Here is a 52,882-nt window from a genome sequence, read left to right on the forward strand (position 1 = left end):
TGATATTCTCTATTATAACGTTGAGCTTCTTGACATGATAGGTGAACTATTGAGCTCCCCAGAGGAGCTAAGAGAGGATTATGCGGTTAATCTCATACTTGAAGCCTTGTCTTGGATGGGGTTTATACTTCCTGCGGTGGAGGAATCCTGTCCCATATTTCTACATGGTTTATTGGAAGTAGACCCCATACAAAAGTTAAGTTCGATACTTAGCTCTCTGGAGGAAGCTCAGAGAAAGAGCGATTACTATATACTGCTAAGCACTGCAGAAGAGGTCCATAGGCTTTCAAGTCTTCTGAAGTATCAAATAGCCCTTGCCCGCAGGGCTTATATGAACTTAGCTTGAACTCTTTACAGCTTTTATAAAAACGAGCACCTTTGCCACAGCCCTATAGAGCTCTGGAGGTATCTCTTCGTATATTTCCACCTTCATTAATGCGGATATTAGAGCTTTGTCCTCAAGAACTGGAACGCCGTGTTTTTTTGCAGTTTCTATTATCTTCTCCGCAAGCTCGCCAGCGCCCTTTGCTACAACTACTGGAGCTTTGTCCCTTCCTTGGTCATACCTAAGAGCTATCGCCTTTTTCTTTTCCATGGCTACACCAACAAGAGAAAACCCTCTCCGTAGTTTGACCTTATGGTCTCTGCTACACTTTCTTTCGTTGATACGCTTACAGAAAAGCTCCTGAGCTTTATTTTCTCTTCTAAAAGCATTCTTTGAAGTAGCTCCTTCCCAGACCTGATCTTTTCTGCTATGCTTTCTGTATCCGTAAACAGTAAAACATCCAAAAGCTCCTTAGACTTGGGCATCTTCAAAAGACCAGCAACGAAACCTTCTGTATAATCTAGTTTAAACAGCACAGAATATTCCTTCCCGCTTTTAAACATAAGCCCACCCTTGCCACCTTGGTAGTATATGGGTATGTAATAGGCATCTCCCTGTTTAGCTAAAAGCCACTGCAGATGCTCTATAAACTCCAGCCTGCTTAGCAGATTCTGCACGTGCTCACCTTTGCTGTTGTAGAACTCCAAAAGACTACTACCCTTCTCCATATACTCTTGAAAACTTCTGTAGACACTTCTTACATCCTTTTCTGAGGCTTCTAACACCAGCTTAAAGAAATCTCTTACCATAGGCTCCTTGGAGTCTTTTAGCCTTTCAAAGACCCCTCTGTATTCCACAAGGACTCCTCTTTCTGTTAGATTCCAGAGAGCCTTAAGCAAAGTAGGGATATCCTTTTTTTCCATAGCCTTAAGTAGATTTTCCTCTCCAACAGACTCAAAGAATCTCACCAACTTCATGTATTCCTCATGGTCAAGGTTTTCAAAGAGCAAGGTCTTGAAGGAAGATGAGACCATATTAAACTCTTCAGTCTTTAATCTTAAAACCTCAAGAAGTTTCCTTATTCCTTCAATATTCCTTTCATACCCCATGCCAAGTAAAGATGAAAGCTCCTCCGCATACACGAGCAAAGACTGGATAAGCTGTGCTTTCTTATCTTTAATGACCTCATCTGGCTTTAGCTTTCCGAGAATTAATTCAACCAACTTTCTTTCATAAAAGATTCCAGAATTATCCAAATCTTCTATGAACTTCTCTGGATTGATGGGCACATAAAACTTTTCTCCTCCTTCAAGCAGGAGGTTTAAAATGTTCCCGTCATAGCCTTTTCTATATAGGCCCATTATCTTAAAGGTGAGAGGTAATCCTTCTTCAATCTTAAACTCAAGAATATCGCCAGGGAAAAACCTAATAGAAGACCTGTTTTCAGCCTTTAGTTCAAAGCCATCTCTGAGAAGTAGAGTTAAAAGATTGCCCTTAGAAGAAGAAACTTCTGCCCTTATAGTGCTACCACCTCCAGAGGAAAGCTCAAGAAAAACATCTGGAACACTTGACAGGACTTTTATTCTGAACTCTTCTCCAGTCTTCTGTGCTTGAGAAGGTTTTGACTGCTCAATAGCCTGCTGCAGAAAAATGCCTTCTATTCTTCTAATCTCCATAAGATTAAATATCGTCCACAAGTGCAAGAGCTAAAGCTCCGCGTGCCATACAATACTCCGCACAGGAAGAAAAATGGAGACTGAAACACTTGGCAGGTAGGCTTTCACAGAGGTCTTTTAGGTCTGTCTCAAGGTTGCCAAGTAGGTCCTTCATGGCATCAATGAGACCACCACCAAGCACCACCCTATCTGGGTTTAGTATGTGAACTGCGTTCATAAGACCCACAAGAAGAAACCTCCTGAAACTTGCCACCGCCTCCAAAGCATAGGTCTCTCTCTCCTTTGCCCTCTGAATTATCTGGTAGTCCTTGAGATCCTCTCCTGCGAGGTTTCTATATAGCCTCTCAAGACCATAAGAGGAGCAGTAAGCCTCCCAGCACCCTAACCTTCCACAACTACACCTTTCTCCTCCAAGAAGTATAGTATGATGCCCCAGCTCAAGAGCACTTCCGCACGCTCCCAGAAAAGGCTTTCCATTAACCACAAGCCCAGCACCAAGCCCAGTGCCTACCGCAACAAATAGCAAAACCCTGCTTTCCCTATGGTCATAAAACCACTCTCCAAAAGCCCCCGCAGAAACATCGTTAACCACCTTCACATTAATTCCTTCAAGAACCTCCTTAAGGTTTACCCCGTCAAGGGCTGGTATGTTAGGAGATTTATAAACCACGCCCTCTAAAGAAGTAAAGCCTGCAACCGCAACTCCCACAGAGGAAGGATATCCCTCAAAGACTATCTCCCTTATCCTTTGTAAAAAAAGTTTCCCATCTTTGGATATGTCCCTTATGTAATGCTTTTCCCTTCTACCATCCTCCCAGTAAACCTTTATAAAGCTACCCCCTATGTCAACTCCCTTTCTCATATTCAAGCCTTTTTATCTTTATGCTCTCATCTCCCTTTTCATAATAGACCCTTACAGAAACCAGTCTTTGGGTCATTCCCTTTTCTTTCCTTATTAAGGACACAAGGAGCTCACCCTCTTTGATAACCTTCTCTTCAGCCCTTGCACCCTGATATGCCCTTCTGTAGGATTCACAGGTCCTAAGGAGTCCATCCACACCTCCCATATCCTTTAAAAGGTTTTCTGAAACAAGTTCTGTAAGCTCTTCCGCTCGTTCCCTTTTGCATTCCTCAAGCCCAAGCACAAAGCTATAAAAAGCCCTAAGTTCCTCCGTTTCGTGCTTTTTGTCTTTTACATCTTCCAAGAAAATAAGGAGTGCGGTAATGAAAGGGTAAGATATGGAAAATATAACGAAAAAGCCTAGGATAATATCCTCTCTCTTATAGCTCAGCTTCATAGCCAACCCTTCCTTTTTACCCAGTATATAAGTGATAGAGTTATACCAACCATAAGGAGTAAAGAGTAAGGGTAGCCATATTTCCAATGTAGCTCTGGCATATGTTCAAAGTTCATACCAAAAATACTTGCAATGAGCGTTGCAGGCAGGAATATGGTCGCAAGCACTGTAAAGATCTTCACACCTTCGCTTTGCTTTATGGATATAAGTCCCAAGAGAGAGCTTTGTATACTATCCAGCTTATCCATATAAAAGCTCGTGTAGTCAAGGAGCGTATGCAGGTCATCAAGGGCTATCTTTATCTCCCTCTTTGTTTGGGCATTTATCTTTGGACTTTTCACAAAATGGCTCAAAATTCTAAGTTTTTCGTTTATGGTCTCCCTTATGGTGATGTTAAGCTCATCATAGTAAGATATCTCTCTTATTACTTCTTCCGATTGTTCCACAAAGACCTCCTTTCTTAGGTTTCTTATGCGTCTTCCCAATATCTCAAGCCTATCACCAAGCCTATCTACTTCAATATTTACTATCTGTGAGAATATGGCTTCTGGAAATTGAAAGTTTATGGGATTCTGTTCCATTCTTTTTATAAAAATTAACATGCTTGGTATGTCCCTGTATCTTATACTTACCATATATCTTCCCTTTATGAAAAAAAGCACAGGCTCAACGCTTATATCTTCCTTTTGTTGTATTACAAAGGATAGGTTCATGTATATAGCTTCTCCCTCTTCCTTGTATTTACTGCTTATTTCAATATCTCCAAAGACCTCTCTGGGAGGCATATGAAAACCTACCGCACTTCTTAGCCAGTCAATCTCTGCGTCGCTTGGCTTTTCCACATCAAGCCAAACTACAGACTCTTTTCTTATCTCTCCAAACTGGTCAATTCCAAACTTTTTGAAAACGCCTCCGTAGTTGGCATAAACATGTATCATCAAATATATATTTTACTCAGAAATAAGGTCCTTTATTAGCTCTTGCTTTACCTCTTCTGGCATAGGGGTCAAAGCTCTATAATTGGGATGGTTTATCTCAACCCTTACAGGTTCTTTTTTGAAATCCTCTATCTGCTCTTGTGTAAACCTAACCTTTAGAAAATGCACCACTGCAGCTTTGCCGTATTCGTAGTCTTCTTTGCTCCTTTCGTCCGCAATAGCTCTTATTGTATGTTTATTGCCTATGTGAAAATATAGATGGTCATGTATGCCTACAAGCTGTGGAAGAAGTCTTTTCCTTTCACTGGCTTCAGGTATTTCTATAAACATGGTAACGGACAATTCATTTTTATCAGGTATTAACTCGTTGTATACATCTATTTCCTGCTGTATCTCTTCCTCTCTTACCATCCTCTCCGCTCTTATCATTTCTTGAATTTGAAACCAGACCGTTTCCCTGTTTTCAAAAACAAGATGCACCCATGGTTCTATAAAAAGCCTTCTGTTTTTCTTTAGTTGGATAATTTCTTGAACCTTCTGTGGACGAACCTTTTCATACTCGTAGATGTTGAGGATTTCATCTCTGGTAATCTTTCTCATAGCATGCCTCCTTTGCTTGTTTTCTTTTATTATATGCAAATAGTTATCATTTGTCAATAGGTAGTAAGAACCTCATGCAAGGCTTGTAGAAAGGCATCGTTTTCCTCTCTTTCTCCTATACTTACCCTAAGACAGTTTGCCACCATATAAGAAAAGTTCCTAACGAGCACTCCCTTCTGCAAAAGCCTCCTATAAAGCTCATCTCCAGAAAAATAAAGACTTTTAAAAAAGATAAAGTTTGCCTCTGAGGGATAGACCCTTATACCTTCCAGCTTAAGCATCTCTTCGTAGACCCTTTGTCTTTCTGAGAGCATTCTCTGAATGGCTTCTTCTATGATATGATAGAAGTCTCTCAGCATTAAAACCGCTATAACTTGAGAGGGATAGGTTATATTGAAAGGAAGTCTTATCTTGTTTATTTCTCTTACAACTTCCTCTTTGCCTATCAAAATACCTACTCTAAGACCCGCCATGCCTATCTTCGAAAGAGTCCTAAGCACTACCGTATCCTCTCTCTCAAGCGCCTCTTTGAGAAAGGTTTTCCCAGAGTAGTGATAATATGCTTCATCAACTACGGTAAAAACTCCTTCGTCCCTTATAGTCCTCATCTTGTCTTCATTAAAGCAGTTGCCAGTGGGGTTGTTAGGATAGGCAAAGTAGGCAAGGACTGGTTTTTTATCTCTTATTAGCTCAAGGCTTTTCTGCAAGTCTATGTCAAACTCATCATTTAGGCTAACTTCTATTTTCTCTCTACCCAGAACCTGTGCAGATATGCCATACATGGAAAAGGTAGGCACAGGATAAAAAACACCCTTTTCATACTCTCCAACCGCTATAGAAAGGTAGTATATAAGCTCGTCTGAGCCATTGCCCAAGACTATATTCTCCGGGTTTACTCCAAAGCGATAGGCTATAGCCTCCTTTAGCTCTCTTGCTTCTGGGTCTGGATATCTATTAAAGGGTATTTTGGAAGCCGCCTCTCCTATAAGCCTTTTTACTTCTTCTGGGAGTTTGAGGGACAGCTCGTTGGAGGAGAGCCTAACCCTCGCCCCCGTGGTTTCCGTCTTATAGGGGGCAAGGGTCCTTATTCTTTTACTTATCATTGTTGTTCTTGAGCTTGCTCTTCCTCCTCTTCTTCCTCAGACCTTCCAAGGTATAGTTCAAGCTCCGCAACCGTTGATTCCATTAGCTTGTCCTCAAGGATACCTTTGATAAGCCTGTTTAATCTCCTCTCGTCTCCCATGGCTATTCCATTGAGGACATAGTAGAGCCTCTTGGGAAGAGAAAGCACTACCCTTTTATACCTCGCACCGCCTTTTTTTCTGGGTTTTCTTGCCATGTTACTCCTCCTTTTTGAAGTTTTCATGTTTTAGAATTATAGCATGAAGATTCTATTTTTGTTCTTTGTATTGTTTATATCAATCACGAAAGCACAAGAGAATTTAGAAAACCTCCTCAACAACCACCAAGTTATATTCCTACCAGAGGAGCACACAAGCAGGGAAGACCATCAGTTTCAGCTTAGGATTTTAAGACTTTTGAATTCAAAAAATCACAAGTTTATAATAGCCATGGAGATGTTTCAACAACCCTTTCAGGACGCTCTTGACTTGTATGTATCTTGTCAAATAAGTGAAGAGGAAATGCTTAGAAGAACCGATTATAGAAGAAGATGGGGCTTTGACCCAAGCCTGTATAGGGACATATGGAGCTTTGCTAAGGAAAAGGGTATAAGAATAGTGGCTATAAACATCTCCTCAGAGCTTTTGCAAAAAGTGAGAGAGGAAGGGCTTGAAAGGGTAAGGAATGAGAGCTTGCCTTATCCTGTAATACCTCAAACAGAGAAGGAAATGAGAGATCTGAGAGAGGTTTTAAAAAACCATCCAAGAGTGGACGAAAAGAGGTTCTTTGAAGTGCAAAACGCATGGGATAACGGTATGGCACTGGCTATAGCAAGGCTTTTGGATAAGTATCCTGACCACAAGATATTGGTGCTCGTGGGTAGAGGACACGCTAAAGATTATGAGAGCGGGATTCCAAGGAGGCTTGGCATACTTAAACCAGAAGTGTCTATGACCATACTAAGAAGAGAAGAGTTTCAAAGCACTTTTCTATTTTCTATGGATTTTTCCAAAGATAGTTCATCCGCAAGTTCTATGAGAGAGCCAAATTGTAGACCGTGAGATATACGAGTTATCTTGGTGGTGGGAAACTGCTTTTTTATGAGTTTTGCAAGATAGTTAGCGGTTGCTTCACCTTCTAAGTTTGGGTTCGTGGCAATTATCACCTCCTTTGGTCTATACCTTTCTATCCTTTCCATGAGGCTGTCTATGTTGAGGTCTTTTGGTGATATACCTTCAAGGGGTGCTATTCTACCACCCAAAACATGGTAAACTCCAGAGTATCTTTCTAATTTCTCAATGGCAAAGGCATCCTGAGACTCTTCCACCACGCATATAAACTTTTTACTCCTCTTTGGGTCTGAACATATTTTGCATATCTCTTGGTCCGTATAAAGACCACACTCTTTGCAGGGTCTTATCCTTTCTACCACAGACTGTAGAGCTTGGACTATCTCAAGGCGTTTTTCCATGGGGAGTTTAAGGAGGTTATAAAGAAGTCTGCTTGCGGACCTCTCTCCGTAGGTGGGTATGTGTATGAGCTTTTCAAGGGCGAGTTTGATTGGTTCTGGTAGACTTTCTTCGTAAGGCATTGGAAAATTATAGCGGTTTTATAATAAAAGTATGCACGAGCTTATTATCTTAGGTGGTGGTCCTGCGGGCATATCCGCCAGCATATACGCACAAAGGAAGAAAATGGATTTCTTGCTTATAACCAAGGATGTGGGTGGGCAGGTAATAAAGGCGGGCGAGATAGAAAATTACTTGGGATATGCTATGGTGGATGGGGTGATGCTTGTGCAGAAGATGATGGAGCAAATGGATAGGCTTGGGATTGAACCAGTGCTGGACCAAGTAATAGAAATAAAAAGACTGCAGGAGGGCTTTCTCCTTAAAACCCTCTCTGGAAAAGAGTATGCATCAAAAAGACTTCTTTTTTGCACTGGTGCGGAACACAGAAGGTTAGAAGTGCCGGGGGAAAGGGAATACACAGGGAGAGGGGTCTCTTACTGTTATACCTGTGATGCACCTTTCTTTAAGGATGTGGATGTGCTTGTGGTAGGTGGTGGAAACTCGGGCTTTGAGGCGGTAGACCAGCTTACAAACTACGCAAGAAAGATATACCTTGCGGAGCTTGGAGACCACTTTAGGGCGGATGAGGTCCTTAAAGAGAAGGTGCTTTCAGACCCAAAGGTTGTCCCTCTTCTTAGACATAGAGTTTTGGAAATAAAAGGCGATGGGAAGAATGTGAGAAGTGTGCTTTTAGAAGATTTGCAAAAGGGAAGGGTGTATGAGGTTGAAGTTGAAGGCGTTTTTGTAGAGGTGGGTCTAAAGCCTAATTCTGAGCTGGCAAAGTCCTTGGGAGTTTTTACCACACAGAGGGGAGAGATAATAATAGATTGCAACAACAGAACCTCGGAGCATGGCATATACGCTGCGGGAGACTGCACTAACATCTTTGCAAAGCAGATAATAACCGCAGCAGGAGAAGGTGCAAAAGCCCTACTTTCTGTATACCATGACCTCACCTACGGTGTCCATTCATGGATATAGCCAAGTTTATAGACCACTCTATACTCAAACCTAACCATACCCTTAAGGACCTTGAGGTTGAGATAAACAAGTGTGTGGAGCTTGGTGTCTACGGCGTCTGTGTAAATCCCTTTTCGGTAAGAAAGGCGGTGGAATTTTCAGAAAACAGGCTGGTGGTTTGCTGTGTGGTTTCTTTCCCTTTTGGTTTGGATACAAAGGAACAAAAAATCCTGCAAGCCCTTAGAGCTCTTGAAGATGGAGCAAGGGAGTTGGACATAGTCATAAATATCTCTGCATTAAAAAGCGGTATGCACAAATATGTGGAAGAGGAGCTAAAGGCTATAGCCAGAAATACAGAAGGTGTGATAAGGAAGGTCATAATTGAGACCGCCTACCTTAACCAAGAGGAGAAAAGGTTTATAGTTGAACTCATAGCAGATACAGGTATGGAGTTTGTGAAAACTTCCACGGGATATGCACCCACTGGAGCGGTAGAAGAGGACATAAGGCTAATAAGGGATTGGGTAAGGGGTAGATTAAGGGTTAAGGCTTCTGGTGGGATAAGGACAAGGGAGCAGGTTTTGAGGTTTTTGGAGCTTGGCGTGGAGAGGATAGGAACCAGTAGCACCTTTGAAATTCTTAAGGAGGAGAGAGATGATTGAAAGGTATACCAGAAGAGAAATGGGTCAAATATGGTCTGACCTCAACAAGTTTAGGCTTTGGCTCAAGGTGGAGCTTGCGGTATGCAGGGCATGGCACAAACTTGGAAAAATTCCAGATGAGGCTCTAAAAGAAATAGAAAAGAGAACCTTTGTGGACGAAAAGGTAGTGGAGAAGATATACCAGTATGAAAGGGTTTACAAACACGATGTGCTCGCCTTTGTTTCTGCCATAAACGAGCAGATTCAAGAGTATTCTCATTACTTTCATATGGGTCTTACCTCCTCTGATGTGGTGGATACTGCCCTTGCCTTGCAGATTAGAGAAGCCCTTAGTCTGATACTTGAAGGTTTAGAGAAGGTGATACAAAGGCTCAGGTCTCTTGCCATAGAGCATAAGAATACTCTAATGATGGGAAGGACGCATGGAGTCCACGCAGAGCCTATGACCCTTGGTCTTAAGTTCCTTAGCTGGTATGAGGAGATGAAAAGGAACAAAAAAAGGCTTCTGCAAGCCCTTGAGGACATATCCTATGGCAAGCTCTCTGGTGCGGTGGGAACTTATTCTAACCTTGACCCAAGGGTGGAGGAGCTCGCCCTTGAGGAGCTGGGACTTAAGGTAGAGCCTGTTTCCACTCAAGTAGTGCCAAGAGATAGGCATGCACAGGTTATGTATGCCCTTGCCTCTACCGCCTGTGCCCTTGAGAGGTTTGCAACAGAGATAAGGCATCTCCAGAGAACCGAACTGCTTGAGGTTTTAGAGCCCTTTGGAAAGGGTCAAAGAGGCTCATCCGCCATGCCTCACAAGAAAAACCCCATACACGCAGAAAGGTTGTGTGGTCTTGCACGCATAATAAGAGCAAACCTTCTGGTAGCTCTTGAGAATATTCCACTCTGGCACGAAAGGGACATATCTCACTCCTCCGCAGAACGTGTAATCCTACCAGACTCCACTATAGCCCTTGACTATATGCTAAACCTCTTTCTTGAAATCCTTGAAGGTCTTGTGGTAAACCCAGAGAGAATGTTAGGAAACATGGAGCTTTCTCATGGTCTTTTTGCCTCTTCAAAGGTGCTTGTTAAACTCATGGAAAAGGGAGTCCATAGAGATAAGGCTTACGATATGGTTCAAAGGTGTGCCATGAGAAGCTGGGAAGAGGGTATAGCCTTTGAAAAAAGCCTTATGGAAGACCAAGAGGTCAATGCCTTCCTTAGTCAAGAAGAGATAAGGCAAGCCTTAGACCCTTGGTCTTTCTTAAAACACATAGACCAAATCTACGAAAGGAGCTTAGATTAAAAAGAAAGGAGGAAAGCTTATGACAAAGCAAGAAGTATACACCCTTCCAGATGAGAAGGGATACTTTGAAGAGTTCGGTGGAAGGTTCGTGCCAGAGACCCTCATGTATGCCCTCGAGGAGCTAACTGATGCCTACCTTAAACTCAAAGAAGACCCATCCTTTTGGGAAGAGTTAAACCACTACCTTAAAGACTTTGCAGGAAGACCCACACCCCTCTATTTTGCCAAGAGGCTAACCGACTATGTGGGTGGTGCAAAGATATACATAAAGCGGGAGGACCTTCTCCATACTGGTGCTCATAAGATAAACAACACACTCGGACAGGCTCTGCTTGCCAAGAGAATGGGAAAGAGGAGGATAATCGCAGAAACGGGTGCAGGACAGCACGGTGTGGCTACTGCAACCGCCTGTGCCTTACTTGGTCTTGAGTGTGTGGTCTATATGGGAGAGGAGGACGCAGAGCGTCAAAAACTCAATGTTTTTAGGATGAGACTGCTGGGTGCGGAAGTGCGCATCGTAAAGAGCGGTTCAAAAACCCTAAAGGATGCCATAAACGAAGCCCTAAGGGACTGGGTTACCAACGTGGAAACCACACACTACATTATAGGCTCTGTGGTGGGTCCTCATCCCTTTCCCATGATGGTGAGGGACTTTCAGAAAATAATAGGCGAGGAGGCAAAGGCACAGATACTGGAGCTTGAAGGCAGGCTTCCAGATGCGGTGGTTGCCTGCGTGGGAGGCGGTTCAAACGCCATGGGTATATTCTATCCCTTTATAGAGCATGAGGAGGTAAGACTAATAGGCGTAGAAGCTGGAGGTCTTGGACTGCATACAGGCAAGCACGCAAGCTCTATAAACGGTGGCTCTGTGGGAGTTTTGCACGGCATGAAGTCCTACTTTTTGCAGGACGAAGAGGGACAAATCCAGCCCACCCACTCCATCTCCGCAGGTCTTGACTACCCGGGAGTTGGACCAGAGCATGCATACCTTTTCAAAAGTTGTAGAGCCAAGTATGTCTATACCACCGATGAGGAAGCTCTTGAAGGCTTTAAGATACTCTCAAGGCTTGAAGGCATAATACCAGCCCTTGAGCCAGCCCACGCAGTTCCAAGGGTCATGGAAATAGCCAAAGAGCTTGGAAAAGACCACATAGTGCTTTTTAACCTTTCAGGAAGAGGCGATAAGGATATGCTTCATGTGATGGAGCACATAAAAGATATGCTATAATATCCACATGCCAAAACTTTCACCCAGAGACATAAGGAGGAAGATACAGGGTATAAAGAATACCCGAAGGATAACCAACGCTATGAAAGTGGTCTCCGCTGCAAAGCTCCGCAAAGCTCAAGAGCTCATATACGCTTCAAGACCCTACTCAGAAAGGCTTTACGAGGTTCTCAGAAATCTCTCAACGCATACAAATCTACAGTCAAGCCCCCTCTTCCAAGTGAGAGAAGAAAGAGCCTGCGACCTCGTTCTAATCACCGCGGATAGGGGTCTGGCTGGAACCTTTAATATAAGTCTCATAAAAAAAGCTGAAGACTTCATAGCGGAGAAACAAAGGCAAGGTGTTAAGGTAAACATGATCATCATCGGCAGGAAGGGAGCCCAATATTTTGGAAGGAGGAACTACAACATACTGAAGGTTTATGAGGATGTATTCAGAAAAGAAATAAACTTCAACGTGGTAAAGGAAGTAGGTGAGTTATTGAGAGACAGATACTCAAGAGAAGAATCCGACTGCACTGTTCTAATGCACAATGAGATGGTTACGAGGGCAAGCTACAAGCCCCTTATGAGGGTCTTCTTACCACCTAAGCTTACCTGTGAGGAATATGAGAGCACAAGCACGCCAGAAACTTATGGTGTGTATGAGTTTGAAGTAAGTATAGAAATCCTTGTAAATAAGCTCCTTGACCTTTATCTCAACTATCAGATATACAGGGCAATGCTTGAGTCTAACGCAGCGGAGCACTTTGCTCGTATGGTCGCTATGGATAATGCCACAAGAAATGCGGACGAGCTTGTAAAAACATGGACGCTTATATTTAATAAGGCAAGGCAGGAATCCATTACCTCAGAGCTAATAGATATAGTAAATGCAGTAGAAGCTATGAAATAAAGGAGGAAAACATGAAGGGAAGAATAGTTCAGGTTATAGGTGCGGTCATTGACGTAGAGTTTGGAGACAAGAACCTCCCACCTGTCAGGCACGGTCTCAAGACAAAAAGAAAATTCATAGACGACAGAGGCAATTGGGCGGAAGAGGAGCTCTTTCTTGAAGTAGCCCAGCACATAGGAGAAAGCAGAGTCAGGTGCGTGGCAATGGGTGCCACCGATGGTCTTGTGAGAGGTCAAGAAGTAGAATACCTCGGAGGTCCCATAAAAGTGCCAGTGGGTAGGGCGACCCTTGGTAGGATATTCAACGTGGTGGGTCAACCCATAGACGAGGCGGGACCCGTAAACGCAGAAGAATTCTGGCCCATGTTTAGAGAACCACCATCCCTTGAGGAGCAATCCACAAAAGTAGAAATACTTGAAACGGGTATAAAGGTTATAGACCTTCTTGAGCCCTATGTGAAGGGTGGAAAGGTAGGACTCTTTGGTGGTGCGGGAGTTGGCAAGACGGTTCTCATGCAGGAGCTCATCCATAACATAGCCAAGTTCCACAAAGGCTTTTCCGTGGTCATAGGCGTTGGAGAAAGGACAAGGGAAGGAAACGACCTTTGGAACGAGATGAAAGAGTCTGGCGTTCTACCCTACACGGTCATGGTTTACGGACAGATGAACGAGCCACCGGGCGTGCGTTTCAGGGTCGCACAAACAGGTATAACCATGGCGGAATACTTTAGGGACGTAGAAGGTCAAGACGTCCTCGTTTTCATAGACAACATCTTTAGGTTCGTCCAAGCGGGTTCTGAGGTTTCTACGCTTCTTGGAAGGCTACCTTCTGCGGTTGGATACCAGCCCACACTAAACACGGACGTGGGTGAAGTCCAAGAGAGGATAACCTCCACCAAGAAGGGTTCTCTTACCTCCATACAAGCTGTCTATGTGCCTGCGGACGACATAACAGACCCAGCACCCTATTCGGTCTTTGCCCACCTTGATGCTACTACAGTGCTTGCCAGAAGACTTGCTGAGCTTGGTATATACCCGGCGGTTGACCCACTTGAATCCACTTCCAAGTATCTGGCTCCTGAGTTCGTAGGAGAGGAGCATTATCAAGTAGCTTCCGAAGTCAAAAGGATACTCCAAAGATACAAGGAGCTTCAGGAGATAATAGCCATACTGGGTATGGAAGAGCTCTCTGAAGAGGACAAGGCTATAGTCAACAGGGCAAGAAGAATTCAAAGGTTCTTGGCACAACCCTTCCACGTGGCGGAGCAGTTCACGGGTATGCATGGTAAATATGTAAAGCTTGAGGACAACATTAGGAGCTTTAAGGAGATACTCACTGGCAACTACGACCACCTTCCTGAAATGGCATTCTATATGGTGGGAACCATAGAGGAGGTGGTGGAGAAAGCCAAGGCTCTGGGAGCTAAGGTTTGAGGTCTGATGGAAGAAAGGCAGGAGAGCTCAGACCCGTAAGAATAATTAGGGACTACCTTAGGCATCCTGAGGGTTCTGTCCTTGTGGAGTTTGGAAATACCAAGGTTATATGCACTGTCTCCATTCAGGACAGTGTCCCTCCCTTTCTAAAGGGCAAAGGGCAGGGTTGGATAACCGCAGAGTACTCCATGCTTCCAAGAGCTACCCAAACCAGAAACATAAGGGAATCCGTTCAAGGTAGAATAGGTGGCAGAACTCACGAAATACAGAGGATGATAGGGCGGGCTATGAGAACCGCCCTTGACCTTACCAAGGTAGGTGAGAGGACCTTTTGGATAGACTGTGATGTAATACAGGCGGATGGTGGAACGAGGACTGCTTCCATAACTGGAGCTTTTGTAGCACTCGTGGATGCAGTTATAAAGCTATACAACGACGGAGTTTTAACCTCCACACCCATAAAGGATTTCGTAGCGGCGGTGAGCGTTGGAATAGTAAACAACCAGATACTTCTTGACCTTAACTTTGAAGAGGACTCCTCTGCGGAAGTGGACATGAACGTGGTAGCAACAGGCTCAGGCAGGATATCGGAGATACAAGCCTTGGGCGAGGAGCATTCCTTTACAAAAGAAGACTTTGACAAGATGCTGTCTCTTGGGCTTGAGGGTATAAAACAGCTTATAGAGCTCCAAAAAGCCTTTTTTGAAGTGCAGGGAGGGATATTTAGGAAAAAAGGTGTAAGGGAAGCCCGTCTTTGAATACATATTAACAGGCATGTAACTTTCATAACATTTTGTCATCTTAAATTGTAAGGTTTATTACAAAAAACTGACAGAAAGCATTCAAATATCTTGGCATGCACCTTGCATAAGAAATATACAGAACCAAACTAAGGAGGTAAAACATGTGCATGGTGCGATTGGAACTTAACAATACCTGCATAGGTGCTTGTAAAGAGGAAGGTGTGGACATTGAAACCCAGAGGGAAAAATGCCATTCAGAAGAGGAGATTTATAGAAACATGAGCCTTGAAGAGTTGAAAGAGGAGGTGAAAAGACTGAGGATGGCAGCGGTGAACACTGCTACAAAACTTCATGACCTTGCGGAGGAGGGTCTTCCTAACAGATGGCAGGAGATCCCCACTGTAGCTCAGGAAGCCTACGAAGTTCACAAAACATACTTTAAAGCCAAAAGGATACTCGAAGAGAGGTCAAAAGCCACAAGCAAATAAAAAAAGGAGGTGATAGATATGAAGCTTGTGAGAGCCTTTATAAGACCAGAGAAGGAACAAGAGGTGGTGTTTGCCCTTGAAGGCATGGGGTTTCCAGCCTTGACAAAGATGTCCGCCATGGGAAGAGGTAAACAAAAGGGTTTGAAGATAGGAGATGTAGTTTATGAAGAGCTTCCAAAAACACTGCTACTCATAGCGGTTGAAGACAAGGATGTGGATAAGGTAATAAGCACAATAACAAAACATGCAAGGACGGGGAATATAGGAGATGGCAAGATATTTGTAAGTCCTATTGAGAAGGCTATAACCATAAGAACTGGGGAGGTGGAACTATGAAGGAGGTATGGGCAATAATACGAAGGGAAAAGTTTGCAGAAACAAAAAGGTCCCTTGATGCGGTTGGATGTGGTGCTATGAGTGTGCATTCTGTGTGGGGTAGAGGTAAACAGGGAGGGCTTATTATGTCAGAAGTTGAAAGTGAAATGTTGGCCTACGCTACAAGTGCACCCAAGCTGGTTCCAACCCCCTCATATCTCGTCACAGAGGGTGCTACCCTTACAAAGCCTGTGCTCTATGTTCCAAAGAGGCTCTTAGTTATGGTTGTGCCAGATGATAAGGTAGACTTGGTTGTAGAAACCATTATTAAGGTAAACAAGACGGGAAACCATGGAGATGGAAAGATATTCATAATGCCTGTAGAGAACGCAGTTACCGTCAGAACCGGTGAAAGTGGAGAAAAAGCCTTATAGGAGGTTGATAACATGAAGGCTACCTTTAGAAAAAACTTAATTAATGGTGCTCTTGAGGTATACATACCCAAGAAGGACTTAGAGGCTGTGGTCGTAAATATACAAAAGGAGGGTGTGTGGGGTGGCATCTTTGAACTTTCAAACGGGTGGGTTCTGAAGGTGCCAGCCCTCGAAACGGAGCCCAAGTTTCCAATAACCTTAGAGGTAAAAAAAATCAATGAGTAAGGAGGTGTGTCATGGGTTGTTCTTCTAAAGGCTGTGGAACAAGCATAGATGGACTTTCTTATCTGCCAGAGAATATAAGGGAGAAGGTGGAAAACCACCCCTGCTATTCTCAAGAAGCACACCACTTTTATGCGAGGATGCACGTTGCGGTTGCTCCAGCCTGCAATATACAGTGCAATTACTGCAACAGAAAATACGACTGTGCCAACGAATCAAGACCGGGTGTGGTGAGCGAGCTGCTAACACCGGAGGAGGCAGTCAAGAAGGTGCTCGCAGTTGCCATGGAAATACCCCAGATGACAGTGGTGGGTATTGCAGGACCAGGAGACCCTTTGGCAAATCCAGACAGGACATTTAGAACCTTTGAGCTCATCAAGGAAAAGGCTCCTGACATAAAACTGTGTCTTTCCACCAACGGGCTTAGGCTCACAGATTTTGTAGATAGGATTAAGGATTTAGGCATAGACCACGTAACAATAACCATAAACGCAGTGACACCTGAAACCGCATCCAAGATTTACTCTTGGATCTTTTATAACCACAAAAGGTATAAAGGCATAGAAGCCGCGAGAATAATCCTTGAGAAGCAGTATGAAGGACTTCAGGCTTGTGTAGAAAGGGGTATTTTAGTAAAGGTAAACACAGTCTTTGCACCAGAGATAAACGGAGAAGAGCTGGAAGAGTTGTCCAAAAAAGTCAGAAGAATGGGAGCCTTCCTACACAATATAATGCCTTACGTAGAAGGCGAGGGCACAGTATATCAAAAGCTCGGCGTAAGACCACCCACACCCCAAGAGCTCAAAGAAGTTCAAGAAAAGTGTGAACCGCACATGTCTTTGATGAGACACTGCAGGCAGTGCAGGGCAGATGCGGTAGGTCTTCTTGGAGAGGACAGAGGACAGGAGTTCACCAAGGACAAGATAATACACCTTCAGGTCAACTACAGTGCGGAATACAGAAAGAGCATCCACGAAGAGATAGAAAAGGAAAGGGCTAAACTTAAAAAGGCAAGGGAGCTTATGGCTTTACCCTTAGAAGAGGAAGGTAAAAAGGTTCTTGTGGCGGTGGCAAGTAAGGGAAACATGTTGGTAAACGAACATTTCGGCACAGCCCACGAGTTTCTCATATACGAGGTTTCTTCCCAAGGCATCAAGTTTATACACCACAGGAAAGTAACACCCTACTGTCACGGTTCTATAGCCTGTCTTGAAGGGGGAGATATCCTCGAAGATACCATATCAAAGCTATCAGACTGTGAGGCTATCATAGCTGCAAAGATAGGCTTTGAGCCCAGAGACCTTCTTGAACAAAAGGGTATAAAATGTGTTGAAGAGTTCGCTTACCTCCCAATACCAGAGGCACTTACCAAGTATTACGAAAAGTATGTGTTGGAGAAAGTAAAGACGGAGGGTTGATCATGGCTATGTATATAAGGCAGGAGAATTGCATATCTTGTTATGCCTGTGAGCAGGAGTGTCCCACGGGTGCCATAAGCCACGATGAAGAAGGCATATTTACTATAGACCCATATGTATGCGTTGAGTGTAATGGTTTTTACGAAGAAGCCCAATGTCTTGCCATATGTCCAATAGAGGGATGTATAGTAAAGTTGGAGGTGGCTACATATGGATGTGCTTAAGGACCTCCAGAACCTCAAAGATGCGGAAGACTTTTTTCACTACTTTGGTGTGGAATATGACGAAAACATTCTCAAACCCTACAGATTGCATATACTGAAAAAGTTCAATCTTTACATGCAGGAGGTTCTTAACAAGGGGACGGAGACAGACCTTTTTCCACTATTAAAGGAGTGCTTAATAAGGGCATATCAGGACTTTCTCCATTCTACACCTATCCAAGAGCGTCTGTTCAAAGTTCACAAAGATGCACTAAGCTCAAGGCTTGTGAATCTGGAAGTAAAGGGGAAAAATTATGGAAAGCAAGTTTAATGTGGGAGATACGGTCAGGACACGCAAGAAAATAAAGAACGATGGCACTTTTCCAGGTCTGCCCTGGGATGCCCATCTGGTAGACATAGGAGAGATAGGTGTTGTGCTGGATACTGGAACCTTTCTGCTAACAAAGACGGTGTATACCGTCTATTTTCCAAGGCTGGATATATTTGTGGGATGTCTTGAGCATGAACTGGAGGCGGTAGATGAAGAGGCAAGCCCTATTCAGAGGAATAGTAACGGAGCTTGACAAAGGAGAGTTCTTTTCAGATGTGGCTGTAAAGTTTAAAAACATAGAAGTTAGGATGGTAGTGCCAAGAAGCACTATAGATGAGTATGGTATAAAGGTAGGCGATAAGGTATACGTTATGATAGAAAACCAGAATGTATTCCTTTTCAAGAGATAATTTTCCTTTTAGCTCTTCTTTGAATACTTTCCAAAGGCAAAGCTCATTTTTCTTCCAATAATCTCTGGATTGAAGGGTAGATAAGTCCTATTGGATTTTAAAAGTCCATCTATGTGAATGCTTGATTTGTTTACGAAGGCATTTCTTCCTACTATAGGCTTGTTGGGATGCACCCTTAGACCCTTATTTTCTATAAGATACTCTATGGCTTGGTATATCTTCTTTAGGTCAACTCCCGTCTCAATCCCCTGTATGATATCAAGGTAAAAAACAACCTCCTCTGTTGGCGTTATCCCGCATCTCTCCCCAAGTCCGAGAAGTGAGGTGTTTATGAACCTTGCACCACTTAAGGATGCTACCACTGCGTTTGCAGTTGCCATGCCAAAGTCGTTGTGAAGATGAACCTCTACGTCAATCATGGAGGATATATTTTTCACAAGCCTCTGGGTTTGTATTGGGTTTAAAACTCCCACCGTATCCGAAAGCCTTACTCTGTCCGCCCCTAAGCTTTTTACATGCAGAACAAAGTCATATAAAAAAATCTCCTCAGCCCTTGACGCATCTTCAAGCCCAACTGAAGTATAAAGCCCAATAGACTTGCAGTAAGGAATAAGGTCCTTTGCAAGCTCAAGAATGTAATGTCTATCCTTTTTCAGTTTCTCCCTTAACATAATGTCTGAAATTGGAAAAGCTATTTCCACCCTTTTTACACCACACTGGATAGATAGCTCCAAGTCCTTAGGGTTTGCTCTGTTCCAAACTATAACCCTATCACCGAACCTCCCTTTAACCAATTCTTTTATGAATGCCCTCTCTTCCTCGCTGTGAGCTGGAACACCCACCTCTATCTCTTCCACACCCGCAGAGGCTATAAGGTAGAAAAGGCACCTTTTTTCTTCATAGGAAAGCTCCAGCTCCTTTGACTGGACACCTTCTCGCAGGGTCGTATCTGTAATAAAAACCCTCATGTTAAGGCTCCTATACTGTGGAGTGTGTTTCTTAATGTATACAAAAACCTCTCTAATTCATCAATGGGGACTAAAGGTGGTAGCCTAAAGCTAAGAAGGTGGTCAAAACCACACCTTCTTCTGTTTGCCATACATGGAGTGGAAGTATTTAGATAGAAACCCCCTCTTTCTAAGAGAGATATGACCATCTCCAGTTCTACACCTTGTAAGCCAAAAGAAAAGAGGGCTGGAGCCTTACAGCCCTCCTTGAAAGCTGGTGGCAGAGGCAGGTTTTCCAAGACAAGCCCATCATACATTTCAAAGCTCTTTTTTATTTCATCTCTTTTTTCCATTAAAAACCTCACAGATTGGGACAAAAGGTATATACCAAATAGATTTTCCTCACCTGCCCTTACCCCCCTTTCCTGAATACCCCCTTCAATAAGAGGCTTTAGTCTAATGCCCTTTTTAACATATAGAAAACCCACCCCTTGAGGAGCCATCAAAGAAGGTCCATCAAAACTCGCCATATTCAGCTCCTCCATGCTTATGCTGGGATAGTAAAGACCCCACATATCAAAGTGACATACCACATTGGGATTGACCTCCTTGACCGCAGAGACTATACCCTTAATATCCCTAAGGGTGGAAGTTTCTCTGCAGACAGCACCCATTGTAACCATTAGAGTATCTTCTCTAACCTGCTCTGCAACAGCCTGAGGGTCTACCCATCCCTTTTCGTCAGTTTGTATGTATACCACCTCAAAGCCCTGCCTTTCAAGCCCTTTTAGAGGATGGGTGATAGATATATGTTCAAAGTTTGTGGTGAGTATACTGCCCTTTTTACCGTATACATAGCCTTTGATGGCTAAATTGTTGCTCTCTGTAGAGCTTGAGGTGTATATAACCTCAAGGTTAGAGCATCCCAAAAAGCTCGCCAAAACACCCCTTGACCTTACCAGCATCTCCTTTGACCTTGTTGACAAGCTGTTTATACCAGTTGGATTTATGAAAAAAATGGATAAAAGTTCTTGCCTAAAGGCTCCATCAAGGGGTTGAGAAGAGGTAGGGTCAAGAAGTAGCATGCGTAAACTCCTCCATAGAAAGCCTTATCAAGGTTTCCTTCTTTGGTATACCCAATTCATCCCATCCAAAAGCCTGATAAAATTCCTTTATCATCGCATTAAGCTCCTGCAGGCTTGTTCTATAGCCCTTTTCCGATGGCTCCTCTAAAATCCTGCGTGGTAGAGTATCATCCTTTCTGGAAAAGCCTTCCCTTACATTAAAGAGCCTTTCAAGGGTGTAAACCCTCTCTCCAACTGCGTATAGCTCCTCCATAGACATGTCCCAGTCCATTAGGGCGTTTACCATGTCAAGTATCTTCTCATTAAGGGTTAAGCCCACAACCCTCTCCGCACTTAGACAGTAAATAATACTGTTTACTATACTGGTCCATACCGCAAGGTCTTTCCCCACCTTGCCCTTTCCCTCCCATTTTCCCAGAGGCGTTATGTTGTTCTCCTCAAGACCAGGTCTTATATCACAGTGAACAGGACCTCTGTTGGCTACCGCATAACCAAGGGCTTGAGTTTTTACAGCTCTTGGAGAATGCCCCGCTGTTTCCATACCCTTTACCGTCATCACAAACTCGCCCCCTACCCCTAACCTTCGAGATGCCTTCTCAGAGCCTTCAGCAAGAAGGTCTCCTATACCCTCTCTAAAGGCAATTTTCCTTAAAAGCTCCCTAACAGCCTCTGTGTTGCCAAAGTAAAGCTCAAGCCCATCCAAGTCTTCTCTTTTTAAGAGCCCTTTCTCATAGCACTCCATCACCCAAGCTACCACACCACCGGTTTGTATCTGACCAAGCCCAAGCTCGTCAGTAAGCCTATCAAGCTCTATAAGATGGTCCAAGTTTCCATTTCCTATGATAGTTCCCATGGCGTATATGCCCTCATACTCGGGTCCTACCGTAAAGGTATTTTGAGCCACGGAATACTTTCCGCAGGGAACTATGCATCCGGGACAGGATACATCCTTTATTACCCTCTCTCTTAATCTTTCACCGCTGACCTCTTCTGCATAGGGGAAAACCTCCTTCTGCCAGTTGTAAGAGGGTAAAATTCCAAGGTGTTGAAGGTGCATTACTCCTGCGGAGGTTCCATACTTTATGAGATTTTTAACGCCCGGATGGCTGTATACAGCCTTCTCAAATTCTTTTACGAAGTCTATAAGCCTTTTAGGGTTTTTGGGTTCTATTAGCTTAGTTCCTCTTACGGTTATTGCCTTTATTCTTTTTGACCCCATCACTGCACCCATACCCCCTGTGCCTACAGCCCTCAGGTCTGAGATAATACAGGCATATTTAACAAGATTCTCCCCTGCAGGCCCAATTACCAGAGCCTTTATGTCCTCTCCATATCTTCTTTTTAGTTCTTGCTGAGCTTGACTGGTGTGGAAGCCTCTCAGATATTCAGCATCAAAAAAGTAAACTCTTTGGTTTTCTATGTGTATGTGTGTCCATTGGTCACAAGAGCCAGTTATTATAATGCCATCCCAACCTGCAAACTTACATTCATGACCAAACTCCCCTCCACAGAAACCCTTGGTAAATCCCATGGTTTGAGGTGACTTGGAATATACACCAAACTTTGAGGACATAGGCACAAGTGTACCGTTGGCAGGACCAGTATTTACAATAAGTATGTTTTCCTCAGAGAGCGGGTCTATACCCTTTTTCATAAGGGTGTATAGAAGATAAGCACCTATGCCGTTACCCCCTATGTACCTTTCCACAACCCGCTCAGGCACCTCGTAAACATCCACCCTTTTGTGCGTAAGGTCTATAAACAGATATCTGCCAAACCAACTCATGAGTATACCTCCAATGCCCTAAGGGTGCAAAACTCAACGCAGTAGTGTTCCTTACAATCTGTGCATGCATCGAGGCTAAAGGCCACAGGTCTGTGCCCTAAGTCTGTGTATATCTTTATGGAGGAGAACCTCGTGTTAAAGCCCCCTGTTCTGTAAAAGGAGCAGGCAAGCATACACCTCTTACATCCAGAGCAGGCGTCCAAATTGACCTTTACCATATCATCCTCCTGCGGTTGGGAGCGTTATTACCAGCTCGTCATCCTCTTTTACAGGAGCATTAAGCTCTGATATGAGCTCGCCATTCAGTATAAGCACCACACCCTCCCAAAGGCCTTTTTCATGGAAGATCAGCTCCTCTATCTCTGCTAAGTTGGACAGCCTTCTTATAACTTCTTCTACGCTTTTAACTTCCCTTAACTCAAAGCTGTCTTTTCCAGCAACATAACTTAGATAGCCCAAAAGCTTTACACGCATCTCACATAGATATATGCAATAAATATACCAAGACTTTTCCCTTCTTTTTGTATTATTTATTACATAAGGTTGTAAGCTACCTTACATAATAGTGTTGGAAACATTACACAAAGGAGGTCTTTCGCTTGGCATCAATGTTGCATATATTTAAATTGATGATGGATGAGAAGTTTACAAGCCTTGAAGTTAATCTGCTTTATAACCTCTCAAAAGAGCTAACCAGTATGAACCAGGACCCGGAGAGGATTATAAGGTGGGTGGTGCGTATGATTGGCGAAATACCAGGCATCAGAAGGGTTGTGTTTTACATAGCGGATAGTGAAACCTCCAAAGCATCTCTTATTGCCAGCGTTGGCGTGGACGAGGGTAGCATAACCCTCAGTAAAAAGGAGGGGGTGCTGGGCTTCGTGCTAAGGGAGGGCTATCCTGTGGTTATAAAGAACCTCTCAGAAGAGCCCATCTTTTTAAACAAAATAAGGAGGCAAAGTCTGACAGACGTAATATTTATTGCGGTGCCCGTAAAGCATAGCAATAGGGTTGTGGGAATAATAACGGTTGATGTGAGTAAAGAGTTTGGCAAGACAGCTCATCTCATGGAGCTACTGGTTATGATATCAAACCTCATAGGTAATTACATATACACTTATATGAAGCTAAAGGAAAAGGAAGAAGCCTATAAGGAAGAGATAGCTATACTAAAGAAGGAGGTGTTGAAAAAGTTCAAGGTTGAGGGTTTTGTGGGTGGGAGTAAGGCTTATCAAGATATTGTAAAACAGGTGATAAAGCTGGCAAACCTTGACACCATAGTGATGATACGCGGAGAGTCTGGAACGGGTAAGACTACAGTGGCAAGAGCCATACATTACCTTTCTCCCAGAAAGAACCGCTCCTTTGTTGAGATAAACTGTTCCACCATACCTGCGGAGCTCTTTGAGGCTGAGCTCTTTGGATACGAAAAGGGAGCTTTTACGGGTGCCTACGCCAGCAAGCCAGGTAAGGTGGAAATAGCCAACGGCGGAACTCTCTTCTTTGACGAGGTGGGTGACCTAAGCCCTGCGGTGCAGGCAAAACTACTCAGGTTCATACAGACAAAGGAGTTTGAGAGGTTAGGAAGTAATAAAACCCTTAAGTCGGACGCCAGAATAATAGTCGCCACCAACAAGAACCTTGAAGAAATGGTGGCAAAGGGTGAGTTTAGGGAAGACCTCTATTACAGAATATCAGTATACCCTCTCTATATTCCACCCCTCAGGGAAAGAAAGGAAGACATCCCCGTTTTGGTTGAGCACTTTCTTAAACGGATGAGTAGCACTATGGGTAAGAACATAGGAATAGAAGACGAAGCCCTCAGAGTTTTAGCGTCCTGTGACTTTCCTGGAAATGTAAGAGAGCTTATAAACTGTCTTACGAGGGCTGTTATAAACTCCAACGGAAAGGTTATAAAAGCACAGGATATCTCTTGTATAGGCTCTAGGGTATGTTTTTCTCACATGATAAAAAGTTATGCTAAACCAAAAAGCGAGGAGAAACAAGAACAGATAAACACACCCCCTGTAAAAAGTGAAGAGAAGCCCTCAAAGGATGAAAGAACTCTCATAATAGAAACTCTGGAAAAGGTTGGATATGTGCAAGCAAAAGCTGCAAGACTACTTGGAATGACCGTAAGACAGCTCAACTACAGAATAAAGAAGTATGGAATACCAATAAAGAAAATTTAAATATAATCTGTATCCCCAGTCCTGTCTTTGGTAAGGGCTTTTCTTAGCCATGGAGGTGGGTTTTCTCTCAAGGTTTTTAAAAGTTGGTCTAATATATCCTTTATGGGTGTAGGCTCGTTAACCTTGACGGGATGGATCTTTGCCTTAACTACCCTTGCGGCCGCCGTGGCCCCTATGGCTATAACATAGACTATAGCACAATCCTTTATGGCTTCAACTTTTGAATTTATCTTGTCATACTCCTCGTCTGGCACGTCTTCAAAGTTTCTATACTCCAAAAATTCGTAGCCCTTCTCATCTATCTCGTAAACAGCCATGGTTCTTGCGTGACCAAAATGGTCATCCACCTTATCAAGACTTTTGGTTGCAAAGGCTACCCTCATGGCTCACCTCCTTTTTATGTGCTCAGGAATATGATAAGATGCTTCTTCATCCCTTTCCATGAGTAGATTAGCAAGTTCAAAGACAAGGTTTGCAGTGCCTTCATAGCCTATATAGCCCTTTAAAAAGTGTCCAAGTCTATCAAAAATAGGAATTCCAACCCTGTAATGTGGAGCTTTTATCTCCTTGGCAATATGCCTTAGGTTTGTATTTCCTATAAGTAAGTCTATATCCGAGCCATCTATATGTAAGAGTATATCTTCAAGGTCTCCAATGATAACCTTACCTACTGGCAGATTCTCCAAACCATCAGCGTATGTGGGGCTTACAATTAGGGGAACCTCCGCGCCCATCTCTTTAGTGAGGAAGTTAGCCATACCCCAGAGAAAATCAGGCTCACCAGCCACCACTACCTTTTTACCAGTTAGATAAAAGTGGCTGTCCACCATGGCATCTAAAAGCCTATCTCTCCATCTTTTAACCGACTCTGGTGGCTCCTTCCCGCTGAGGTTTATAAGCAGGCTTATGAGACTGTCAAAGTTTTCCAGACCTATAAGGCTATCGTAATAAAACATGGGTATCATAAACTTCTTTTCCAAATACTCCCCTGCTTCCCTTACGCTCTCACCTATGGCTATGGTTATAGTAGAGGCTGGCATCATTTCTATGTCTCTTATATCAGTTCCATATTTTGTTATGCTGGAAAATGCTTTAGCCTGCCCGTCCAAACTGCGCATATCTGGGAATATAACCGGCTTGAAACCAAAGCTCTTTATAAGCTCTTCTATAGCGTCTATATCCTTTGCGGTCATGGAATAACTGATTAGAAGGTTTATTTGATTTGGGCTTTTCTTCATTGGAGCTCGTAGGAGGCTTCTTAGGATAGAGCTAACCGCCTTTGAATAGCCCTCGTGGAAGGAGCCCACGTAGTCGGGTGTGGAAACAAAGACTATCTTTGTATGAGAATACTCATCGTAGAGTTCTCTAAACATCTTTATAGAACCCTCAGTGTCATCTCCTCTCGTTTCGCTTACACCGGTGGAAACAACGCCAACAAACTCTGGTTTATTCTTTTCTATGACATTTTTGAGGGCTGTATGCAGGTTTTCGTCGCCACCCATAATGGTGACTATCTCTGAAAGTGCAGTGGTTTGCATGGGTATGTTCTCCCAAAAGTGCCTTGTTAGAAAGGTCTTGGCAAAGGCTGCACATCCTTGAGAGCCGTGCATTATGGGCATGGAATTTTTAACACCCAGAATCGCATACACAGCACCAAGTGGTTGGCTCATTTTTAGAGGATAGACAGAACAAGCCTTCGAAGACCTTATAAGCTCTGCCATGGTGCCTTCCTCCTGTAAAGTTTGAACACGGGGCTGTAAAGGGTTCTTACAAGCTCCTGTGCAAGGATGAGCATACCATCATAGCCTGCATAGGGCTTTATCCTCTCTTGGTTTGTATCCAGGAAGGGGATACCTTCTTTGAGTGCTACAAACTTACTCCGACCCCCCGCCATTAGGAGGTCTACATCATACTCCTTAAACATACGAACCAGCTCTTTTGGATTAGGGTCATCCACTATTTTGCCTTCATCTCCAAGTAGCTCTATCATCCTTTCCTTGTCCCCTGAGGTGCTTTTTTTGCCACTGGTTCCTACTACCACCATACCAAGCTCCTGAACCTGAGAAACCATTGACCAACTCTTTACCCCACCAGTGTTTATAAGAACCCTTTTCCCTCTCAACTTTTCTATGTAGGGCTGTAGCTTTTCTTTTATCCTCTTTTCCTCTCTTTCTATTAACCTCTCAGTTCTCTCTATGAGTTCCTCACTACCAAGCAATCTTGCAAAGTTTCTAAGGGCATCGCTGGTGTCCTTTATACCATAAAAGGAGCCTTCAAAGTAGGGTATTCCATACTTTTCCTCCATCTTTCTTGCGAGGTTCAGCATGGTTTTTGAACACACAACCATGTTAACCCTTGCCCTGTGAGCACAGGCAACCTGCCTGTAGGTAACATCCCCGCTTATACAGGCAAGTATCCTTATACCAAGCTCTTTAAACAGAGGTTTTACCTGCCAAAGCTCCCCCGCTATGTTGTATTCACCCAGTAGGTTCACATCATAGTCTGTGGTGTATTCTGGCTCTTGAGTTCCTATTACATATCTAAAAAGGGCATCACCCGCAAGTTTATTGCCGAGGTTCTTACTACCCACAAACCCGGGAGATTCCACTGGTATAATAGGCACACCCAAATCCTCAGAAGCCTTCTTACATACGCTCACAACATCATCGCCTATCATAGCAGGCACGCAGGTCTGATATACAAAAACCGCAGAAGGTTTATACCTTTCTACCACCTCTTTTATAGCTCTGTATAGTTTCTTTTCACCCCCATGCACCACATCCATCTCGCTCATATCCGTAGTAAGCCCAATTCTGTAGTTGGTAGAAAAGGAGGAACGCGTCCCTCTGTTGTCCCAGCTGTTTCCTGCACAAGGAATAGGTCCATGAACGAGGTGCAGGGCATCCGAAATGGGAACTAACGCTATCTGTGCACCATCAAAGGCACATCCGCCAGATGCACCGCCTGGCTTTGGTTTTGAACAGCCCTGTTTCTTTTCCTTCTCGCTCTTTAGCTTATTATGTCCACAATTAGGTTCAAAGAAGAATTCTTCAAGCCTTTTCATGGCACACCTCCTTTAATGGTCCACACTGCCTGCACCTATTTGGACTGCGTGTTCCTTCAATCTTTCACACACAAAATACACATCATCCTCTTCCATATCCTGATGTAAAGGTAAAAGGAGGGCTCTTGTGCTCACCTCGTGGGCTATATGGAGATGCTCGAGCGGTTTGCCTTCCAGCATGTCCTGAGATATGGGATACTCCAAGACCTCTATTCCATCGTCATACATAAGGTTCTTAATGAGCCCTCTCGCATCCTTTGAGTATCTCTTACCAAAATGCACAGAAAAGTAAGACCAGCACATCTTTGTTACATACTTGGGAGGATATTGAGCCTTTATCCCTTCTATGGCAAGCAGATAGCGAGAATATAGATTGGCTAAATCTCCTCTAATCGCAATAGTATCGTCAAGTTGTTTGACCTGAGAGAATATTACGGAGGACATAATATCATCCAGTGGGGGTGAATCCTCCTTTAGTCTTTCATAAATAAGTCTATCGTCGGTCAAAACTATGCCACCGTATCCCATCAACACGGAGCTCTCTGAAAACTCAAGGAAAGAAACATGCCCAAAAGAGCCTGCTGGTTTTCCCTTATACTCGCTGAATAGTGTCTCTCTTGAATCCTCTATCAATAGGATACCTTTGCCGTTGACCAACTCCCTGAGAGCGTCCCAGTCCATGGGGTTTCCCAAGGAATTACTGCCTATGATAACTTTTATGTCCTCAGACATAACATTAGAAAGCCTTTTTGTGTCAATGTTTAAAAACCACCTTTCAGCGTCAGGATAAAGGGGGCAAGCACCTATGAGCCTTAGGTAAGGGGAAAAATGTTTGTGAAAGGATAGGGGAGAGATTAACACCTTTGAGCCATTACTTACACCTGCATACTTTAAAAGGGTTAGAAGTGGCAGTATCAGGTCTCTAACTGCAAGCGCGTATCTTCTTTTCGTATATTCACAGAAGAAGTCTTCCAGCTCTCGCCTTTTTAGTCCTGAAAAGGCATAAGGGTAGCTCATGGCTTCAACTGCGGAAAACATGTTCTCTTTTGAAAAGCTACGAGGCTTAAAGGTTATCATCTTCCCTTACCTCTATAAGTCCTAACATTGTGGAAATACCAAACTCGCCCTTCTCATCTATCTCCTTAAGGAGGCTTAGTATCTCTGTAGCCTTTTCTAAGGAACCAAGCCTCATAAGCATAAAGGCGTATGCGGAGTAAGCATTTATGAAAAGCCTTATATCGTAATCCTCAAGGTTAGACCTTAGGTAGGCTAACATTTCCCTTTTTTCCTCGGGTATGTTCCTCTTTGAACGAAGCATATCCATAATTTTTAGAGCTACCTGAATAGCCATAGAGTAGTTTTGTCTATAAAAGAAAAACCTATATGCAGAAACAAGCACATTCAGGTTGTCCCTGTCTTCCTCAAGGGCTTTTAACACATACTGGCTTGACTTTTCTGTGTCCTCCCAGCTCTCTACAGCCCTTTGTAAGTTCGCCTTTACATGTTCTGGAGCTTCAAACCAGGAAAAGGAAGTCATATGTTTGCCACCTCGATGTATTTTTCAACAAGCTCTAAAGCCTTATCTATAAACTTTTGTGCCTGCAAAGCCATTTCATCAAGGGATTTAAAGCGAAACTTGTTGGCATCCCTTATGCTTTTGTTGACAAGGATAAGGCGTCCCGAGTATATAAGCACAATGCCGTTACCTTCCTCATCAAGGTTTATGACCACAGAGGTTAAAAGACCAGAAGACTTTTCTATGAGAGCACCTATAGCTTTGAAGTAGGCATGTAGTTTAAGCAGAGCCTTTGGGTCCACCTCGCAGTGTCCCATAAGAGAAAGAGAAGCTTGTTTCTCAGACTTTGTTAGGAAAAGATGGTTCAGGATGTCATGGTCGCTCTTTTTTTCCCATGTTCCGTAGGTGTCGTAGGCTCTTATCTGATTTACTATCTCTTTAAGGATCTCTTCTCCCCTTTCCGCTACCATATCCTTAACCTCCTACTTTCCAAAGTTTTTAAACCGCTCATACACCTTACCGTATGCTCATAACTGAGCCCAGCCATGCTGGATATCTGAAATTTGTTTACGGTGAGTTTTATGTTTCTTTCTTCTAAGTTTTTATCCAACAACTGCAGAAGGTTTCTTATTCTATCCGTTGCCCTTGTGGCAGAAAGAAGGGTAAAAACTCTGTATAGGTAAGCCTGCCTGTCAAGAAGGGAGGAGAAGAGCTCAAGGATAAGCCCTGGCTCAGTCTCTCCCAGTTTTTTAAGCCCGTCCATGCTTGTGTGGAGCACCTTTGACGCTGTTATAGCCCTAGCTCCGTAACTTGTTTTATAGGTGCTATTAGAGATAACACCAAACACATCGCCCGGTAGCAGAAGGTCCAACACGTTCCTTTTGGATTTTACAAAGGTGTATAGCTCAACCGCACCATCTTCGAGCACATATATACCCTCTTCACTTGAGCCTTCCGAGATTATACTTTCTCTCCTTTTATAACTTAGCTCCCTTATAAGTCCGCAACGTGTGTATTTTTTCAGCTCCTCAACCATGGCTCTACCTTATAAGGTCAAAGCTGTAGTCGGTTTTGGCTATTTCTATGGTGTTTCTGTCTGTCTCGTCAAGTATGGTGTTTACTATCCAAGTAAGCAGGTTTATAGCACCCTTGTAAAAGAGTATCCCGTATCTATGTAGATGGTGTCTGTCAAAGATGGGATACCCTATCCTTATGAGTGGTGTTTTTGTGTCTCTCCATAGGAATTTTCCATAGGAAGTTCCTATCATGTAATCCACGGGTTCTGTAAACAGAAGGCTTCTCATATGCCAAAGGTCTTTGCCAGGAAAGACTTGTGCATATTTACCATTGTCATATTTTGCACATAGCTCTTTTATCTCGTTTGCCCATTCCTCTCCAGCGTTAGTGCATAATATGTGCACTGGCTCCGCACCAAGCTCTAACAGAAAGGAGGTGATGCCATAGACGAAGTCTGGGTCACCCCAGAGGGCAAACCTCTTGCCGTGTATCCAATAATAGGAGTCCGCCATGGCGTCAAGGAGTTTCTGCCTTTCTACGGAGAGGCTTTCTGGCACTGGTTTGCCAGTTAGCTTGGAGATGAGCTGTAAAAATTCATCCGTCCCCTGCACGCCGTAGGGTCTTACTATATAGGCGGGTTGTTTCCATGCGTTTTCTATGTATTCCCTCGTCTTCTGAGTAGAGTATTTCTGAAAACTTATGGTAGCAAGGGAAAACTTAGCCCTGTATATGTCCTTTATGGGAGTTCCACCGTAGTAGAGTTTATACTCTCCTGTAAGCCCAGAGTCTAAGTTGTCCGAAGGGTCGGAGAGTATTATGCATTCTTCACCAAACTCTTTTATTATCCTTTTGGTTTCCCTAAAATCTTCCAAGTAAGTATGAAATCCAAGTATAAGGTTTAAAGTGCTCATGGCTGTGCCTCCTTTTTCTCTTCAAGCCAAGCGAGCAGTCCACCATTCTGGTAGAACTCTCCGCTCTCTGAGTCATACTTGTCTATGTTGTCCACGCCGTATTTATCAAAGTAGTTTGTCATATACTCTAGGATGCCCTTTAGCTGATTATCGTATCCTGTGATATGAGAACCAACAAAGGATGGTGTATGGGCAAAGGGTACTGGAAAGTCTTCTGGTATAAGCCCCTTTTCCTTTGTAACCCTTATAAAGCCGTTGAGGTCATCTCCTATAACTTCCGCCATGCATGTGGTGCTTACCGCTATCATCTTAGGTCTGTATAGTGCTATGGCGTTCTGCAAACCCTCGTTCATATTGCTTAAACCTCCAAAGACCGCCGCATCTTCTGTCATGGAAGTGGATACCATAGGCACTGGTTCCTTAAAGTGCCTTGCCATATGTGTTCTGAAGTAAGCCACACAACCCTGAGAACCATGAGAAAAGGGCAGGGTCTTTTCAAAACCAAGGGCGCAGAAGAGCGCCCCAAGAGGCTGGCAGGCTTTGGCGGGATTTATTGAAATCGCTTCCCTTTTAAAGTTGAGCTCTCTGTATTCCCAGCTCTTAGTCCACTCCGCAACCTCTTTTACCTTATCCTCTCCTACCCAGTTCTCAAAGTTTTCCCTTTTGTTCTTTATCATCTGGGCAAACTCATCGTTCCTAAAACACTCAAGATGGTCTTTTATGTTTAGTTCATGATGTATACCCATAGCTATTACCTCCTTACTGCTCCCAAGGAGCCTTTATAAGTTTCCATACACCGCCGTTTACAGCCATATCCATATCCCTCGCAAATATCTCAAAGCCCTCTATGCCGTGATAGGGTCCGCTGTAATCCCAGCTGTGCATCTGTCTGAAGGGCACTCCCATCTTCTGGGACTGATACTTTTCCTTTATGCCAGAGGCTACAAGGTCTGGCTTGAGCTTTCTCGTGAGCTCTTCTATCTCATAGGCTGTGGCATCGTCAACCACTATGGTTGCGTTTTTGTCTATGTAGTGGAGGGTTCTATCGTAGTCATCCTGGTGAGCAAATTCGTATCCTGTGGCTACCACGTTCATCCCCAGGTCCTCAAAGGCTGTTATGATATGCCTTGGTCTTAGTCCGCCCACATAGAGGATAACCGTTTTGCCCTCCAACCTTGGTCTGTATTTCTCTATTACCCTGTCAAGCCTTGGCTTATATTCCTTCTCTATAAGCTCCTCCGTTCTTTCTTTTATCTTGTCATCAAATAGGCTTGCTATCTTTCTCATAGATTCAAAGATCTGGGTTGGTCCAAAGAAGTTGTACTCTACCCAAGGTATTCCAAACTTCTCCTCAAAATACCTCGCAAGATAGTTGGATGATCTATAGCAGTGCACCAAGAGATATTTGACCTTTACAGCGTTTGCCACCTCGCTTAATGTTCCGTCGCCTGACCATTGGGTAACCACCCTTAACCCCATGGCTTCGAGTATTTTTCTAGAAGCCCAAGCATCACCACCTATGTTGTAGTCACCCCATATAGCCACATCATAGGGAGATGGTTCTATCTTCTGTCCCTCAACCTTTTTCTCGTAAATCCAGTCTCTCATGGAGTCGTTGGCTATATGGTGTCCTAAGGACTGAGAAACGCCTCTAAAACCTTCACATCTTACTGGGACAACTAATTTACCGATTTCCTTTGCGGTCTGTCTTGCTACAGCCTCTATATCGTCCCCTATGAGACCTATTGGACATTCAGATTGTATTGTAATTCCCTTTACAAGAGGAAACAACTCATTTAGTTCCTGTATGGCTTTCGTGAGCTTTTTATCGCCGCCGAAGACTATATCCCTTTCTTGAAAGTCCGTAGTAAAGTGTGGTGTCACAAAGGTATCAACACCCGTTGTTCCTATGTAGTAGTTTCTGCGACCAGCCCTTGAGTAGTATCCACAGCCCACGGGCCCGTGGGATATATGTATCATATCCTTGATAGGACCCCACACCACGCCCTTTGAACCAGCATAGGCACAGCCTCTAACGGTCATAACGCCGGGTCTGGTTTTGATGTTGGATTTGGGAGCACACTTGGCGTCCCCCGGCTCAGTTACAACTACATGCTTTTGCCTATCCTTTTTAGCCTTTGAGGGATAGGCACTCAACACCTCTTCTATAAACTTTAGTGCGGTTTCCTTATCTACGATTATACCCATGATAAAACCTCCTTATGGAGCTACTTCTTCTGGTTTCATGATGCCATAGTCAACCAGCAACTGTTCAAGCTCGTCCATATTTAAGGGAGTTGGAATGCTAAGTTTTCTGTTTTCCTCTATCTTTTTGGCAAGGGTTCTATATTCATCCGCCATTGGATGGTCTGGTGCATACTCTATAACCGTCTGCCTTCTCAACTCAGCCTCTTGGACGATATTGTTTCTTGGTAGGAAGTGCATCATCTGTGTGCCAAGCTTCTCCGCAAGAGCCTCTATGAGTTCCCTCTCGTTATCAACCTTTCTGCTGTTGCATATAAGACCACCAAGTCTAACACCACCGCTATGAGCGTATTTTAGAATGCCCTTTGAGATGTTGTTAGCAGCATACATAGCCATCATCTCTCCAGAAGTGACTATGTATATCTCCTGAGCCTTACCCTCTCTTATGGGCATGGCGAAGCCACCACATACCACGTCACCAAGAACATCGTAGAAGACATAATCCAAATCATCATCAAAGGCTCCGTTCTCTTCAAGAAAGTTGATGGCTGTTATAACACCCCTACCTGCACATCCTACACCCGGCTCTGGACCGCCAGACTCAACACACTTTATATTTCCATAACCCACGAGCATGACCTCATCCAGGTCTAGGTCCTCTACTGAACCTCTCTCTGCCGCAAGGTGCATGACTGTCGCCTGTGCCTTAACATGGAGTATTAGCCTTGTGGAATCAGCTTTTGGGTCACACCCAACTATGAAACACTTCCTGCCAGCCTCTGCGAGGGCGGCAACCGTGTTTTGTGTGGTGGTGGACTTTCCTATTCCACCCTTTCCATAAATGGCTATCTGTCTCATGTCTTTACCTCCTTTAAAGGTTTCTCACCCTCTATACATGCAATATTTGTGCCAACTGAAGGGAGAGTAAAGATAGACCTTGTGCTTCAAGGCTTTTGATGTTTTTATGAGCTATTGGAGGATATGACAATTCCTTGTAAGAAAGATTACCTTTGTAAGGTTTCTGCCAATTGTTGATTACTCTTGACAATTCAATTTTGGGATTGTATATTAATTTCTAAATTTTTTCTTGGAGGTCTGGCATGAACCTTGAAGAGGTCAAACCTGGGCAGGAAGTGGTAATCCTTAGTCTCAACGGCAAGGAAGAAGTATTGGAGAAGGTAAGGGCTATGGGTCTTAGGAGTGGCAGAAGGGTGTCCCTTGTGCAAAGGGTAGGGAGAAACCTGCTCCTTAAGGTAGATAACTCACGCATAATCATAAGTAGAGACCTCGCAAAGGGCATAGAAGTTCAATGAAAATTATAAAGGTAGCCCTTGCAGGCAATCCTAACGTAGGAAAGACAAGCCTTCTTAACCATCTTGCGGGAACAAACCTCAAGGTGGGTAACTGGCCTGGAGTAACCGTTGAAAAGAGGGAAGGGAAGGTAAGGTTTTGGGACTACGAGATAAACCTCGTAGACCTTCCGGGTATATACACCCTTGAGCCCATATCGGAGGATGAGTGGGTTGCATACAACTATGTAACGCAGGAAAAACCAGACTTGATACTCAATATCATAGAAACACCCAATATGGAAAGGGACCTGCTCTTAACCATAGAACTTCTTGAACATGAAATACCCCTCATTATAGTCCTAAACATGACAGATGAGGCTCGGAAATTGGGAGTAGAGGTCAACGACCGCTGGCTTTCTGAACTGCTCGGTGTAAGAGTGCTCAGAACCAACGGAAGGACTGGTGAGGGTGTAAGGGCTTTACTTCCAAACATAGTGGAAGTTTTTAACCTTAAGGAAAAACCGAAACCCTTAAGATACAGTAAGGAGTTGGAAGACCTTCTTGAAAAGGTAAGAGAAAGAGAGAATGAAACCAAGGCGGAGCTTATAAGAAAACTCCTCAGCTTAGAAGAATTTAGGGAGCTCAGAGAATCCATAAAGAGGATTATGGGTAAAGAGTTTCAAGATATCGTTAAGGATGAGAGATATGCAAAAGCCCATGGTCTGTATAGGGAGGTGGCAGAAAGAAAGCCTCTAACCGCAAGAGATATAACAGATTCCCTTGATAAGGCTTTATTGCACCCTATCTTTGGCATACCCATATTCTTTTTGTTAATGTTCTTGCTCTTTAAGTTCTCCTTTGACTTTTCTGCACCTTTTATGGAGTGGGTAGAGGGGTTTGTAAATGGTTTTATCGCTCCAATTATTTCAGAAGGTCTGTCCCTTCTTGGTGTTAGTGATTGGGTTCAAAGGCTCTTCGCAGAAGCCTTGATAGGCGGTGTGGGCTTTGTTTTGACCTTTGTTCCTCTTATTGCGGTTATATACTTTTTGCTGGCTCTAATGGAATTTTCTGGGTATCTTCCAAGGGTCGCCTTTCTTATGGACAGGTTTATGCATAGGCTTGGTCTACACGGCAAGAGCCTTGTTCCTCTTCTTCTTGGCTTTGGATGTAATGTGCCTGCCATAGTTGCCACAAGGGCGTTGGAAACAAAGAGAGATAAGTTTCTCGTCATAGCCATGATACCCTTTATGAGTTGTCCTGCAAGGCTTGTGGTTTTTTCCTTTTTTGCGGTGCTCTTTTTCAAAAACCCTGCGGTTGTGATATTTTCCCTTTATCTCTTAGGCATTTTCGTTGCATTTTTGACTGCCTTCCTTCTAAGAAAAACTCTATACGGAGGAGCTCTCTATCACTTCGTCATGGAATTGCCCCCTTACAGGCTTCCCACGCTGAGACTTCTTTTCAGAGTTGTATGGGTTTATGTAAGGGATTTTCTATACAGGGCTGGCACCCTAATATTTGCAGCATCGGTTTTCATATGGCTTTTGCTTAACCTACCACCGGGTGTCAAAAACCCTTCTGAAAGCATTGCGGGACAGATAGGGAAAGCCATATCTCCCATCTTTAAACCTTTAGGTCTTGAAGACTGGAGGATATCAACCTCTCTTATACCAGCCTTTCTTGCCAGAGAGATAGTGCTAAGTTCTATGGGAACCATATACACTGCGGAGGTAGAAAAGGAAGAAGAGCCTTTTGTTTTTTCTGAGGCTCTAAAGGAGCAAGCTATTGGCTTTGGTAATGCCTTAAAGGAGGCTGTGGTAAATGTCTTTAAGCCAGTGCCAACCGCCTTTGAAGTAGAGGAAGAAGGAAGCGATAGCTTAAGAAGTTTAATAGCACAAAGTATCTCACCAGCATCCGCTCTGGCTTTTATGGTATTTTTACTGCTATACACTTCCTGTCTGGGAACAGTGGCGGTAATGTGGAGGGAGGCAGGAAAAGGTTTTGCACTTGCATTTCTCACATATAGTCTACTCTTAGGCTGGCTCTTTGGTTTCTTTGCATACAGGATAGGAAGTGTGATATGGAATACTTAGCACTATTTTTGTTGGTGGTCTCCTTGTTTTACCTTTGGTGGAGGGGAAGGAAAGGTTCGTGCTGTAGTTGAGGGTTGAGTGGGTTGTATAATAATTAAGGTAATCTTGTGGGGGATTTGGATTTATGTCTGAAAACTTGCTAAAGATAGAGCTGTATAGGATTTTGGTAAGCATAGCGGTAGGGCTTATAACTATATTGGTTTTTATTTTTAATGTTAGTGTTGCAGAGAGGTATTATCATAGTCTAAATATTCATGTTCAATCAACCCAAACGAATAATGAGGAGAGAAAAGGTAGCAATCAAAACATAAACGATACTAAAAACACAAATCAAGACAACAGAGGCGATCCCACTTTGAAGTAGGAGGATTTAAAGTCAGCTTTAAACAGAACTTTAAAGTTTTTTAATGAAAACATTATAGCATTTTTAGTTGTTTCCATTTTCGTTGGCGAGTTTATAAGCTGGATTGGAATGATTTTTATTCTCGGATTATACGAAAGAGGATTAGATAAAGGCCTATACAATAGAGAGCTTTATGTGGATGAAGATATAGGATGGAAACTATCTACAACTCTCCTTAGACCTATGGTTGATGAAAAACCAAAATTTGCCTTAGGGGTTTCTGAAATTCATTTTGCATTGGCAAAGGCTTTTTCTGGTGTTTCTTTGAGTATGTATATATGCTCTTCTGTATTAATTCCATCAACTGCAATTTCCTTTATTATAAAGGAACTCTATGTATTTTTTTCATGGTGATGCTTTTTGTTGTAGTTTATATTTTATTACCAATACTAATTTTAGCGAACGTGTTTATTAACTTGTTATCTAAACTTTTTATGCTATTATATAGATTGTTCGCATATAGACTCCTTAAAATTTGTTATATAAGTATAGAATCTATGAAGGCTCCAGAAAATATTGAACCACTGTTTTTAGTAAAGCACATAGAAAAGCTAATACTTACATCCTCTGCTTTATTCACTTTTATTATTTTTATATCATTTTTGGGTTTTACAGTGGGTTATCCTATAGAGACTTTATTACTTGTTGAAATCTTCACAGCTTTTATATCTTTTTTGTTATCAATATACCATATGAGGTTTGCCAATCAATTCATGTGCCTTGCATTAGAAGAATGCTATAAAAAACCAGACACAACAGAGAATACTAACCCTCAACCCTCAACAAACCAAAGTCCACCACAATCACCACTTCAGCATACTCAAGAGCACCACACACAGAACTAAAGCATTATAATTTTAATACCATGATAGACTGGCTTGTTAAAAAGCTACTTGGCACCAAAAGCGAGAGAGAAGTCAAGAGGCTAAGAAAGGTAGTTCAAAGGATAACACAAAAGGAAAGAGAACTTGATCAACTTTCAAACAAAGAGATAAGGCTTATGGCACAAGACCTAAGACAGAAGATACTTCAGGATGAAGAGCTAAAGCAGAAAATAATAAAAGGCGGAATAACTCCAGAGGTGGAGCTTGCCTTTGCTCTTGTAAGGGAGGCGGGCAAAAGGGCGCTTGGGCTCAGATTTTTTGATGTTCAGCTCATAGGTGGGCTTGTGCTTCATGAGGGTAAGATAGCAGAGATGAAAACAGGCGAGGGTAAAACCTTAGTGGCTACTTCTGCCACAGTGGTCAACGCCATGACTGGGGAAGGAGTTCATGTGGTCACCGTCAATGACTACCTTGCCAGAAGGGACGCTCAATGGATGGGTGGGCTATATCTTTTTCTTGGTCTTGATGTGGGTGTTATAAACTCTGACTATAGCTCCTACAGAGTAGAATGGGCAGACCCAGAGCTGGCACATAGGGCTATTGAGGAAGACTGGAGGGTTTGGCCAAAGGGCTATTTTGAGGAAACTTTGCCATCAGACCTAATAAACGTTCAAGCAAAGAAAGCCTTTTATACTAAGCTAACCTCTTGCACAAGAAGACAAGCCTATGAGTGCAGTATAACCTATGGCACTAACAATGAATTTGGCTTTGACTATCTTAGAGACAATATGGCTTTTTCTCTTGAGGAGATAGTGCAGGTAAAGGGGCACAACTTTGCCATAGTGGACGAGGTGGACTCCATACTCATAGATGAGGCGAGAACTCCTCTTATCATCTCAGGTCCTGCGGAGATGGATACATCTGTGTATTACAAGGCGGATGAGGTGGTGAGAAAGCTCACAAAAGACGAGGATTTTACAGTAGACGAGAAAAATAGAACTGTCCAGCTCACAGAGCAGGGTATAGGCAAAATAGAGGAGCTTCTTGGCGTGGAAAACCTTTACGATATAAGGAATATAGACCTACTGCATGCGGTAAATCAGGCACTTAGAGCTCATACGCTTTTCAAGAAGGATGTGCACTATATAGTGAGAGATAAGGAAGTTCTCATAGTGGATGAGTTTACTGGAAGGGTTTTGCCCGGCAGAAGGTGGAGCGATGGTCTGCATCAGGCTATAGAGGTAAAGGAGGGTGTTCCCATACAGAGGGAAAACCAAACTCTTGCAAGCATAACATTCCAAAACTACTTTAAGCTCTACAAAAAGCTCTCTGGTATGACGGGAACTGCAGAGACAGAAGCCCTTGAGTTTAAGGAAATATACGGTCTTGAGGTGGTTGTTGTCCCAACTCATAGACCCATGAGAAGAAAAGACCATGCGGATTTGGTATACAAGACAAAGGGAGAAAAGTGGCAATCAGTTGTGGATATCATAAAGCAGGAACATGAGAAGGGTAGACCCATATTGGTGGGAACAGTCTCCATAGAAGACTCGGAGCATCTCTCAAGACTTTTGCAGAAAGAGAAGATACCACACAATGTTTTAAATGCTAAACAGCATGAGAAGGAAGCAGAGATAATAGCTCAGGCTGGAAGGCTTGGTGCGGTAACCATATCCACCAACATGGCAGGAAGGGGAACAGATATCCTTCTTGGTGGAAACCCTGAATACCTTGCAAGGGAAATATTAAGGTCTAAGGGCAAGGCGGTGGAGGAGGCAACGGAGGAGGAATGGAAGGAAGCCTTAGAAAAGGCATACAAGATAACGGAAGAAGAGAAAAAGAAGGTAGTTGAGCTTGGAGGCCTGCTCGTTATTGGCACAGAAAGGCACGAATCAAGGCGGATAGACAACCAGCTAAGAGGTAGGGCAGGAAGACAAGGAGACCCAGGAGAGTCTCGCTTTGTGTTATCTCTGGAAGATGACCTAATGAGGATTTTCGGTGGTGATAGGGTAAAGAAACTCATGGAAATACTCAAAATCCCAGAAGGAGAGCCAATAGAGAGCGGTATGGTTACCAAGGCTATACAAAACGCACAAAAGAGGGTAGAAGCCCAGAACTTCCAGATAAGAAAGAGGCTCCTTGAGTATGATATGGTGATGAACACACAGAGGCTCACTGTCTACTCCATGAGAAGGGACCTTCTTGAGTCCAAAGGTCTTGAGGAATATCTACGGGAGTTTATCTACGACCTTGTAGCCCAAAAGGTGGAAGAGCTCATTAAGGAGGAAGAGCCAGAGCTTTGGGAACTTGAACCTTTAAGGGATTATTTCAAAGAGCTTTTAGGCAGGGAAATAGAAGTCCCTCCAGCCAGAGACAAAGAGGAGCTCATAGAGAACCTATCTCAAAAGGTGCTTGAGGTGATAAACTTAAGAAAGGAAGAGCTTGGTGAAGGGGTCTTTTGGGAGCTTGTTAAAATAGTTATGCTCTCAAACCTTGACCACCTATGGAGAGAGCATCTGCATACTATGGACAGGCTTAGAGAGAGCATATACCTTAGGGGCTACGCCTCAAAGGACCCCTTGGTGGAATACAAAAAGGAAGCCTTTTACCTCTTTGAGGATATGCTTTCAAGGTTTAGAGCAAGGACCATATCGGACATCTTGCACATGCAGGTAAGAACTCAAGAAGAAGTGGAAGAAGAGCTCAAAAGGGAAGAGCAGGAAAGAGATAAGCTCCTAAGTATGGCAGTCTTTAGCGGAGTGGAGGGAAAGGCAGATCAGGGTCAAAAGGGTCCAAAGAGGAAGACTCTAAAAGAGCGTCTTCAGGCAAGGCGGAAAAGGTAGCCCTTAGCTCCCTATAGGCTTGAAGTATTTTTTTAAAGGGTATGTTGCCTTCTCTTACGAGCCTAAGACCTTTGGGGTATAGAGCTCTTACTATGGTTGAGGGTTTGCCCTTTCTTACACCACCATCCACATAAAGGTCAACACTATTGCCAAAGTAATCCATTGCTTCCTTTATCGTTGTGGCTGGCTTTTGACCCTCTGGGTTTGCACTAGGTGCTACCACAGGTGCCTTTAAATATTCAAGAAGCTCATAAACGTGACTATCAAAGGGAGGTATCCTTACCGCAAGGCTTTTTCTACCACGCGTAAGATATAGTGGAAAGGTATTCTTTTTGTAGAAAATAAATGTGGCATTAAAGATGTTCATAAGCCTTTCATGGATAGGTCTATAGATAACTCCAAGGTCCTTAAGCCAATACGTACCATCTATAAGCATCAAAAAGGGTCTATTAGAAGGTCTTCTTATGGAGTATAGTCTTTCTATAGCGGAACTGTCATTGGCTTTTACCAAAAGTCCATAGATGGTATCTGTGGGAAAGCAAACTATCTTACCCTCTTCAAGGGCATCAGCCACTTTATCAAGATTGCTCCTTGTGAGTTTTATGACCTTCACAGACTTATAACTCCTACTACTTTATCCACATCTGGTGGAAGTGTTATGGGCTCTTCGCATACCCTCATAGCAGTATCTGGGTCCTTTAAGCCGTTTCCCGTGAGGGTGCATACTACCGTTTCTCCACCCTTAAAAAAGCCTTCTCTGGTGAGTTTTATAAGTCCTGCGACAGACGCGGCAGATGCAGGTTCGCAGAATATGCCTTCTGTTGAGGCGGTTAGCTTGTATGCATAGAGTATTTCATCATCGCTTACCGCATCTATTAATCCGCCAGACTCATGCACTGCTTGAAGGGCGGGTTGCCAGCTGTAGGGATTGCCAATCCTTATGGCAGTAGCTATTGTCTGTGGGTTCTTTATGGGGTAGCCTTTTACTATGGGAGCAGAGCCTTCCGCCTGCCAACCCATCATCTTAGGAAGGTTGTCTATCTTACCCACTTGGTAATATTCCTTATATCCCTTCCAGTAAGCGGTTATATTTCCTGCATTACCCACGGGAATAAAATGATAATCTGGTGCCTTGCCAAGAGCATCACATATCTCAAAGGCTCCCGTTTTCTGTCCCTCTATCCTATAGGGGTTTACCGAGTTCACTATCTCCACAGGCATTAGCTCTCCTATTTTTCTTACAATATACAAGGCATCGTCAAAGTTTCCTTGAATAGCTATCACCTTTGCACCGTATATGACCGCCTGTGAGAGCTTACCCAGGGCTACAGCACCCTTCGGAAGAAGGACAAAGGCTCTGAGACCAGCCTTTGCCGCATAAGCGGCCGCAGAAGCGGAGGTATTGCCCGTTGAGGCACATATTACCGCTCTCTTTCCTGCCTCCACCGCCTTGGATATGGCTACTGTCATACCCCTGTCTTTGAAAGAGCCCGTAGGGTTCAGACCTTCGTATTTGAGAAATATGCCCCCTTTAAAGCCTATAGCCCTTGCTAAGTTCTCTGCATAGACTAAGGGAGTATTTCCTTCACACAGTGTTATTATAGGTGTTTTCTCGTTTACAGGTAAAAACTCCTTATATTTGTGTATTATACCTCGCCAGTAGCTCATAACTCTGCGAGAAATATTATAATTTATATCTGCAGGGGGTGTGGCGGAACTGGCAGACGCAGCGGACTTAAAATCCGCCGGCGATGAGCCGTGAGGGTTCGAGTCCCTCCACCCCCACACCTTGCCATGATATTGAGCGATAAAAGTATTAAGGAGCTTATAAAGAGAGGCAGGCTGGTAATAGAGCCCTACAGGGAAGAGAACATCCAAGCGTCTTCCATAGACCTCACTTTAGGTGGAGAGCTTATCTACTATAGGTCTGAGTGCATAGACCTCAAAAGCGAACATATACCAGTGGAGAAGATAAATATACCCGAGGAAGGAATTCTTATACCACCAAAGGCTTTCCTTTTGGCAACCACAGAGGAATATATAAAACTCCCGGATAATATCACCGCCTTTGTGGAGGGTAGGTCTTCTCTGGGAAGGCTTGGGCTTTTTATAGAAAACGCTGGCTGGGTGGACGCAGGCTTTGAAGGACAGATAACCCTTGAGCTATACAACGCCAACAGCTGTCCCATACGCATATACAAGGGCGTGCGCATATGCCAAATAGTGCTTGCAAGGCTTGACACAAAGGCGGAAAAACCCTATAGAGGTAAATATCAAGGACAAAGAGGAGCTACGCCTTCAAGAGTATATATGGACTTTAAGTAGCTTATTATTAAGTTTTATGAGGAATTTCCAAGACTTTAAACAGCACCAACCTTATCTCTCTTATATCTTCAAGAAGCCTATCGTATCTCCTATCGCTCTCCTGCTTTAGTTCTCTTATATCTGCCTTTAACTCTTCATACTTTCTGTTTAAGTCAAGTTTAAGCTCTCTTACATCCGCACGCAGGTCTTCATACTTTCTATTCATTTCCTGCTTTAACTCCTCATAAGCCTTAAAACTTTCTTGTTTGGCAATTACTACTTCGTTTTTGAGTTCTTCGTGTTTGATATTTGTTTCTACTCTTATCTGATTTATCTCTTCCTTAAGCTCTTGGTATTTTTGATTCATTTCATTTTTTAGTTCCATATACTTAGATTCCATGTCCTGTCGTAAGGAGTTTAAGCTATCTCTTATATCATCAAGCCTTTTATCTATGTGCATCATAAGGAAAACTGCCATGCCGATAACAGTTCCTATTACAGATATCAATCCTAAAAGTTCTGCAAAACCCATGGTCTAAATTTAGCCCTCATTATAAAGCAGTTCAATAGGCTTTCTACCAGCAAAACCCTCATCAAGCTCGTGCCAATACATAAGAGTGTCTTCGTCCTCCTTCCAACATAGCCATATGTAACGGTTTTGGTGAAAAGATAGAAAGTCTACGAGGATTGGGTCTATTCCCTTTATAACACCACCCAGAGCTTCTATCTTTTGAAAGAGCCTCCTTATTTCCATGTCAAGGTCTTCTACATGGCTCTTGAGATAGAGCCTCTCTAACTCGTCCTTTTCCTCTTCCAACCTTGCAAGGCAGGAATAGAGTTCTTCCTTTTTTAGGTTTATATCCTCTACTATGGGCTTTATAACTGTTATTAGGTCTCTTGCTGTGTCAATATCAAAGACTTTCATGGCTTTTAAATTTAATGCAAAAATACGGTAGAGCAACAGTTTGGTGAAACCACAGGGTTCAACCCAAGGCTTTTCGCATAGGTAAAAATACCTTCTGCGGGGAAGGTTATACCGTTTACTCCAGCATAAATGGAGTAGAGGTCAAACTTCACCCTTTCTGGTCCAGCAGGTCTTGCACATCCTATAACTACAGGTTTACTTGGCAGTGCTTTTCTGGCATGAAGTATTACTTTTGCACTCTCTTCTGGCTTTGGAGGAGGCAAGAGTTGAAAGCGAGCTTTTCCATAGTAGGGCATTACAACCACCATAACAAGGGCAGAGGGTTCAAACTGGGCTATCATGTCTATAGCTCTGTATTCGCCTCTTATTTGTCCATAGTGAAGTCCTATTATCACGTGCGGAACTATGTTGTGTCCTGCCTCTTTAAGAAGCCTCAAAGATTCCTCATAGTCTTTAACGCTCTTGTGAGGTAGCTTGTATACCTCTGCTATGGTCTGGTTATCTCCCATGATATCAAGAAGAACCGCATCCACCCGAGCATCCTTTAAGCCCTCTGCGAGCTCTTTGTCTACCAAACCCACATGACAGCTTACGAACATACCAAGCTCTTCTTTTATCCTCCTCATAGTATTTAAGAAAGGATACAGCTCCACCACACCATCCCTGTTAGAACCTCCAGATATGAGAACTCCATCCACACCCTTGTGCTTTAGCTCATTGGCTACCTTCCAAAGCTCCTCTGGTGTTAAGGCAGGTATCATGTGCCAAAGTATCTTAGAGGCACAATGGTCGCACATAAGCTCACAGTTTCTGCCAGTTATGGATATATCCACAAACTTAGGACCTGTCTTTATGGAGAAGTCATCCACCTCGTAGTGTTTAAACCCGGGGCTGTGGAAAAGTATATCCCTTCCGAAGTTTTTGAGCCTTATTTCAAAACCTTCATAAAGCTCTTCAACAAGAGCATGGTCTACTTCTATATCTTCAAGAGAGGAGGGGAGGGCTACTCCCCTGAAGTCTATCATCCGCACTTTATACCCTTCTCGTTTATAACCTTTGTGAGGGCGTCCACTGCCGCTTGACCTTTGAGTAGGCTGTTTATCTCTTCTGGATTTGTAGGCTTTATCTTGGCTATCCATCCTGCACCGTAGGGGTCATCGTTTGCAAGGGCTGGGTTGCCTTTGAGGGCTTCGTTTATTTCCACCACTTCTCCAGTTAGAGGTGTAGGAACTGGACCCACCCATTTACCGCTCTCAATGGTAGCTATGCTCTTGCGTCTTTCTATGACCTTGCCAGCCTTCTTTGGTGTGTAGGCCACAAGCCTTCCTGCCATTGCTGCAGCCACAGAGGTGAGACCCACGGTGTAAGTGCCGTCGCCATTGTCTTTTGCCCATGTAAAGGCGTTAGCCTCTGGGTCCACATCATAGAGCAGGTCTTCGGGTATGTTGCACCCATTAACTGTTGCCATGTCTTACCCTCCTTTATAGAAATTTTAAAAAGTTAGCACCTTATCTGCTTCCATAGCCCTCAGGGCAAACTCACTGGCTGGAAATACTCCATCCAGCTCAGGTATGAGGTCTTCGGGTTTATAACCCATAGAATCTATAGCTTGCTTGCAGGAGTAAAACTTCACCCCTGCCTGCTTGGCATCCTTCATAAAATCATAAACCGTTTTCAGTTTTTTACCGTTGGGAGAAAGGCAGTTAGGCTCTGCAGGAAGAAGCCTCTCCGCCACACCCCTTTTTAGTAGCTTTGTCCCGTCCATATTAAAGAAAACTTCCACCTCCGCCTCGTTTGCAGACATCAGAGCCGCTATGTAAAAGGGTGAGGCACATCTCCAGGGCGTTCTCGGTCCGCTGGTCATAAGTATAACTACCTTCATGACTCTATTGCCCTTCTGGCTTCTGCTTCATCTGGGACGCCTACGAAGGCGAGCTTTCCATTGATTATAGTGGATGGCACTGCCCTTACTATGAGCTTCTTTGCCCACATTCTTCCCTCTGGCTGTGCCACATCAAGCACCTCATACTTAAAACCATATTCGGACTGAAGTCTTTTCCAGAGGGCATCCGCGTCAGGACATGTGGCACACCACTGAGAAACAAGCAATATCACATGCTTATCCTTGGCAGCCATCATGTGCACCTCATACAGATTATATCCCATTCATCAATGTATTTTCTCATTTCCTCTATGGCTTCTTTACCATAGAGGAGCTCCTTTATATCTCTTTGCAAGTTTACTGGCTTCATCTTTACTATCCATCCCTCACCGTAAGGGTCATAGTTTATTATATCAGGCTGTTCAAGGACTTTCTCGTTCCTTTCCACCACCTCACCCTCAACAAGAGCGTTTATTGGTCCTGCCCATTTGCCACTCTCAAGGGATGCCACAGGTTTACCCTTCTGAATCACCTTGCCCACATTTTTGATACGGGCGTGCAGGAGCCTTCCAGCCCTAACCTGACCCACATCGGTAAGACCCATGGTGACTGTGCCATCCTCGTTCACCTTGAGCCATGTCTGGGTTTCTATTTCGTAGTATAAGTCAAGAGGGACAACGCATCCGTTGTATTCCCACTCGTTCCCGCTTTCCAGCTCCTGCACCACACCCATCTTTCACCCTCTTAGGCAAGTCCCAATCTTTTGAGCACTGGCAAGGGGTCTGAAAGGTTATCCTTGAGCTTTACCTCGTTTGCACTGTAGCCAAAGGCAAGCCCAAGAAGCTGTGTAAAGTATGCAGCTGGCACATCCACATCGGGCACACCCTTCATCATAAGCCTGTGGCGATACATTTCAAGGGAAGCATGGCATAGAGGACACTCGGTGGCTATTATGTCCGCACCGTTGCGTTTAGCAGTCTGCAATATCATCATCACGAACTTTTCAGAGACCATCTCATCAGAGAGCGAGTGAGGACCTCCACAGCATTGGGTATGCATGGGTTCAAACTCCACGCTTGTGGCACCAGCAGCCTCAAGGAGGGCGTTCATATAGTATGGATGTTCGTCGTCATCCGCAGTTTCTCTTCTTCTTGGTCTTGCATCTTCATCCTGACCGCCTGCGTGTGCATAGGTTCTTGCATAAAAGTGTGGTCTTGTGTATAGGCATCCGTAGTAATTGGCAACCTTAAGACCTCTCAGAGGCTTCCTTGTCTTTTCCTTGACCTTCTGTGGACCAGCTTCATGGTAGAACCACTCCAGTATGTGATAGGTTTGAGGTATCTGGTCAAGAGGGTCCACACCACCTTCTCTAAGAAGTGCATTAACCTTATCGTAAACCGCCTTGTCTGTCTCAAGGAAATACTCAGCCCTCTGAAGGGAGAAGGAACATCCATTACAAGGAGCTACTATCACATTGTGCCCTTGCTTTTTTGCCAAGGACATATTTCTGGCATTTAGGAGCATTGTGCCCATAAAGGTAACATTTTTGGACTCCATAGCACCACAGCAATTGTAGTCCTCAAGATAGTCCAATTCAAGACCAAGCTCCTTCGCTACTATCCTTGTAGAAACATCATAAGACCTTGCTGCACCCTCAAGGGAACAGCCTGGATAATAGGCAACCCTTTTTCCTATCACACCCATCTTAAACCTCCTTAATGTAATGCACCTTCTTCCTGCATAACCTTGCGTAGCACTTGCTTAAACCTGCTCCAGTTCTTTGTCCTTGGATGGAAAAGCATATGCTTGGCGTTAAGCACCAAAAAGCCTATGTTCATGGACTTGATAGGCTTCATAGTCAGCTGTTTGAGCCACTCGGGGGTTTCACCTATAAAGGGTATGGGCTTTTTAAGTATTGGGTCTTTGAAGACCTTGTATCCTTGCTTTTCTATCCATCCAAAGAGAAGCTCTCCATCTTCTATTCTTCCGTATTCAAGCACAGACTCAGTAAAGAACTTATCAAATTTCTTGGAAGGATATTCCTCTATAAGTCCCTTCTTTGCCATAGTTCTAAGTATGGCTTTTAGGACCTCTTCCACAAGCACGCCCTTTGGGCATCTGTGGGTGCATTTGTGGCAAGAAACGCACCTCCACATTACATCCGCACGCTTTTGAAGCTCATCTATCATACCCAGCCTTGCCAGGTATATAAAGTGCCTTGGGTTATATCTCTCATCCCAGTAGTTATGCACAGGACAGGACGCGGTGCAGTAAGAGCACTGATAGCACTGGTTTATGGTCTTGCCATCTGGAGAGTTTATAACCTCTTTGGCAAAGTCAAGGTCATAGTCGTTTATAACCCTAGGCAGGATTATAAGGTTCCAGTCTCCAGAAACGTCAACACCATCAACAACAAGCCTCTCTTTCCTTAAAATTCTCTCTGGCTCTACAAGGCTACGCTCATGTATTGCCATGTTTACACCTCCAAAAGGTCTTCATTTCTTATAACACCAAGGAGCCTTCTCGCCATAACGCCAGCTGGCGGGAAAAAGCCCTTGGCACTGTGCATGGTGGACAGGGTCATATAGTCCACATAGGTGGCGTATATCATAGCAAGGAATATATCCACAAAAAGATACCCCCTTACCTTTATACCGAAATCTATGAGCTTTTCCTGAACCTGCTTGTATATTAGCTCAAACTCCTCGTAAGTCTCTCCATACATACTCCTCTTTGGAGGCTCTTCCTTTAGAAAAACCACCGCACCGCTTTCGCTCTCTGGGTCCCATATCCAGCTGGTCCAGAGCACATACTCCTCTGGAAAGGTAAAGTGGAGTATCTCGCTGGCTATATCCCTTGCAAACTTTCTGTCCACACCCCTTATCTCTCTTACAAACTTTTCTACCCTCTCTTCCCAACTTTGGGCTTTGCCATAGAGAAGGTCGCTTATGGCTCTTTTGAGCTTGTCAACGCCCGTTTCTTGGATTATTTTCTGTCTTCTTCTTCTTGCAGGGAATATCTTTTCAAGCACAAGGTCAAGGTCTTCCTCTGTCAGAGAGGGTAGCCTTTCCTTGGAAAAGGCTTGTTGAAAAAGGAGGGACTTGGCGAGGAGGTCCTTGTAGAACTCTTGCACAAACTCCTCGCCTTCTCCAAGTATCTTTATCAGATAGTCCCTAACCAAAAAGTCGTCAAGAATAACTGGCTTTTTCATACTGTCACCTTTGCACCAAGGAATGCTGCAGCCTCTGCAGCAGCAGCCTCACCTTCTGAAAGGGAGGATTCTATATCTATAGGACCCTTACAGGCACCCGCTATGAATATACCAGGCTTGTTAGAAATAATGTTAGAGCCAGACTCTTCAGAAGGGACAAGGAATTGGCTATCGGGGTCTTGGGCAAGACCAAGTATCTTGGCAACCTTCTTTGTTCCGGGGGATGGCTCCATTCCAAGCACAAGCACCACAAGGTCCATAGGAACTTCTGAAGGTCTTTGGACTATGGTGTCCTCGTGCTTTACCCTTAGCCTACCGTCCGCAGGGCTATAGGTTATCTCTGCAATCCTACCCCTTACATACCTCACACCATACTGCTCCTGAGGAGCCCAGTAGAAGGGGTATTCCCAAGTGCCGTAGGTTCTTACATCCATGTAGTAGCAGAATACGTCCACATCTGGGTAATGCTCTCTTATTTCAGAACCCTGAAGACCAGAAAGAGCACAGCCATACCTACAGCAGTGCACGTTTGTCACACCAAGCTGTCTGTCTCTTGAGCCTACACAGAAGACAAAGGCAACCCTTTTAGGAAGCTGTCCGTTAGAAGGCCTGTAGAGCTTACCTTCCTGAGAGAACATTCTCTCAAGTTCAAGGTTTGTGATAACATCGGGATAAAGCCCGTAGCCAAGCTCTCCCTTTCTCCTTGGGTCAAAGTGTTCAAAGCCAGTGGCAACCACGATGGCACCAACTTCATGCTTTTCTCCATTGGAAAGGGTTACCCTATATTCTCCTGGCTCTCCTTCACAGGCGGTTATCTCCGTGTTAAGAAGCACCTTCACATTGGGATTTTGCTCCACCTCCTTTATGTAAGGACCTATCACCTGGGAGGGTTTTAGCTTTCTTGGTATTAGCGTGTGGTAGTGGTTTTTGATGGGGTTCCCACCCAGCTGACCGTCCTTCTCCACGAGGATGGTGGATACTCCAAGCCTTCCTAAGGCTCTTGCTGCTGCAAGCCCTGCTGGACCGCCACCGATCACCAATACGCTCTTAGCCATGTTAAACCTCCTTTAATTGTTCTTAAGGGGGCAAAGCCCCCAGAAAGAGCTTAGGACTTAAACAGAGGCATGTTTGCAGTTGCGGAAGCCTTTGGTTTACCTGTGGAGGTTCTGCTATAAGGCTCATACAGGTCGTATTCCTTGAAGAACTCCATAAGCTCGTCGTATTTTCCAGCCTTTTCTAGGTCTGCTATGTATTTGACGGTGTCTTCCCACTCTTTTCTTAGCTCTCTCCAGTTGGTTATACCCATCTTCTCAAGGAGTGGCTCGTAGTTGGAGCAGTTCCAGTAGAGCTGGACTATCTTGAAGGGATGAGCACCACAGGCAAGTGCTGCAAACATTACGTCAGACATGACAGCCACGGGATGATACATGCCGTGAGCCTTTCCTATCCACTGGTTCTTTTCAAAGGTGGTGGTGCAACCTGTGTCGTGAGTTACTATGAGGTCTGCCTTTACCTCTTCTGCGATAACCTTGAGCTTTCTCTGTATAGCAAAAGACCTTGTGAACTCCCTTTCGGTAAGTATGTGCCTGAAGCCAAAGCCACAGCAGTCATACCAAGTGGAGTAGTCCACCACTTGTGCACCAAGAGCCTTTACCACCGCTGTAGAAGCTGCAGGTCTTTGACCGTTGTAGACCTCTGGGTCATAGGGGTAGTCATCTGCTATCATCTTGTAGGTGTGGCAGGCGTTGTGTATGGCAACCCTTACATTGGAGACATCTATGCCCTTAGCCTTACCTTCCTTCTGATAAAGGTCTGCTATCTTGTATCTCATGGCGTGGACCCACTCAGAGTAGTGGACCACCTCTTGGGGAATAACTATCCTTCCATCCTCTGTGAGCCTTCCGAGCTTTTTGAGTATGGGCTTTACCGCGTCCCTTAGTTCCTTGTTCATTATGAGTTGTTCCCTTGTTTCCTTGTATGAGCCAAAGGATGTTCCACAGTGAATAAGAGGATAGTAGCCTGTCTTCCATGCTTGGTGCATGTTTCTGAGCCAAACAGCCGCCAAGGCTACTGGGTTGGAGGTGCCAGAGCCGTGATAGTTCCATGCGGTGCAGGAGGTTTGGTGTGGCTCATTAAGGTAGTCAAGACCAAACTTATTCATAAACCAAAAGACAGAGGCAGGATATCCGGGTATATTTCCACACTGACCACAGGACTTGTGATGCCAGAGCTTGTTGGTGGGGATGGTCTTTATCCTTCCAGTTCTGGTGAAGACCTCTACAGGCTGGTGCTCCTCCGTAATCCTGTGTATGAGAATTTCACCCTTGGCTTCGAGCTCCTCCATCATCTCAAAGATGTGGTCGTAGTGGGCACTGTATTCTTTGAGTGGGAAGGGTGGCTCTTCTGGATATCTCAAAAGGCCTCCGGGGCTGTTATGTCCAAAGCCGTGCTTTGCCATGATTACACCTCCTTAATTTTTTTTGGGGTATTAACCCCTTTTGTTAGCTTACTCTTCCTCTTCATAAAGCTCCTCATACCTCTCTTCATTTTCCTCTACTATGTCCATGATAACGTTGTAGAGGTTGGGGTCAAGTTTTTCAAGCATCTCAAAGATGCCTGTCTCTCTCCATATGGTATACATCTCCACTGCGGTCTCCAAAGACACTTCCCATGCGGTTTTGACAGACTTGCCCACGTCAAAGGGTATGGCAAGCCTCTTTGCCCTTAGGTTTTCCATATTGTCCGCCATCTTGGGACCCCAGTCTGGGAAGAAGTCTGGCTGGAGCATGTCCGCAGAGAGCTGGTTTCCTGTGGTCATAACCTTGAGAAGGACTCTTCCGTAGGGTTTTAGAAGGTCTTTTGTAGCCTCAAAGGCATTACGCACCGCCACCTCTCTCATTATGGCAACAAGACCACCAGGGTTATTCACAAAGGGGCATCTTATCCAACAGGTAAAGCATTGAGAACATGCCCATATGTATTCGTGCATCATGTCATAAAGCACTTCCACGTCCTCTTCCAAGAACCTTTGAACTATCTCTCTGGGAGAATAGTCAAAGAACCTGTTGGAAGGGCAGGATGCGGTGCAAACGCCACAGTTTAGACAGCCAAAGATGTATTCTTTATAACGGAAGTCTGACTTTACCTCCTCCACTATACGGACCTTCTCTTCCCAAGGCACTGCCTTGGTTTTCTCTGATATGGGTAGGTTATATCCGTAAATGTGTCCGTCCATGGTAAACCTCCTTAAGGTTTCTAACTTCTATAAAAGTATTATACACATGATAAAAGTCAATTAAATTTTGCTTATGTGTATATAAGGATAAACTTATGAGTGTATACTCAAAAAAGGGGGAGGTGGAAAAAGCCTTAAAGGGTAAGAACCGCATACTCGCCACTCATAAGTTTGTCAAGGAAGGCAGCACCGCCTATTATGCCGTCGCAGAGCTCAGGGTTTACATCTTCCTTTTTATATATTTCTGTTAGGTCAAGAGAAGGCACGCAGAGGTATATTTTCACACCCGCATCCTTTGCCATCTTTATAAAGTCGTAAATGGTTTGCTCCACTCCCGGTCTGACTTTTACCTTTTTGGCGTTGTCTCTCATAAGCAAAAAGCCTGCCTCTGAGGTTATAACCATTTCCACTTCATAGTCCATGGTGGTGGCTGCGGTAGCGAGGAAGAAAGGAGCACCAGCCTGTGGGTTGATTAGCTCTCCTGTGGTTGGCTCCGCCCTCTCAAAGAAGGGCACGGTAAGGATGTAGAAAAGCACCTTTTCGTAAGCCATATCTATCCTCCTTAAACGAAGATTATCATGGGT

The 52,882-nt window shown here is 43.9% G+C and carries 68 protein-coding genes and 1 tRNA gene (2 of these 69 running past the window's edge); 27 read left to right on the forward strand and 42 right to left on the reverse strand.

The genetic code is table 11. The features are described from left to right. A protein-coding gene (locus tag IAE16_RS06380; RefSeq protein ID WP_323699935.1) for a hypothetical protein crosses the window boundary here: on the forward strand, positions 1-346 show its 3' portion. The gene continues 113 nt to the left of window position 1, outside the view; only the last 346 of its 459 coding nucleotides appear in the window; the start codon falls outside the window, past its left edge; its stop codon occupies positions 344-346. On the opposite strand, the gene IAE16_RS06385 is transcribed toward IAE16_RS06380, so the two are convergent. From IAE16_RS06385 to IAE16_RS06420, 8 genes are read right to left on the reverse strand one after another with little or no spacing between them, the layout of a single operon-like run. Beyond that, the gene (locus IAE16_RS06385) at positions 338-595 is read right to left on the reverse strand and encodes an EscU/YscU/HrcU family type III secretion system export apparatus switch protein (RefSeq protein ID WP_323699937.1); all 258 of its coding nucleotides are present in this window, start codon (positions 593-595) and stop codon (positions 338-340) included. The genes IAE16_RS06380 and IAE16_RS06385 overlap by 9 nt on opposite strands. Positions 596-597: 2 nt before the next feature. Next, positions 598-2,001, reverse strand: coding sequence for a hypothetical protein (locus tag IAE16_RS06390; protein WP_323699938.1), 1,404 nt, complete (start codon positions 1,999-2,001; stop codon positions 598-600). 4 nt (positions 2,002-2,005) lie between these two features. After that, positions 2,006-2,863 carry an ROK family protein gene (locus IAE16_RS06395; RefSeq protein ID WP_323699940.1) on the reverse strand — a complete coding sequence of 286 codons (858 nt, stop codon included), beginning with the start codon at positions 2,861-2,863 and terminating at the stop codon, positions 2,006-2,008. Then, positions 2,847-3,299 carry a hypothetical protein gene (locus IAE16_RS06400; protein WP_323699941.1) on the reverse strand — a complete coding sequence of 151 codons (453 nt, stop codon included), beginning with the start codon at positions 3,297-3,299 and terminating at the stop codon, positions 2,847-2,849. The genes IAE16_RS06395 and IAE16_RS06400 overlap by 17 nt, the downstream gene beginning before the upstream one ends. Then, positions 3,296-4,237, reverse strand: a complete 942-nt coding sequence (locus IAE16_RS06405; RefSeq protein WP_323699943.1) for a magnesium transporter CorA family protein — start codon at positions 4,235-4,237, stop codon at positions 3,296-3,298. Before IAE16_RS06405 ends, IAE16_RS06400 begins: the two co-directional genes overlap by 4 nt. A 12-nt stretch (positions 4,238-4,249) precedes the next feature. Then, the gene (locus IAE16_RS06410) at positions 4,250-4,837 is read right to left on the reverse strand and encodes a DUF3501 family protein (protein ID WP_323699944.1); all 588 of its coding nucleotides are present in this window, start codon (positions 4,835-4,837) and stop codon (positions 4,250-4,252) included. 53 nt (positions 4,838-4,890) lie between these two features. Next, entirely contained in the window at positions 4,891-5,940 is a 1,050-nt protein-coding gene (gene hisC / locus IAE16_RS06415; protein ID WP_323699945.1) for a histidinol-phosphate transaminase, read from the reverse strand. Further along, positions 5,937-6,176: a hypothetical protein gene (locus tag IAE16_RS06420; protein ID WP_323699946.1), complete on the reverse strand. Its 240-nt coding sequence runs from the start codon at positions 6,174-6,176 to the stop codon at positions 5,937-5,939. The genes hisC and IAE16_RS06420 overlap by 4 nt, the downstream gene beginning before the upstream one ends. Before the next feature lie 43 nt (positions 6,177-6,219). On the opposite strand from IAE16_RS06420, the gene IAE16_RS06425 reads away from it, so the two are divergent. Next, positions 6,220-7,020: a ChaN family lipoprotein gene (locus tag IAE16_RS06425; protein WP_323699947.1), complete on the forward strand. Its 801-nt coding sequence runs from the start codon at positions 6,220-6,222 to the stop codon at positions 7,018-7,020. Here IAE16_RS06425 and recR read toward each other — a convergent pair. Beyond that, on the reverse strand, positions 6,936-7,550 hold the full coding sequence (recR, locus tag IAE16_RS06430) for a recombination mediator RecR (protein WP_323699949.1): 615 nt from the start codon (positions 7,548-7,550) through the stop codon (positions 6,936-6,938). The genes IAE16_RS06425 and recR overlap by 85 nt on opposite strands. 31 nt (positions 7,551-7,581) lie before the next feature. On the opposite strand from recR, the gene IAE16_RS06435 reads away from it, so the two are divergent. From IAE16_RS06435 to IAE16_RS06510, 16 genes are all read left to right on the forward strand, one after another. Further along, the gene (locus IAE16_RS06435; RefSeq protein WP_323699950.1) at positions 7,582-8,511 is read left to right on the forward strand and encodes an NAD(P)/FAD-dependent oxidoreductase; all 930 of its coding nucleotides are present in this window, start codon (positions 7,582-7,584) and stop codon (positions 8,509-8,511) included. Then, entirely contained in the window at positions 8,502-9,152 is a 651-nt protein-coding gene (gene deoC / locus IAE16_RS06440) for a deoxyribose-phosphate aldolase (protein ID WP_323699951.1), read from the forward strand. The genes IAE16_RS06435 and deoC overlap by 10 nt, the downstream gene beginning before the upstream one ends. Then, a complete protein-coding gene (gene purB, locus IAE16_RS06445; protein WP_323699952.1) occupies positions 9,145-10,446 on the forward strand; it encodes an adenylosuccinate lyase in 1,302 nt (433 codons plus the stop codon). Before deoC ends, purB begins: the two co-directional genes overlap by 8 nt. 19 nt (positions 10,447-10,465) lie before the next feature. Then, positions 10,466-11,674 carry a tryptophan synthase subunit beta gene (gene trpB / locus IAE16_RS06450; protein WP_323699953.1) on the forward strand — a complete coding sequence of 403 codons (1,209 nt, stop codon included), beginning with the start codon at positions 10,466-10,468 and terminating at the stop codon, positions 11,672-11,674. A gap of 7 nt (positions 11,675-11,681) precedes the next feature. Then, positions 11,682-12,569: a F0F1 ATP synthase subunit gamma gene (locus IAE16_RS06455; protein WP_323699954.1), complete on the forward strand. Its 888-nt coding sequence runs from the start codon at positions 11,682-11,684 to the stop codon at positions 12,567-12,569. A gap of 11 nt (positions 12,570-12,580) precedes the next feature. Then, a complete protein-coding gene (gene atpD, locus IAE16_RS06460) occupies positions 12,581-14,002 on the forward strand; it encodes a F0F1 ATP synthase subunit beta (RefSeq protein ID WP_323699955.1) in 1,422 nt (473 codons plus the stop codon). Further along, entirely contained in the window at positions 13,999-14,760 is a 762-nt protein-coding gene (rph, locus tag IAE16_RS06465; RefSeq protein WP_323699956.1) for a ribonuclease PH, read from the forward strand. Before atpD ends, rph begins: the two co-directional genes overlap by 4 nt. A gap of 152 nt (positions 14,761-14,912) precedes the next feature. After that, on the forward strand, positions 14,913-15,233 hold the full coding sequence (locus tag IAE16_RS06470; RefSeq protein WP_323699957.1) for a CCE_0567 family metalloprotein: 321 nt from the start codon (positions 14,913-14,915) through the stop codon (positions 15,231-15,233). 18 nt (positions 15,234-15,251) lie between these two features. Then, the gene (locus tag IAE16_RS06475; protein ID WP_323699958.1) at positions 15,252-15,569 is read left to right on the forward strand and encodes a P-II family nitrogen regulator; all 318 of its coding nucleotides are present in this window, start codon (positions 15,252-15,254) and stop codon (positions 15,567-15,569) included. Continuing rightward, a complete protein-coding gene (locus tag IAE16_RS06480; RefSeq protein WP_323699959.1) occupies positions 15,566-15,982 on the forward strand; it encodes a P-II family nitrogen regulator in 417 nt (138 codons plus the stop codon). The genes IAE16_RS06475 and IAE16_RS06480 overlap by 4 nt, the downstream gene beginning before the upstream one ends. 12 nt (positions 15,983-15,994) lie before the next feature. After that, positions 15,995-16,207: a putative nitrogen fixation protein NifT gene (nifT, locus tag IAE16_RS06485; protein WP_323699960.1), complete on the forward strand. Its 213-nt coding sequence runs from the start codon at positions 15,995-15,997 to the stop codon at positions 16,205-16,207. Between the two features lie 11 nt (positions 16,208-16,218). After that, positions 16,219-17,622: a nitrogenase cofactor biosynthesis protein NifB gene (nifB, locus tag IAE16_RS06490; protein ID WP_323699961.1), complete on the forward strand. Its 1,404-nt coding sequence runs from the start codon at positions 16,219-16,221 to the stop codon at positions 17,620-17,622. A 2-nt stretch (positions 17,623-17,624) separates the two neighbouring features. Further along, the gene (locus tag IAE16_RS06495) at positions 17,625-17,846 is read left to right on the forward strand and encodes a 4Fe-4S binding protein (protein WP_323699962.1); all 222 of its coding nucleotides are present in this window, start codon (positions 17,625-17,627) and stop codon (positions 17,844-17,846) included. Then, a complete protein-coding gene (nifW, locus tag IAE16_RS06500; RefSeq protein WP_323699963.1) occupies positions 17,833-18,156 on the forward strand; it encodes a nitrogenase-stabilizing/protective protein NifW in 324 nt (107 codons plus the stop codon). Before IAE16_RS06495 ends, nifW begins: the two co-directional genes overlap by 14 nt. Beyond that, positions 18,140-18,409 (forward strand): nitrogen fixation protein NifZ, encoded by a 270-nt coding sequence (locus IAE16_RS06505; protein ID WP_323699964.1) that lies wholly within the window; start codon positions 18,140-18,142, stop codon positions 18,407-18,409. The genes nifW and IAE16_RS06505 overlap by 17 nt, the downstream gene beginning before the upstream one ends. Then, positions 18,366-18,566: an AbrB/MazE/SpoVT family DNA-binding domain-containing protein gene (locus IAE16_RS06510; RefSeq protein WP_323699965.1), complete on the forward strand. Its 201-nt coding sequence runs from the start codon at positions 18,366-18,368 to the stop codon at positions 18,564-18,566. The genes IAE16_RS06505 and IAE16_RS06510 overlap by 44 nt, the downstream gene beginning before the upstream one ends. Positions 18,567-18,574: 8 nt before the next feature. Here the strand turns inward: IAE16_RS06510 and IAE16_RS06515 are convergent, their stop codons facing one another. From IAE16_RS06515 to IAE16_RS06535, 5 genes are read right to left on the reverse strand one after another with little or no spacing between them, the layout of a single operon-like run. Next, complete coding sequence (locus tag IAE16_RS06515; RefSeq protein WP_323699966.1) at positions 18,575-19,534, reverse strand: hydroxymethylglutaryl-CoA lyase-like TIM-barrel protein; 960 nt, start codon at positions 19,532-19,534, stop codon at positions 18,575-18,577. Beyond that, the gene (locus IAE16_RS06520; RefSeq protein WP_323699967.1) at positions 19,531-20,598 is read right to left on the reverse strand and encodes a cysteine desulfurase family protein; all 1,068 of its coding nucleotides are present in this window, start codon (positions 20,596-20,598) and stop codon (positions 19,531-19,533) included. The genes IAE16_RS06515 and IAE16_RS06520 overlap by 4 nt, the downstream gene beginning before the upstream one ends. Continuing rightward, positions 20,585-22,384, reverse strand: coding sequence for an aldehyde ferredoxin oxidoreductase family protein (locus IAE16_RS06525; RefSeq protein ID WP_323699969.1), 1,800 nt, complete (start codon positions 22,382-22,384; stop codon positions 20,585-20,587). Before IAE16_RS06525 ends, IAE16_RS06520 begins: the two co-directional genes overlap by 14 nt. Then, on the reverse strand, positions 22,381-22,602 hold the full coding sequence (locus IAE16_RS06530) for a 4Fe-4S dicluster domain-containing protein (RefSeq protein ID WP_323699970.1): 222 nt from the start codon (positions 22,600-22,602) through the stop codon (positions 22,381-22,383). The genes IAE16_RS06525 and IAE16_RS06530 overlap by 4 nt, the downstream gene beginning before the upstream one ends. Position 22,603: 1 nt before the next feature. Further along, the gene (locus IAE16_RS06535; RefSeq protein ID WP_323699972.1) at positions 22,604-22,858 is read right to left on the reverse strand and encodes a MoaD/ThiS family protein; all 255 of its coding nucleotides are present in this window, start codon (positions 22,856-22,858) and stop codon (positions 22,604-22,606) included. 155 nt (positions 22,859-23,013) lie between these two features. Between IAE16_RS06535 and IAE16_RS06540 the strand changes: the two genes are divergently transcribed. After that, on the forward strand, positions 23,014-24,576 hold the full coding sequence (locus IAE16_RS06540; protein WP_323699973.1) for a sigma 54-interacting transcriptional regulator: 1,563 nt from the start codon (positions 23,014-23,016) through the stop codon (positions 24,574-24,576). On the opposite strand, the gene nifX is transcribed toward IAE16_RS06540, so the two are convergent. From nifX to nifH, 11 genes are read right to left on the reverse strand one after another with little or no spacing between them, the layout of a single operon-like run. Continuing rightward, positions 24,573-24,959 (reverse strand): nitrogen fixation protein NifX, encoded by a 387-nt coding sequence (gene nifX / locus IAE16_RS06545; RefSeq protein WP_323699974.1) that lies wholly within the window; start codon positions 24,957-24,959, stop codon positions 24,573-24,575. The two genes, IAE16_RS06540 and nifX, sit on opposite strands and share 4 nt — an antisense overlap. Positions 24,960-24,962: 3 nt before the next feature. After that, positions 24,963-26,297, reverse strand: coding sequence for a nitrogenase iron-molybdenum cofactor biosynthesis protein NifN (gene nifN, locus IAE16_RS06550; protein WP_323699975.1), 1,335 nt, complete (start codon positions 26,295-26,297; stop codon positions 24,963-24,965). Beyond that, positions 26,282-27,640 (reverse strand): nitrogenase iron-molybdenum cofactor biosynthesis protein NifE, encoded by a 1,359-nt coding sequence (gene nifE, locus IAE16_RS06555; protein WP_323699976.1) that lies wholly within the window; start codon positions 27,638-27,640, stop codon positions 26,282-26,284. Before nifE ends, nifN begins: the two co-directional genes overlap by 16 nt. A 12-nt stretch (positions 27,641-27,652) precedes the next feature. After that, positions 27,653-28,717, reverse strand: coding sequence for a DegT/DnrJ/EryC1/StrS family aminotransferase (locus tag IAE16_RS06560; RefSeq protein WP_323699977.1), 1,065 nt, complete (start codon positions 28,715-28,717; stop codon positions 27,653-27,655). Beyond that, positions 28,704-29,177: a hypothetical protein gene (locus IAE16_RS06565; RefSeq protein WP_323699978.1), complete on the reverse strand. Its 474-nt coding sequence runs from the start codon at positions 29,175-29,177 to the stop codon at positions 28,704-28,706. The genes IAE16_RS06560 and IAE16_RS06565 overlap by 14 nt, the downstream gene beginning before the upstream one ends. Continuing rightward, positions 29,174-29,626: a NifX-associated nitrogen fixation protein gene (locus IAE16_RS06570; protein ID WP_323699979.1), complete on the reverse strand. Its 453-nt coding sequence runs from the start codon at positions 29,624-29,626 to the stop codon at positions 29,174-29,176. The genes IAE16_RS06565 and IAE16_RS06570 overlap by 4 nt, the downstream gene beginning before the upstream one ends. Further along, positions 29,620-30,192, reverse strand: a complete 573-nt coding sequence (locus IAE16_RS06575; protein ID WP_323699980.1) for a Crp/Fnr family transcriptional regulator — start codon at positions 30,190-30,192, stop codon at positions 29,620-29,622. The genes IAE16_RS06570 and IAE16_RS06575 overlap by 7 nt, the downstream gene beginning before the upstream one ends. 4 nt (positions 30,193-30,196) lie before the next feature. Next, positions 30,197-31,084, reverse strand: coding sequence for a nitrogenase component 1 (locus IAE16_RS09760; RefSeq protein ID WP_323699981.1), 888 nt, complete (start codon positions 31,082-31,084; stop codon positions 30,197-30,199). Then, positions 31,081-31,830, reverse strand: coding sequence for a DUF3364 domain-containing protein (locus IAE16_RS09765; protein ID WP_323699982.1), 750 nt, complete (start codon positions 31,828-31,830; stop codon positions 31,081-31,083). The genes IAE16_RS09760 and IAE16_RS09765 overlap by 4 nt, the downstream gene beginning before the upstream one ends. 13 nt (positions 31,831-31,843) lie before the next feature. Continuing rightward, positions 31,844-33,292 carry a nitrogenase molybdenum-iron protein alpha chain gene (gene nifD, locus IAE16_RS06590; RefSeq protein ID WP_323699983.1) on the reverse strand — a complete coding sequence of 483 codons (1,449 nt, stop codon included), beginning with the start codon at positions 33,290-33,292 and terminating at the stop codon, positions 31,844-31,846. A 12-nt stretch (positions 33,293-33,304) separates the two neighbouring features. Continuing rightward, positions 33,305-34,147: a nitrogenase iron protein gene (nifH, locus tag IAE16_RS06595; protein ID WP_323699984.1), complete on the reverse strand. Its 843-nt coding sequence runs from the start codon at positions 34,145-34,147 to the stop codon at positions 33,305-33,307. Positions 34,148-34,389: 242 nt separating this feature from the next. Between nifH and IAE16_RS06600 the strand changes: the two genes are divergently transcribed. The 6 genes from IAE16_RS06600 (at position 34,390) to secA (ending at position 40,741) form a co-directional block, all read left to right on the forward strand. Continuing rightward, positions 34,390-34,602: a FeoA family protein gene (locus tag IAE16_RS06600; RefSeq protein WP_323699985.1), complete on the forward strand. Its 213-nt coding sequence runs from the start codon at positions 34,390-34,392 to the stop codon at positions 34,600-34,602. Further along, complete coding sequence (gene feoB, locus IAE16_RS06605; protein WP_323699986.1) at positions 34,599-36,671, forward strand: ferrous iron transport protein B; 2,073 nt, start codon at positions 34,599-34,601, stop codon at positions 36,669-36,671. Before IAE16_RS06600 ends, feoB begins: the two co-directional genes overlap by 4 nt. A gap of 124 nt (positions 36,672-36,795) precedes the next feature. Further along, the gene (locus IAE16_RS06610) at positions 36,796-37,035 is read left to right on the forward strand and encodes a hypothetical protein (protein ID WP_323699987.1); all 240 of its coding nucleotides are present in this window, start codon (positions 36,796-36,798) and stop codon (positions 37,033-37,035) included. Between the two features lie 108 nt (positions 37,036-37,143). Continuing rightward, a complete protein-coding gene (locus IAE16_RS06615; RefSeq protein WP_323699988.1) occupies positions 37,144-37,428 on the forward strand; it encodes a hypothetical protein in 285 nt (94 codons plus the stop codon). A 143-nt stretch (positions 37,429-37,571) separates the two neighbouring features. After that, the gene (locus tag IAE16_RS06620; RefSeq protein ID WP_323699989.1) at positions 37,572-37,919 is read left to right on the forward strand and encodes a hypothetical protein; all 348 of its coding nucleotides are present in this window, start codon (positions 37,572-37,574) and stop codon (positions 37,917-37,919) included. Positions 37,920-37,939: 20 nt separating this feature from the next. Continuing rightward, the gene (gene secA / locus IAE16_RS06625) at positions 37,940-40,741 is read left to right on the forward strand and encodes a preprotein translocase subunit SecA (RefSeq protein WP_323699990.1); all 2,802 of its coding nucleotides are present in this window, start codon (positions 37,940-37,942) and stop codon (positions 40,739-40,741) included. Here the strand turns inward: secA and IAE16_RS06630 are convergent. Next, positions 40,650-41,354: an L-threonylcarbamoyladenylate synthase gene (locus IAE16_RS06630; protein ID WP_323699991.1), complete on the reverse strand. Its 705-nt coding sequence runs from the start codon at positions 41,352-41,354 to the stop codon at positions 40,650-40,652. The two genes, secA and IAE16_RS06630, sit on opposite strands and share 92 nt — an antisense overlap. Next, the gene (thrC, locus tag IAE16_RS06635; RefSeq protein ID WP_323699992.1) at positions 41,351-42,409 is read right to left on the reverse strand and encodes a threonine synthase; all 1,059 of its coding nucleotides are present in this window, start codon (positions 42,407-42,409) and stop codon (positions 41,351-41,353) included. Before thrC ends, IAE16_RS06630 begins: the two co-directional genes overlap by 4 nt. A gap of 34 nt (positions 42,410-42,443) precedes the next feature. On the opposite strand from thrC, the gene IAE16_RS06640 reads away from it, so the two are divergent. Together IAE16_RS06640 and dcd are read left to right on the forward strand one after the other, a co-directional pair. Beyond that, a tRNA-Leu gene (locus tag IAE16_RS06640) sits at positions 42,444-42,526 on the forward strand. Between the two features lie 9 nt (positions 42,527-42,535). Beyond that, entirely contained in the window at positions 42,536-43,066 is a 531-nt protein-coding gene (gene dcd / locus IAE16_RS06645) for a dCTP deaminase (protein ID WP_323701640.1), read from the forward strand. 7 nt (positions 43,067-43,073) lie between these two features. Here the strand turns inward: dcd and IAE16_RS06650 are convergent, their stop codons facing one another. From IAE16_RS06650 to IAE16_RS06720, 15 genes are all read right to left on the reverse strand, one after another. Continuing rightward, positions 43,074-43,577, reverse strand: coding sequence for an ATP synthase subunit B family protein (locus IAE16_RS06650; protein ID WP_323699993.1), 504 nt, complete (start codon positions 43,575-43,577; stop codon positions 43,074-43,076). 9 nt (positions 43,578-43,586) lie between these two features. Further along, a complete protein-coding gene (locus IAE16_RS06655; RefSeq protein WP_323699994.1) occupies positions 43,587-43,970 on the reverse strand; it encodes a DUF2203 domain-containing protein in 384 nt (127 codons plus the stop codon). 11 nt (positions 43,971-43,981) lie between these two features. Then, the gene (gene lipS1, locus IAE16_RS06660) at positions 43,982-44,995 is read right to left on the reverse strand and encodes a LipS1 family lipoyl synthase (RefSeq protein WP_323699995.1); all 1,014 of its coding nucleotides are present in this window, start codon (positions 44,993-44,995) and stop codon (positions 43,982-43,984) included. Beyond that, positions 44,992-45,438, reverse strand: coding sequence for a glycine cleavage system protein H (locus IAE16_RS06665; RefSeq protein WP_323699996.1), 447 nt, complete (start codon positions 45,436-45,438; stop codon positions 44,992-44,994). Before IAE16_RS06665 ends, lipS1 begins: the two co-directional genes overlap by 4 nt. Before the next feature lie 24 nt (positions 45,439-45,462). Beyond that, positions 45,463-45,852: a DsrE family protein gene (locus IAE16_RS06670; RefSeq protein WP_323699997.1), complete on the reverse strand. Its 390-nt coding sequence runs from the start codon at positions 45,850-45,852 to the stop codon at positions 45,463-45,465. Continuing rightward, complete coding sequence (locus tag IAE16_RS06675) at positions 45,849-46,106, reverse strand: thioredoxin family protein (RefSeq protein ID WP_323701642.1); 258 nt, start codon at positions 46,104-46,106, stop codon at positions 45,849-45,851. Before IAE16_RS06675 ends, IAE16_RS06670 begins: the two co-directional genes overlap by 4 nt. Continuing rightward, a complete protein-coding gene (locus tag IAE16_RS06680; protein WP_323699998.1) occupies positions 46,106-46,585 on the reverse strand; it encodes a glycine cleavage system protein H in 480 nt (159 codons plus the stop codon). The genes IAE16_RS06675 and IAE16_RS06680 overlap by 1 nt, the downstream gene beginning before the upstream one ends. A gap of 11 nt (positions 46,586-46,596) precedes the next feature. After that, positions 46,597-47,556 (reverse strand): CoB--CoM heterodisulfide reductase iron-sulfur subunit B family protein, encoded by a 960-nt coding sequence (locus tag IAE16_RS06685; protein WP_323699999.1) that lies wholly within the window; start codon positions 47,554-47,556, stop codon positions 46,597-46,599. A gap of 11 nt (positions 47,557-47,567) precedes the next feature. Further along, positions 47,568-48,326, reverse strand: a complete 759-nt coding sequence (locus tag IAE16_RS06690) for a 4Fe-4S dicluster domain-containing protein (protein ID WP_323700000.1) — start codon at positions 48,324-48,326, stop codon at positions 47,568-47,570. A gap of 2 nt (positions 48,327-48,328) precedes the next feature. Continuing rightward, on the reverse strand, positions 48,329-49,063 hold the full coding sequence (locus IAE16_RS06695; RefSeq protein WP_323700001.1) for a hypothetical protein: 735 nt from the start codon (positions 49,061-49,063) through the stop codon (positions 48,329-48,331). Further along, entirely contained in the window at positions 49,060-50,118 is a 1,059-nt protein-coding gene (locus IAE16_RS06700) for an FAD-dependent oxidoreductase (protein ID WP_323700002.1), read from the reverse strand. The genes IAE16_RS06695 and IAE16_RS06700 overlap by 4 nt, the downstream gene beginning before the upstream one ends. Positions 50,119-50,168: 50 nt before the next feature. After that, a complete protein-coding gene (locus IAE16_RS06705) occupies positions 50,169-51,521 on the reverse strand; it encodes a heterodisulfide reductase-related iron-sulfur binding cluster (RefSeq protein WP_323700003.1) in 1,353 nt (450 codons plus the stop codon). A gap of 48 nt (positions 51,522-51,569) precedes the next feature. Next, entirely contained in the window at positions 51,570-52,298 is a 729-nt protein-coding gene (locus IAE16_RS06710; RefSeq protein WP_323700004.1) for a 4Fe-4S dicluster domain-containing protein, read from the reverse strand. A gap of 134 nt (positions 52,299-52,432) precedes the next feature. Next, entirely contained in the window at positions 52,433-52,849 is a 417-nt protein-coding gene (locus IAE16_RS06715) for a DsrE family protein (RefSeq protein WP_173833677.1), read from the reverse strand. 11 nt (positions 52,850-52,860) lie between these two features. Continuing rightward, on the reverse strand, positions 52,861-52,882 hold the 3' portion of the coding sequence (locus tag IAE16_RS06720) for a DsrE/DsrF/DrsH-like family protein (RefSeq protein WP_323700005.1). The gene runs 512 nt beyond the window's last position; only the last 22 of its 534 coding nucleotides appear in the window; the start codon falls outside the window, past its right edge; the stop codon is at positions 52,861-52,863.

It is taken from the genome of Hydrogenobacter sp. T-2, from assembly GCF_033971325.1.
Taxonomy (GTDB): domain Bacteria; phylum Aquificota; class Aquificia; order Aquificales; family Aquificaceae; genus Pampinifervens; species Pampinifervens diazotrophicum.

What these genes read in the sequence shown, in the direction of transcription:
- IAE16_RS06505 (WP_323699964.1), top strand. Translation starts at nt 18,140, where the DNA reads ATGGAAAGCAAGTTTAATGTGGGAGATACGGTCAGGACACGCAAGAAA.
- secA (WP_323699990.1), top strand. Translation starts at nt 37,940, where the DNA reads ATGATAGACTGGCTTGTTAAAAAGCTACTTGGCACCAAAAGCGAGAGA.
- recR (WP_323699949.1), bottom strand. Translation starts at nt 7,550, where the DNA reads ATGCCTTACGAAGAAAGTCTACCAGAACCAATCAAACTCGCCCTTGAA.
- IAE16_RS06705 (WP_323700003.1), bottom strand. Translation starts at nt 51,521, where the DNA reads ATGGCAAAGCACGGCTTTGGACATAACAGCCCCGGAGGCCTTTTGAGA.
- IAE16_RS06495 (WP_323699962.1), top strand. Translation starts at nt 17,625, where the DNA reads ATGGCTATGTATATAAGGCAGGAGAATTGCATATCTTGTTATGCCTGT.
- IAE16_RS06395 (WP_323699940.1), bottom strand. Translation starts at nt 2,863, where the DNA reads ATGAGAAAGGGAGTTGACATAGGGGGTAGCTTTATAAAGGTTTACTGG.
- IAE16_RS06405 (WP_323699943.1), bottom strand. Translation starts at nt 4,237, where the DNA reads ATGATACATGTTTATGCCAACTACGGAGGCGTTTTCAAAAAGTTTGGA.
- IAE16_RS06455 (WP_323699954.1), top strand. Translation starts at nt 11,682, where the DNA reads ATGCCAAAACTTTCACCCAGAGACATAAGGAGGAAGATACAGGGTATA.
- IAE16_RS06410 (WP_323699944.1), bottom strand. Translation starts at nt 4,837, where the DNA reads ATGAGAAAGATTACCAGAGATGAAATCCTCAACATCTACGAGTATGAA.
- nifH (WP_323699984.1), bottom strand. Translation starts at nt 34,147, where the DNA reads ATGAGACAGATAGCCATTTATGGAAAGGGTGGAATAGGAAAGTCCACC.
- IAE16_RS06480 (WP_323699959.1), top strand. Translation starts at nt 15,566, where the DNA reads ATGAAGGAGGTATGGGCAATAATACGAAGGGAAAAGTTTGCAGAAACA.
- nifX (WP_323699974.1), bottom strand. Translation starts at nt 24,959, where the DNA reads ATGAGGGTAGCCTTTGCAACCAAAAGTCTTGATAAGGTGGATGACCAT.
- IAE16_RS06510 (WP_323699965.1), top strand. Translation starts at nt 18,366, where the DNA reads ATGAAGAGGCAAGCCCTATTCAGAGGAATAGTAACGGAGCTTGACAAA.
- IAE16_RS06600 (WP_323699985.1), top strand. Translation starts at nt 34,390, where the DNA reads ATGAACCTTGAAGAGGTCAAACCTGGGCAGGAAGTGGTAATCCTTAGT.
- IAE16_RS06715 (WP_173833677.1), bottom strand. Translation starts at nt 52,849, where the DNA reads ATGGCTTACGAAAAGGTGCTTTTCTACATCCTTACCGTGCCCTTCTTT.
- trpB (WP_323699953.1), top strand. Translation starts at nt 10,466, where the DNA reads ATGACAAAGCAAGAAGTATACACCCTTCCAGATGAGAAGGGATACTTT.
- IAE16_RS06535 (WP_323699972.1), bottom strand. Translation starts at nt 22,858, where the DNA reads ATGCGTGTAAAGCTTTTGGGCTATCTAAGTTATGTTGCTGGAAAAGAC.
- IAE16_RS06390 (WP_323699938.1), bottom strand. Translation starts at nt 2,001, where the DNA reads ATGGAGATTAGAAGAATAGAAGGCATTTTTCTGCAGCAGGCTATTGAG.
- atpD (WP_323699955.1), top strand. Translation starts at nt 12,581, where the DNA reads ATGAAGGGAAGAATAGTTCAGGTTATAGGTGCGGTCATTGACGTAGAG.
- IAE16_RS06690 (WP_323700000.1), bottom strand. Translation starts at nt 48,326, where the DNA reads ATGGCAATACATGAGCGTAGCCTTGTAGAGCCAGAGAGAATTTTAAGG.
- IAE16_RS06540 (WP_323699973.1), top strand. Translation starts at nt 23,014, where the DNA reads ATGATGGATGAGAAGTTTACAAGCCTTGAAGTTAATCTGCTTTATAAC.
- purB (WP_323699952.1), top strand. Translation starts at nt 9,145, where the DNA reads ATGATTGAAAGGTATACCAGAAGAGAAATGGGTCAAATATGGTCTGAC.
- IAE16_RS06515 (WP_323699966.1), bottom strand. Translation starts at nt 19,534, where the DNA reads ATGAGGGTTTTTATTACAGATACGACCCTGCGAGAAGGTGTCCAGTCA.
- IAE16_RS06570 (WP_323699979.1), bottom strand. Translation starts at nt 29,626, where the DNA reads ATGGTAGCGGAAAGGGGAGAAGAGATCCTTAAAGAGATAGTAAATCAG.
- IAE16_RS06565 (WP_323699978.1), bottom strand. Translation starts at nt 29,177, where the DNA reads ATGACTTCCTTTTCCTGGTTTGAAGCTCCAGAACATGTAAAGGCGAAC.
- nifE (WP_323699976.1), bottom strand. Translation starts at nt 27,640, where the DNA reads ATGAAAAGGCTTGAAGAATTCTTCTTTGAACCTAATTGTGGACATAAT.
- IAE16_RS06710 (WP_323700004.1), bottom strand. Translation starts at nt 52,298, where the DNA reads ATGGACGGACACATTTACGGATATAACCTACCCATATCAGAGAAAACC.
- IAE16_RS06475 (WP_323699958.1), top strand. Translation starts at nt 15,252, where the DNA reads ATGAAGCTTGTGAGAGCCTTTATAAGACCAGAGAAGGAACAAGAGGTG.
- IAE16_RS06615 (WP_323699988.1), top strand. Translation starts at nt 37,144, where the DNA reads ATGATTTTTATTCTCGGATTATACGAAAGAGGATTAGATAAAGGCCTA.
- IAE16_RS09765 (WP_323699982.1), bottom strand. Translation starts at nt 31,830, where the DNA reads ATGGGTATACATCATGAACTAAACATAAAAGACCATCTTGAGTGTTTT.
- IAE16_RS06530 (WP_323699970.1), bottom strand. Translation starts at nt 22,602, where the DNA reads ATGGTAAAGGTCAATTTGGACGCCTGCTCTGGATGTAAGAGGTGTATG.
- dcd (WP_323701640.1), top strand. Translation starts at nt 42,536, where the DNA reads ATGATATTGAGCGATAAAAGTATTAAGGAGCTTATAAAGAGAGGCAGG.
- IAE16_RS06700 (WP_323700002.1), bottom strand. Translation starts at nt 50,118, where the DNA reads ATGGCTAAGAGCGTATTGGTGATCGGTGGCGGTCCAGCAGGGCTTGCA.
- IAE16_RS09760 (WP_323699981.1), bottom strand. Translation starts at nt 31,084, where the DNA reads ATGAGCACTTTAAACCTTATACTTGGATTTCATACTTACTTGGAAGAT.
- IAE16_RS06520 (WP_323699967.1), bottom strand. Translation starts at nt 20,598, where the DNA reads ATGCTACTTCTTGACCCTACCTCTTCTCAACCCCTTGATGGAGCCTTT.
- IAE16_RS06385 (WP_323699937.1), bottom strand. Translation starts at nt 595, where the DNA reads ATGGAAAAGAAAAAGGCGATAGCTCTTAGGTATGACCAAGGAAGGGAC.
- nifW (WP_323699963.1), top strand. Translation starts at nt 17,833, where the DNA reads ATGGATGTGCTTAAGGACCTCCAGAACCTCAAAGATGCGGAAGACTTT.
- IAE16_RS06650 (WP_323699993.1), bottom strand. Translation starts at nt 43,577, where the DNA reads ATGGGTTTTGCAGAACTTTTAGGATTGATATCTGTAATAGGAACTGTT.
- IAE16_RS06525 (WP_323699969.1), bottom strand. Translation starts at nt 22,384, where the DNA reads ATGAGTTGGTTTGGCAGATATCTGTTTATAGACCTTACGCACAAAAGG.
- IAE16_RS06470 (WP_323699957.1), top strand. Translation starts at nt 14,913, where the DNA reads ATGGTGCGATTGGAACTTAACAATACCTGCATAGGTGCTTGTAAAGAG.
- deoC (WP_323699951.1), top strand. Translation starts at nt 8,502, where the DNA reads ATGGATATAGCCAAGTTTATAGACCACTCTATACTCAAACCTAACCAT.
- IAE16_RS06655 (WP_323699994.1), bottom strand. Translation starts at nt 43,970, where the DNA reads ATGAAAGTCTTTGATATTGACACAGCAAGAGACCTAATAACAGTTATA.
- IAE16_RS06665 (WP_323699996.1), bottom strand. Translation starts at nt 45,438, where the DNA reads ATGGCAACAGTTAATGGGTGCAACATACCCGAAGACCTGCTCTATGAT.
- IAE16_RS06420 (WP_323699946.1), bottom strand. Translation starts at nt 6,176, where the DNA reads ATGGCAAGAAAACCCAGAAAAAAAGGCGGTGCGAGGTATAAAAGGGTA.
- IAE16_RS06695 (WP_323700001.1), bottom strand. Translation starts at nt 49,063, where the DNA reads ATGAAAAAGCCAGTTATTCTTGACGACTTTTTGGTTAGGGACTATCTG.
- IAE16_RS06425 (WP_323699947.1), top strand. Translation starts at nt 6,220, where the DNA reads ATGAAGATTCTATTTTTGTTCTTTGTATTGTTTATATCAATCACGAAA.
- IAE16_RS06435 (WP_323699950.1), top strand. Translation starts at nt 7,582, where the DNA reads ATGCACGAGCTTATTATCTTAGGTGGTGGTCCTGCGGGCATATCCGCC.
- IAE16_RS06620 (WP_323699989.1), top strand. Translation starts at nt 37,572, where the DNA reads ATGAAGGCTCCAGAAAATATTGAACCACTGTTTTTAGTAAAGCACATA.
- nifT (WP_323699960.1), top strand. Translation starts at nt 15,995, where the DNA reads ATGAAGGCTACCTTTAGAAAAAACTTAATTAATGGTGCTCTTGAGGTA.
- IAE16_RS06670 (WP_323699997.1), bottom strand. Translation starts at nt 45,852, where the DNA reads ATGAAGGTAGTTATACTTATGACCAGCGGACCGAGAACGCCCTGGAGA.
- lipS1 (WP_323699995.1), bottom strand. Translation starts at nt 44,995, where the DNA reads ATGATAGACTTCAGGGGAGTAGCCCTCCCCTCCTCTCTTGAAGATATA.
- nifB (WP_323699961.1), top strand. Translation starts at nt 16,219, where the DNA reads ATGGGTTGTTCTTCTAAAGGCTGTGGAACAAGCATAGATGGACTTTCT.
- IAE16_RS06610 (WP_323699987.1), top strand. Translation starts at nt 36,796, where the DNA reads ATGTCTGAAAACTTGCTAAAGATAGAGCTGTATAGGATTTTGGTAAGC.
- nifN (WP_323699975.1), bottom strand. Translation starts at nt 26,297, where the DNA reads ATGGCAGAGCTTATAAGGTCTTCGAAGGCTTGTTCTGTCTATCCTCTA.
- IAE16_RS06575 (WP_323699980.1), bottom strand. Translation starts at nt 30,192, where the DNA reads ATGGTTGAGGAGCTGAAAAAATACACACGTTGCGGACTTATAAGGGAG.
- hisC (WP_323699945.1), bottom strand. Translation starts at nt 5,940, where the DNA reads ATGATAAGTAAAAGAATAAGGACCCTTGCCCCCTATAAGACGGAAACC.
- IAE16_RS06400 (WP_323699941.1), bottom strand. Translation starts at nt 3,299, where the DNA reads ATGAAGCTGAGCTATAAGAGAGAGGATATTATCCTAGGCTTTTTCGTT.
- IAE16_RS06560 (WP_323699977.1), bottom strand. Translation starts at nt 28,717, where the DNA reads ATGATAACCTTTAAGCCTCGTAGCTTTTCAAAAGAGAACATGTTTTCC.
- IAE16_RS06685 (WP_323699999.1), bottom strand. Translation starts at nt 47,556, where the DNA reads ATGGGTGTGATAGGAAAAAGGGTTGCCTATTATCCAGGCTGTTCCCTT.
- nifD (WP_323699983.1), bottom strand. Translation starts at nt 33,292, where the DNA reads ATGGGTATAATCGTAGATAAGGAAACCGCACTAAAGTTTATAGAAGAG.
- IAE16_RS06675 (WP_323701642.1), bottom strand. Translation starts at nt 46,106, where the DNA reads ATGGCTGCCAAGGATAAGCATGTGATATTGCTTGTTTCTCAGTGGTGT.
- thrC (WP_323699992.1), bottom strand. Translation starts at nt 42,409, where the DNA reads ATGAGCTACTGGCGAGGTATAATACACAAATATAAGGAGTTTTTACCT.
- IAE16_RS06680 (WP_323699998.1), bottom strand. Translation starts at nt 46,585, where the DNA reads ATGGGTGTGGTGCAGGAGCTGGAAAGCGGGAACGAGTGGGAATACAAC.
- feoB (WP_323699986.1), top strand. Translation starts at nt 34,599, where the DNA reads ATGAAAATTATAAAGGTAGCCCTTGCAGGCAATCCTAACGTAGGAAAG.